Origin of the sequence: Luteococcus sanguinis (assembly GCF_039527675.1) — a bacterium.
GTDB lineage: Bacteria > Actinomycetota > Actinomycetes > Propionibacteriales > Propionibacteriaceae > Luteococcus > Luteococcus sanguinis.
The window spans coordinates 1-57,219 of the sequence record NZ_BAAAKI010000008.1; the positions used below are offsets into that span (position 1 = coordinate 1).

Here is a 57,219-nt window from a genome sequence, read left to right on the forward strand (position 1 = left end):
CACTACGACCCCGCTGCCGATCGCGTCATGACCCCTTCTTGACACAGAGGGGTGCCAGTTGAGTGCTTTCGTCTACAGGCGACCGAGGACGATTCGAAGAGCCGCTGCCGGATCCTCGACTGTCGCGGTTGGCGGCAAAGTAGTTCCTTCGCGGCTGGTCTGGGCCGCCGGGCGTCGTTCTGAACAGGTGCTTCCTGGGACGCGCTGCTCGATGCGTTCGAGGGGCCAGTGCCTCCACGCGCCATTCGACTCGACCGGACATCGTGCACAGGGCAAGGCGACGTCAAACACACAGGTGGACCTCCGATGCCCACGCTGCGCCCGGCAGCGAGATTTCATCCACCGAGGTGCGAGAGGGCTATCTCCACCGAAGCGAACCGGTCCCCGTCGGGAAACGAAACTGCCGCCCCCGGCCCGAGCTCGTCCTGCGCGGCCCGTAGCCTACGCATCAAGACGCCGTACTCTCGATGATCACCGCCAGCCGCGTCCAGTACCCGCTGAAGGACACCTGCGTCGTCAGTCTCCAACGCGGCTTGGCCTGTCGTGATCAGGAATCGCCCTCGCCGCGAGAAGCGCCTCCACGAGGGTCGGTCGTCACTGACGGTCTCACTGAGTATCCACCCCATCGCGATCCCTCCTGCATGACCTCGAGGTTCACGCCCGGGGTCGAGCGTGATCCCCGTTCTCCTGGGCACGGCTCCGGAAGTGCTGTTGCCACTGCTCATCTTCCATGCGGTCCGCCTGCGCTAGCTGGGCCTGCGCGACCGTCCCCGCCAACGGCAGGACAACCGGTACGAGCGCCAACCAGGCACGCCCCGCGTCACAGAGCCACGCGCTGACAGTGATGGCCGGCACGTTCGACACGAGAAGCACCGCGATGGACGCCACCTCCAAACGTGCGGAATACCAATGAAACCGCCAAGGACCGAACTTCACGCCTTGGTACAGCGAGGGAAGAGCAACCACGATCCAGCTGAGGTCAACCACCAGCGCCCCCTTCTGGTCCACTCGTCGCTTCCAAGTCTGCTCCCTTAAGCCAGGAGAGGCGCACCCAATGGGCTGTGTCTCGTCCCTTTGCAGGTGGGTACGGGCGACAAAAATCGAGACGGAAGCTGCGGGAACTGGGCAGCGGGGTTCGCGCCCGTTGTCTCTCCGACAGCTCGGTCAGCGGCAGATGATCGCGGTCAGCTGGGGTCTGTGGAGAGCCGCGAGTGCATGACCAGTGATTGTGCCCGCCCTTGGACGCGCCACGCGTCGCGGAGGATTCCTTCAGCGATGAAGCCGGCCTTGCGGGCGACTCCTCTGGAGCCATGGTTGTCGGGTGAGCACCTAAGCTCGACGCGGTGGAGGCCCATCTCGTCGAACGCGAGGTCACACAGGGCTCGAACGGCCCTCGTGGTGATCCCTCGGCCTGCGTTGTCGTGGTCAATCCAGTACCCCACATCAGCGATGGACAGGACGAACCGAATGTCGAAGATGTGGGCAAAGCCGATCATGGCGCCGTCAAGCTCGATCGCGAAGGGGAGGCCCCATGGTCCGCGGTCGCCTGGTTCGAGTCGCGTGATCTCGGCTGTGGCTTCGGCAGGGCCGAACGGGGACCAGACCCAGTTGGCCCAGGCTCCGATCTCGGCCTGGTTGCGGTGGGCGAGTTCCGTAAAGCGGGTGCTGTGGTGTTGGCGCAAGGGGCGGAGGAACATTCCGTCGCCAAGGTCCCGCTCGTGCCAGAACGTGAGGACCTCATCGCGGGTGTGAGGGCGTCTGCTGTCCATGGCGTCGAGTATGACCCATTCGTCACCACGTGGCAGGCACCCGCACCGGACGCGGCAAAAGTGCGCGCATCTGGTGCTGTCGTCAGCTAGCGTGTGCGGCATGTTCCGGGCATGAAGTTCCTCATCACCTGTCGCGACGACCTAGGAACCTCCATGCCCGAAATCAGGAACTACGAAACCCCCGACGAGAAGAGCTGGCTACGCTGCCGCGTCCTGGCCTTCCTCGACACCTGCTACTACGACGACGTGTGGACCAAACGCCCCACCGACTCCCAGATCCAACTCGTCGCCGCCGAGGGCGCCGATGTGGTCGGCATCTTGGACGTCTGCATCCAGGATGAACTCGCAACGATCGACACCGTCTGTGTCCATCCCAATCACCAACACCGAGGCATCGGCACGGCACTGCTGGCCGAAGGCATGCGCCGCCTGCCCGCCACTGTCACCACTCTGGACGCCTGGACCCGCGAGGATCCGGACACTCTGGCTTGGTACCGGAGCCGGGGATTCGGCGAGTCTGACCACTACCTCCACGTCTACAAGGGATGGAACGAGCCCGGTGGCGACGGCTGGTCCTCACCCGCTCCCTTGTCGGGACCCCTGTTGGCGTACTGCCAAGCCTCGTTGGAGCATGAGGCTCAGCTGCGGGCCACCTACGAGCGCGTCTACGTCTGCCGGCGATTCAGTCAGCCGATCATGAGGTAGCCGAGGCGTTTCTGCCGCTGGCGGGTCCGTGACCCACCAGCGGCAGTAGCGTGCGTTCGGCCAGCCAAATTGACAGGCGCTCTGGGCAGCGCTGGCCCTAGCCTCAGGGGCATGGGCGAGTACAACCTTCTGGTCGAGGGCGTCTCAGGGACGGGAAAGACTTCGGTGTGCCACGAGCTGCGCCGCCGCGGCTACCAGGCGATCAATGGCGATACCGAACTCGCCTACCAGGGTGACCCGAGCACCGGCTTGCCGTCCACCGAGCCCGCCTGCCACGAGCATCACCTGTGGTGTGAGGACCGGGTTTGGGCGATCGCTGGGCAGACCGATCAGCGGTTCACCTTCTTCTGCGGCGGCTCGCGCAACTTCAAGCGTTTCCTGGACGTCTTCGATGAGGTGTTCGTCCTTGATGTCGACCGCGACAGCCTTCTCACTCGCCTGTCGCAACGTCCGAGTGACGAGTTCGGATCGCTGCCGGAAGAGAAGGCCTTCGTCCTGCGGCTGCATGAACTTGGCACGGATGTTCCCGCAAGTGGGGTGAGGGTTGATGCGACCCAGCCTTTGGGGATCGTGGTCGACCAGTTGCTGACTCGGGCGGAGGCAATCGCGGACGATCTAGCAAGTCGGTAGTCCTCAGGGCTTCCAATCGCGGCAGTAGCGGAAGTCCACAATGCGACGATTGCGCAAGGAACTCGACCATCCTCCGTGGGTACAGGCCGAGCGACGCGGCAACCATTGCCGAGATCTTCCAAGCAGCCAACGGGCCACGGCGGCCTGGCGCCACGACCAGGACCAGACCGAGCGCCCACGACATGTCGCCGGCGGAGGCCATTGCCAGGACGCAGCACGCCCCGGTCCGCGTTCCCAAACGGCAAGAAATTCGCGCTCCATCTAGTCAGCAGTTGGGGCGGCGTAAGTGTCGGTGCTGGCGGTGATGTCCGCGAGCATGGTCGGCAGGTCGAGGATCGCGCGACGGATAGCGCGATAGTCATCGTCCGGCACCACGATGTCACCCACGACGGCCGAGAACTCGTCGTCGTCGTCCCCTCCTAGCAGGCTCTGCGGGGCGGCGTTCGTGCCAAGCAGGTGAACGTAGCAGCCGTAGTCGATCTGGAGGACGTCGTACCGCTCGCCGGGATTGTCCTTGCCGGACCACCCGCGCTTGATGATGTGCAGGATGCGGTCGTCCACGAGTTGTTGAATGAGGGGGTCCTGTGTCTGATCCTGCTTGATCAGGAACGCCCGCGCCTTGCGGCCGGAGATCACGTCGCTCAGGATGCGGTCGAGCAGAGCGCGCGCGACAGGGACGCCGTTGAGCTGTGCTGCCTTGGTCGTGGTGTACAGCTGGGAAGAGGCCTCGCGGACGTGGGTCACGGAAATTTTGGACCCGCCCGCGCGAAGTCCGGCACGGCCGACGATGCTGAGCGCATCCCGGGGCACGCCCTCGGCCGCGCGGATGACCTCCTGCAACGAGGTGACCTGGGTGAACAGTGAGCTGATCAGGTCGTCCTCGGACTGGGGCGGCTCCTCGCCCATGCCGACTACAGCAGTCGAGATGTGACGGAACAGCAAGGCCCGAAAGAACGACAGGGATCGCTGCACCTGCTCCTCGCGGCTGCGGGCGGGGAACACCACGAACTCATCGAGGTCCAGCAGCGGGAACAGGTCCGCACCGATCTCCGCACCGATGTAGTTGCCGCGCTCACCCGCGATGCGCCACTCCGAGCGGTGCGGAATGGCGGCGATGCGCACGGACACCTTGGGGATGCCGAAGAACAACCGCCGGAGCATCTCGGCGAGGTACGGCTGGAGGTCGATGGGAATGCCGCTCCACTCGTCAATGAGCAGCCAGAACCGCTGGGCGTCATCTGCCTCGATGGCCCGGCGTATCGACTGCGTGACGCCGCCGAAGTGGATGCGGTGCCGGATCACGCCCGTCTGCCGGGTCCGTACGCCGTCTTCGCGGGCGGTCTCGCGCGTCGAGCGCGCGCCGAGTTTCAGCGACGGCAGCCCTCGGGAAGTCAATCCAACCCCGGCATCGGCTTGCGATCCCTGCGCCGACCGATCGGTTCGAGCGTCCTCTTGCTCGGTCTCTTGGGCGACCAGCACCTCCTGGAAGTGGTCGAGCATCTGGTCGAGCACGTCGATCTGCACCTTGACGTCGCCCGCGAACGCGGCTTCGAGCAGTTGGGTGTGGACGATGCTCAGCACATCGACCACGAGACGAGTCGCCCGTTCGCTGGTACTGAGGTTGGGGTCGGCGTAGCGGCCCTCGGTGGAGCCGACGTCCTGCTCCATATCGATGTAGACGACCCGGTTACCCTTCTCCCGCTCGGTCTGCGCCACGTACTTCAACGCGTGGGTTTTGCCGGTGCCCCGGCGACCGAAGACGATGCCGTTGTCCCTCGTTCCTAGGGCTGCGGTCAGCGATTCGACGTTGACGTACGTCGCGAGCACGTCCTCCTCGCTGACCCGCTCGGCGCGCTTCTCGACCTCTTGCAGCGCGCTCAGCAGGATCTTGGTGTCCACGGTGCACTCCCCTTCCCGACGGTCCCGGGTTCGGCTGCCCCGTGCATCGAATCTTGCCACGCCTGGCCGACCGTGTCGGGGAGTGCAGCCGGCCGCATCCCAACGTTTGCGCGGGTTGGAGGTGCTGCCGGGTCTGCGCAGGCGCATGGCCGCTCGTCCTGATCTCGGCGGAAGAGGATGCTCACGCACACCGCGCAGCGCCGAGCCCGGGCGTTCCCGGCTCTCAGGTCGTTCCTATGCTGCATATCGGGGCCCGCGTGCAACCTTCGCTGCATCTCGACACTCCCACGGAGGCTTTCGGTTGGGTGAACTCTCGTCCGATTCCTGACCACTGGCCCCCGAACACCAGCAGAGTGGAGCCATGGCACAGATGACACTGACGTTCCTGGGCGCAGCCGGCACCGTCACCGGCTCCAAGCACCTCGTCACGATCGGCGAGCGCCACGTACTGGTCGACGCCGGCCTCTACCAGGGGGAGAAGGTGTGGCGGGAGATGAACTGGAAGAAGTTCCCGGTCGATCCCGGCTCGATCAGCGACCTCATCCTCACCCACGCCCACCTAGACCACGTCGGCTACCTTCCCGCGCTCGTCAAGAACGGTTTCACCGGCACGATCTGGTGTGCTCCGGACACCATCGAGCTGGCCGAGATCGTCCTGATGGACTCCGCCCACCTGCAGGAGATGGACGCGAAGGACGCCGCCGAGGGTGGTTGGTCGAAGCACAAACCGCCGCTGCCGCTGTACACCCAGGACGACGTCCGGGAGACGATGCGCCTGTTCCGCCCGATCGAGTTCGACACCGACGTCGACCTGCGCGAGGGACTGCAGATCCGGCTGACCCGTGCCGGGCACATCCTCGGCTCGGCGTGCGTGAACATGACCCACGACGGGCGCTCGATCCTGTTCTCCGGCGACCTCGGACGCCATGACCACCCGGTCCTCAAGCCGCGCGGCATCCCTCAGGGCGCCGACCACGTCCTGATGGAGTCGACCTACGGCGACCGCGAGCATCCCGAGCCCGAGGGCTTGCCGCACGAACTGTTCGCCGAGACGATCCGCAAGACCGTCGCCCGGGGTGGGTCGGTGCTCGTCCCCGCCTTTGCCGTCGACCGCACCGAGGCCGTGCTCAAGGTCGTCACCGAACTGCGCAAGGCCGGACGGATCCCCGAGGTTCCCGTCTTCGTGAACTCGCCGATGGCGCTCGCGGCGCTCAAGGTCTACCGGAACTCCGACGAGCTGCGACCCGACATCCACGTCGACGACTTCACCGACCTCAAGGGCCTTCGCGAGGTGAAGTCAGCCGAGGAGTCCAAGGCACTCAACAACCCGAAGTTCCCCTGCATCATCATCAGTTCGTCCGGCATGGCGACCGGTGGACGCGTGGTGCACCACCTCGAGCACATGCTCCCCGACCAGCGGCACTCGGTCGTGCTGACCGGCTACCAGGGCGTCGGGACGCGCGGAAGGGTGCTGCTGGACGGCGCGAAGGAACTCAAGATGCACGGACGCTATGTGCCCGTCCGCGCGGAAATCGTGCAAGACAAGGAGTTCAGCGTCCACGCCGACTGCTCCGACCTGCTCGACTGGCTGCGCGACCTGCCCCGCAAACCTAGGACCGTCTACCTCGTGCACGGCGAACCCGACTCGGCCGCCGCGCTCAAGGAGCGCATCGTCACCGAGTTCGGCATCACCTGCGTGGTGCCCAGCTACGGCGAGGTGGTCAGCGTCGAGGTCGGGCCGGCGCAGCAGGGTCCGGAGATCGAGTCCCCCGAGCTCGTCGGAGCGCCGCCGCACATCCCGATTCCCATGCCTGCCACGGGTTCCGTGCCAGCGGGGACGGGTGCCGGGCTCACCACCCTGCAGCTCGCGAACCGGCTGGCGCGAGCGCTGGAGTCGGGCGATGGGGCAGCCCTGGGCGGTCTGGTCGCGGGCCCGGTGACCTCCGGTGGGCTGCCCGTCGACGCCGGCGCCTGGGCGGCCGGTCTGCGCGGCTTCGAGCTGGTCGACCTGGTCGACGCCGGACGTCGCGCCGTCGCCCGCGGTGTGGCAGGTGGACGAGAGGTTGTCCTCTTCCTGTCCCTGGACGGTGGCCGGATCACGGGCGTGGACGAGGTGTCCGGGGGCGAGTCCGCCACCGCGTCGACACCGGCCCAGCCCGTGGAGCCATCCGCGGGCCGGACCCCCCGTCCGTCCGAGGCCAGCGACGCCTAGATTTTGGAGCTGGCCGTCCCCTCCGGTGGGGCGCCGGAAAGACGGCAGATGAGCAGCCCCGCCCTCGACAAGGCAGCGCCCAACACGACAGGCTCCGACAGGACGCTGGACAACCAGACGCCCACCGCGCTCGCGCAACAGCAGACCAGTCTGCTGCGCAAGACCCTGGGACGCTTCGACATCATCTTCCTGCTTGTCGCTGCGGTGATCGGGCTGGAGAACCTTGGGCAGGTCTCGACCTACGGCGCCGAGGCCTTCACCTGGACCCTCGTGCTGGCCGTCACCTTCCTGATCCCCTACGGCCTGATCTTCGCCGAGACCGGCTCCGCCTTCGCCGAGGAGGGCGGCGCCTACACCTGGGTGCGCGACGCCTTCGGACGTCCGTGGGCCGCGATCGCGTCCCTGCTCACCTGGGTGACACAGCCGGTCTGGGTCGGCGGGACGATGAGCTTCCTGGCCACCGAGACCTGGAACCACGCCGGGCTCGGGCAGATCTCCGCCGGAAGCGCCACTGACTACGCCTTCAAGCTGGGCTTCACCTGGCTGACGGTGCTGGCCGCGATCATCAGCCTGCACTACGGCAAGTGGCTGCCGACAGTGGGCGCGATCCTCAAGGTGCTGATCCTGGTCCTGTTCGTCGGCTCGGCGATCGCCTATGTGGTGAACAACGGCATGGCGCCCATGTCGGCCGGCGACTTCAGCCCGACCCTGATGGGCTTCCTCGGCGCGACGCCCGTGCTGCTGTTCGCCTTCCTCGGTTTCGACTCCGGCAGTTCCGCGGCGGCCGAGATGAAAAATCCCTTGCGCGATGTGCCGGTCGGCGTGCTGCGCTCCACCGCGATCGCCGCCGCCTGCTACATCCTGCCGATCGCGGCGATCCTGGCCGTCGTCCCCAAGGACCAACTGTCGGGAGTGGGCGGCTTCCTCGACGCCACCAAGATCGTCTTCGGCGTCTTCGGCGGCGCGGCCGACTCCGTGATGCGCGTCGTCTCCCTGCTGCTGGTGCTCACCTTCGTCGCCCAGGGCGCGGCCTGGATGATGGTCTCCGACCGGATGCAGGCGATGGCCGCCGCCGACGGCGCCTTCTACGGCGGCTTCTTCGGACACTTCAACCGCCGCCTCGGCACGCCCGTCCGGATGAACCTGCTCTCGGGCGTGGTCGGGACGGTCTTCCTGCTGGCCGCGATGCAGGTGGACGGTTCTGCTGCCTCGGTCTTCGAGGTGGTGCTGATCATCTCGATCACCACCTACCTGCTGGCCTACCTGCTCGTCTTCCCGGCGGCGATCCGGCTGCGCACCGTCCGTCCGGACGTCCCACGCCCCTTCCGCGTGCCCGTCGGCAATGCCGGCTGGTTGGCGATGGGCGTGGTCACCTTCGCCTGGATCGCGCTGGGCTCGTGGGTCGCCGTCTTCCCCGGCACCCTGGAACCGCTGTTCGGCGTCGACTACGACTTCGTGGACGCGTGGGGCGTCAGCCGCACCCAGTTCGAGGTCTTCACGCTCGGGACGCTGGCCGTGCTCGGCGTGATCGGACTGCTCGGCTACTGGCTCGCGAAGCCGGTGCGCGAGCAGATCGGCACGGCGCCGTAGCCGCCCACCGCTGGCCGTCGTGCCGTGGCGCCATTCAGCTGGCTCTTGGCTGGGTCGGAGAGAATGTTCGTCATGTCGAGCGCCATCCACACCACACATGACTCCACGTGGGCTTGGCTGCGTCCCTTCCTGCTGTCGGCCGCGGCCGGTTTCGGGATCGTCGCGCTGTGGTGGTTCTTCGTGGGCACCCGCTCCGGCCAGGTGATGGACGCCGCGGCCCTCGAGGGCGGGCGAATCGGTTCCCACTACGTCATTCGGCTGAACTACTGGCTGCTGAACAAGGTCTCCGTGCCGGCCATCGCGCTGGCCATGGTCGTCGTCGCGGCCACTGCATTGTTGCGGCGTCGTTGGCTGCTCGCCCTGGAGGCAGCCGTGGTCATCGCCGGGGCGAACTTCTCCACGCAGGTGCTCAAGTACTCGATCTTCACCCGGTCCGACCTGATGGGGTCGACGACCTCGATGGCGAACGTGAACTCGCTGCCCAGCGGGCACACGACCGCCGCCGCCTCGGCGTGCGTCGCGGCCGTCCTGGTCGCACCCCCGGCGCTGCGCGTGCTGGCCGCCTGTCTCGGGGCCCTCGGCATGGTGGCCTTCGGCTGGTCGACCGTCGCGTCCAGCTGGCACCGTCCCTCGGACGTCGTCGCGGCCCTGCTGGTCTGCTTCTGCTGGGCGTTGATGGCGCTCGCGATCGAGGCCTTGCGTTACCGGCTGCTCGGACGGACGTCCGCCGAACGCACCGTGAGCGCACCCCCATCGCGCTTCTGGCCGGGGCTGCTGTTCACCGGCGGGCTGGTGGCATTGGCCCTCGCCTTCTGGGGCATCTGGTGGGCGCGCGACCTGGGCGAGTTCACCCGTGACACCACCTTCACCGCCTACGCGGCCAGCTCGCTGGGCATCGTCGGCGTCGCCTGCGCGGGCATGGCCGTGCTGTTGCGCCTGGTGCAACGGCTGGACGCGCGCCGAGGCTGACCATCTTCGCAGGCTTGGGTCTCAGCCCTGGCTGAGGTGGGCGACCACCCCGGCCGCCGGGATCTCCTGCGCCTGCAGCCATCCCAGCCCCGCCCAGCCGGAGATTTCGTCCGTGCGACCGCAGCTGGTTGCCTCGGCACGCAGGGGCTTGGTGAGCTGGTCCACCTGCGGGAACACCGACGGCGCCTCGGCCGAGTACGCGTCGAGGAAGGCATTGCGCAGCCCGCGGGCAGGACGACCGCTGAAGGCCCTCGTCACGACCGTTTCGCGGCCGGTGCTCAGCAGTTCTCGGTAGGTGGCCGAAGTGCCGGCCTCCGGGCAGCGAAGGAAGGCGGTGCCGCACTGCACCGCCACCGCGCCGGCGTCGAGCATCCGCCTGACATCGCCCGGGCCGCCGACGCCGCCCGCCGCGACCATCGGCAGGCCCACCTCGCGCAGTTCGTCGAGCAGGGCCAGGGCGTCGCGGTGGTTGGGTTCCTTGCTGACCTCGTGGGTGGCCCGATGTCCGCCCGCATCGAAGCCCTGGACGACGAGGAGGTCGGCACCCGCGGCGGCGGCCGCGCGGGCCTCGTCCAGGTCGGTGACGGTGACCAGGCAGGTGGTCCCGACGGAATGCAGGGCGGCGATGTCGTCGTCCGACGGGCAGCCGAAGGTGAAGCTGACCATCGGCACCGGGTCGACCTGGGTGAGCACCGCGAGCTTGTCGTACCAGCCGTCGTCGTCGCTCCAGTTGACGCGCGAGTAGTCGGCGCCGATGCGCTCGGCGTAGGCCCGCACTGCCGCCTCATCGCGTCGCTGGGAGGGCTCGTGCGGCACGAAGAGGTTCACCCCGAAGGGACGGTCGGTGAGCTCGCGGGTGGCTACCACTTCCCGCTCCATCGCCACGGCCGTCTTGTAGCCGGCCGCGAGAAATCCCGTGCCGCCAGCAGTGCAGACCGCGGCGACGAGTTCCGCGGTGGAGGGACCTCCGGCCATCGGCGCGGCGACGATCGGGCGATTCAGTTGGGGCCACATGCCTCCATCCCAACACGCGGCGAGCCAAGATGTGCGCCGAGCTTGCCCCGATCGACCTCCTGGCGGGCCTTCTGCGCAAAAACCGGCACACCTGGGGGTATCTGGTCGAGCATCGGGGTGCGTGTGGGAGACTGACCGCGTCCCCAGCGGAGGAACCCGGTGCAAACCCGGGACGGTCCCGCCACTGTGAGCGCCGAGGTGCGTGAGTCAGGAACTCCAGGGGCGATTCCACCCGCGGGCGAGAGACCCGACGGCGCGGTCGCGTGAGCCCTGCCGTCGTCCCCCGTGGACCGCAAGCGACCTCACGCTGGAGCATCGATGAAGCGCACCAGACCCGACCGCTGCCCGGGAGTGACCCGCCCCTGGCCCGCCGAAGACGGACTGCTGGTCCGGATCCGGCTGGTCGGTGGCGCCACCACGCGGGACCAGTTGCTGGCGCTGGCCGAGGTGGCCGAGCGTTTCGGCGACGGACGGGTGCACGTCACCAACCGCGCCAACCTCCAGGTTCGGGCCTTCCCGGCCGACGGTGACAAGCTCACGGACGATGCCCTCGCGGCTCTGGCCTCCACCGGTCTGGTCGGCTCGCTGTCCCATGACCTGGTGCGCAACATCATGGTCTCCCCCGGGACGCTTCCCGAACCCCGAACGCTTCCCGCGCCTGCCGAGGGGGCTCCGCGGCCAGCCACCACCACGCACCTCGCCGTCACTCGTGCCGACCTTCGCCCGGTCGCCACCCGAATGGACGAGCTCATCACCTCCAGCCCCGCCATGGCCCAGCTGCCCGGCAAGTTCCTGTTCTGTCTCGATGACGGACGCGGTGACCTGGTCGACCACTGGACCGACCTGGGCCTGGTCGCCCTCGACGCCGACCGCGGCCAACTGCGGATCGGCTCCGGCTGGGGCGAGGTCGTCCCGCTCACCGAGGCGGCCGACCACCTGGCCCGGCTCGCGCACGAATTCGTCACCGCGCGCGGCACCTCGGCGTCCGCCGCCTGGCACGTCGACGAGCTGGACCGACCCTTCGTCCCCACGACCACACCGCACGCGGACCTGCCCGCTCCACAGGGTCCGCTCCCCTACGGCGAGACCCCTGCGGGCGTCCACCACCACGTCCCGGAACAGGGCCTGGACCACGCGGGCATCGAGGCCCTCTGCGGCGAGGCGACCAATGTCGTCGTCACCCCTTGGCAGGGCATCCTGCTGCCGACCAACCAGCCGAGCCTGGCGGGTCTTCGATGAGCGAGCCCACGCGTCCGCCCCGCGCCTATGACTACATCGACCGCGGGGCCGCAATCTACGTCGACTCCTTCGCGACCATCCGGGCCGAGGCCGACCTCAGCCGGATCCCTGCCGAAGCAGAGAAACTGGCCGTCCGAATGATCCACGGCTCCGGTCAGGTCGACCTCGCGGACGACATGGTCGTCCACCCGGACCTCGTGCGCTCGGCACGTACGGCGCTGGAAGGCGGTGCCCCGATCCTGTGCGACGCCACCATGGTCGCCACCGGGGTGACGCGCAGCCGGTTGCCGCGCGACAACGAGGTGCTCTGCCTGCTCAACGACCCGCGCGTCCCCGGGCTGGCCACCGAATGGGCCACCACCCGGACCGCCGCCGCCGTCTCCCTGTGGGCGTCCCGGCTGGCGGGCGCGGTGGTCGCGATCGGCAATGCGCCGACCGCGCTCTTCCACCTGATGGAGATGCTGATCGCCGGAGCCCCCCGTCCGGCCGCGATCGTCGGCTGCCCGGTCGGCTTCATCGGCGCCGCCGAGTCGAAGCAGGCACTGGTCGACCTCTCGCGCGACCATGGCATCGACATCCCCTTCGTGACCGTGACGGGCCGCCGCGGCGGCTCGGCGATGACGTCGTCGGCGCTCAACGCGCTGGCCCAGGAACAGGAGTGAGCGTGGCGGGACGGCTGTACGGCGTCGGGGTGGGCCCTGGCGACCCCGACCTGATGACGGTGAAGGCGGCGCGGTTGGTGTCGGGGGCTGCGGTGGTGGCCTACCACTGTGCTCCTGGACGTCCGTCCAATGCGCGATCGGTGGTGGCCTCGATGCTGCCCACCGGCGTGGTCGAGGAACGTCTCGAGTACCCCGTGACAACGGGATCGGTTGACCACCCGGACGGCTACGAGAGCGCGCTCGGGGACTTCTACCAGTCGGCTGCGGAGCGTCTGGCGGCCCACCTGGCGGCCGGCCGGGACGTCGTCCTGCTCGCCGAAGGTGACCCGCTGTTGTACTCATCCTTCATGTACCTGCATGACCGGCTGAGCGGACGCTTCGAGGTCGAGGTGGTGCCGGGCGTGCCTGCCTTCGCGGCAGCGACGGCGACCACGGCCACCGCCCTGGTGCGCCAGGAGGACGTGCTGACGGTGCTCCCCGGCACCCTGCCCGAGCCAGAGCTGGCACGACGTCTGGCCGACACCGACGGCGCGGTGATCATGAAGCTGGGCAGAACCTTCCCGGCGGTCCGCCGGGCCCTGGCCGCCGCCGGGCGTCTGGACGGCGCGCTGTACGTCGAGCGCGCGTCGATGCCCTCCGAGCGCTGGCTGCCGGTGGCGGAGGTGGACGAGTCGTCGGTGCCGTACTTCTCACTGGTGGTGGTCCCGGGGGACGCGCTCCACGGGCAGCGGTCCCGCATGGTCAGCTCCAAGAACCCCGAGCCTCTGGAAGGGTCCGAGCCTGCCGAGGCGACCCCCGCGGAACTGCTCGTCCTCGGTCTTGGGCCCGGGCCCGACCGCTGGACCACCCCGGAGGTCACCGACGCTCTGGCCACCGTTGGCCACGTGATGGGCTACGCGCCCTATGTGAACCGGGTGCCCCAGCGCGCGGGACTGGTGCGGCACGCGTCCGGGAACACCGTCGAGGTCGACCGCGCCCGAGAGGCCCTCGAGCTGGCACTGGCCGGCGAGAGGGTCGCGGTCGTGTCGGGCGGCGATGCGGGGGTCTTCGGGATGGCGTCAGCTGTCTTCGAGGCCGCGCAGGACGAGCGGTTCGCAGGCGTCCCGATCAGGGTGCTGCCGGGGGTGAGCGCGGTGCAGGCCGTCGCCGCCCGAGCAGGCGCCCCGGTGGGCGCCGACTTCGCCGTCGTCTCGCTGTCCGACCGGTTGAAGCCGTGGGAGGTGGTCGAGAACCGGCTGCGTCACGTCGCGCAGGCCGACCTGGTGCTCGCCATCTACAACCCCGCATCGCGCACGCGCACCGAGCAGATCGCTCGCGCCCGCGAGGTGCTGATGGAGCACAAGGACGCCGGGACGATCGTGATCGTCGGACGCAATGTCGGACGCGAGGGGGAACGGCTGGAGGTCATCACGCTGGGCGAGCTGGACCCGACGACCATCGACATGTCCTGCCTTGTCATCGTGGGTTGCACGGGAACCAGGGTCGACAATCACGGCGTCTGGAGCCCTCGTTTCGTCACGCCCGAGCCTGTCGAGGGGGATCGATGACCATCCATTTCGTCGGAGCCGGGCCCGGCGCGGCCGACCTGCTCACCGTCCGCGCCACCCGCCTGCTGGCCGCGGCGGACGTCGTCCTCTACCCCGGCACCTACCTCGACCCGGCGGTGCTGGAACATGTCAGCCCGGACGCCCGGTTGGTCGACACCCAGCACCTGGACCTCGACCAGATCACCGCCGAGCTGGTGTCCGCCCACGCGCGTCACGAGTCGGTCGTCCGCCTGGCCTCGGGCGACCTGAGCGTCTATTCGGCTCTGTCGGAGCAGACTCGGCGCCTCGACGCGGCGGGAGTCGACTGGGATGTGACACCCGGTGTCCCCGCCTACGCGGCCGCCGCGGCGCTGGTGGGCAAGGAGCTGACGGTGCCGCTGGTGGCGCAGTCGGTGGTGCTCACCCGCGCGCAGGCGCGTTCGACGGCGATGCCGGACGGCGAGCAGCTGGCGGCCTTCGCGGCGACCGGCGCGACCTTGGTGCTGCACCTGGGGATCACGCGGGTCGGGGAACTGATGGACGAGGTGCGCCCGCACGTGGGCGGTGACTGCCCCGTGGTGGTCGTCCACCGAGCGAGCCAGCCGGACGAGCTGGTGCTGCGTGGGAGCGTTGATTCAATTGCTGACAAGGTGAAGGAGGCCGCCCTGAAGCAGGCGGCCGTGATCCTGGTAGGCCGCTCCCTCGCCCCGACGAACCCCGGCGAGAGCCACCTCTACGACAGCTGCCGGGCTCGCCACACCTGAGGGCCTGTCAGCAGGCGTCAGCGGGCTGAACCTGCTTCACCCCCCAGCTCCACTGACCACTGGGTGACGGTGCGAGCAGGCGTCCATCCCGTGAAGCGGCCGACCGGCGCGGACTTCTCGACCGCGATCCGGGTCAGCTCACCACCGTGCTCGGCGTAGGCCGAGGCCAGCGCCTGCTCCGACTCCAGGGTCACCGCGTGGGCCACCAGACGTCCGCCCGGCGCCAACGCGGCCAGGCACTGGTCCAGCAGACCCGGCGTCGCCGTCCCGCCTCCGATGAAGATCGCGTCCGGGGCATCCAGTCCGGCCAATGCCTCAGGCACCCGACCATGCACCACCCGAACCCCCGGAACCCCCAGCCGCGCCGCATTTCGTTCGATCCGGGCGGCGCGTTCCACGTCCCCCTCGATCGCCGTGGTTCGGCAGGTCGGGTGCGCCCGGGCCCATTCGATGCCGATGGAACCAGCACCAGCCCCGACATCCCACAGGTGCTCCCCGGGGACCGGCGCCAGACGCGCCAGCGCGGAGGCTCGCAGGTCCCTCTTGGTCAGCTGGCCATCGTTCTCGAAGGCATCATCGGGCAGCCCCGGAACCCAGCCCAGCCGACGTGGCCCGACCAGGTCCAGCGCGATCACGCCCAACCTCGGACCCTCGCCCACAAACTCGTCCGCCCGCACCACGCGATGGGTCTGCGCCTGCGAACCAAGGTCCCCGAGCAGGTGCATCACCGACGCGCCGAAACCCTGTTCACACAAGAGTCCAGCCACCAAACCGGCCGTGGACTCGTCCGAACCCAGCACCAGCACCCGATGCCCCGGCGCCAGCTCGCGCGCCACCAGCGACACCGGACGCCCCACCACCGAGACCACCGCGCACGACTCCGCCGGCCAGCACAGTTCGGCCCGGGCGAGCGCGACCGATGAGACCGCGGGGACGACCCGCACCCGGTCGGCTCCCAAGGCATCCACCAGGGTCGTCCCGATGCCCGAGACCAATGGATCACCCGAAGCCAGCGCCACGACCTCCGAGCCAACCAGCCCGGCCAACATCTCGTCCAGACCGGCCTTCAAGGGCCGTGGCCACTCCAGCCGCCGCTGCCCACCCACCTCGGGCACCCCCACCTCAGGCACCAGGGCCAACTGCCGCGGCGCGCCGACGAGCACGCCGGCCCCGGTCACCAGTTGCTGGGAGCGCAGGCCGAGCCCGTCCCATCCGTCCGCGCCGATGCCGACGACGGTAACCCTGCATGCGTCCATGGCCAGAACCTACCGTGGGCCGCTTTCGCTAGGGTGGGCAGTACTTGGCACGAGGTGCCCCACGAGCCAGCGCGGTCGGAAACGGCGGTGCCGGGCGGTGGGGAGAATCTGGGAAGCCGGTGGGAATCCGGCACAGGCCCGCTGCGGTGACCCCGGCCCTGCAACGCAGGGATCGGGGCGAGTCCGAAGACCGGCCTCGCGCCTGACCGGGCGGCAACGCGCCGCTCCGGACGGACCTGAGCGGGAGCCTCACATGCCACAGCACTACCCCTTCACCGCCATCGTCGGCTGCGCGCCCGACGCGCTTGAGCCGATGGGACTGGCGTTGGTGCTGGCCACCATCAATGCCGAGATCGGCGGTGTGCTGGTCCGCGGCGAGAAGGGGACGGCGAAGTCGACGGCCGTGCGTGGGCTCGCGGCGGTACTGCCCCCGATCGAGGTGTACGAGCACGACCGCTTCTCCATCGACCCTGCTGATGCGCGGGCGACCTCACCGGATGGTCCCTTCGAGGTGGGTTCTGCCCGCCTTCGACGACCGGTTCGGTTGGTCGAACTGCCGGTCGGTGCGACGGAAGACCGGGTGCTCGGATCCATCCACCTGCAGTCGGCCCTGAGCGCTGGCGAGGTCACCTACGAACCCGGCCTGCTGGCCCGCGCGCACCGCGGGATCCTCTACGTGGACGAGGTGAACCTGCTCCACGACCACCTGGTCGACCTGCTGCTGGACGCCGCCGCGATGGGACGTTCCACGGTCGAACGGGACGGGATCTCGCTCAGCCACCAGGCGAAGTTCGCGTTGATCGGGACGATGAACCCCGAGGAGGGCGAGCTGCGTCCCCAGCTGTTGGACCGATTCGGCCTGACGGTCGAGGTGGCGGCGCCGCGCGATTCCGCGCCACGCTCTGAGGTCGTCCGCCGGCGGCTTCGCTACGACGCTGACCCAGACGCCTTCACCGCGCGATTTGCTGGCACGGAAGAAGAACTGGCCCGCCGGATCGAGGCGGCCCAGCGGAACCTGCCGCAGGTGCGGCTGGGCGACCGGGCGTTGGAGCTGGTCGCCAAGGTCTGCGCCGCCTTCGAGGTGGACGGACTGCGCGCCGACATCGTCACCGCCCGCGCCGCGATCACGCACGCAGCCTGGTCGGGCCGGGCGCAGGTCACCAAGGCCGACATCCGTCAGGCCGCGCTGTTAGCCCTACCGCACCGTCGGCGCCGCAATCCCTTCGACGCCCCGGGCTTGGACGAGGAACTGCTCGACCGCGTGCTCAACGAGGATGACTGGGACGGGGACGACTGGGACGGGGACGACTGGGACGGGGACGATCCAGACGATCCCTCCACGCCCCCCGATACTGAGCCCCCAACAGCCCCCGAGTCTGCCGAGGGGCCCGACGATTCGAGCACTCCCCCCAACGGCCCCGACACTGCGACCGAGCCTGATTCGCCGGTTGAGGGGCCGGAGGTCACCTCGACAAGCTCGGCCGACGTGAGCCCGGTGCCCGAGCCGGACCCCTCCACGATCCCCAAGCCTGACGAGGGGTCTCACCGGCCAGCTGCACCGGATTCGGACGGGCCCACCTCGCTCCACAAGGCCGCCAACCCCAACCCACGTCCCAAGCTCCTGGCCGTTCGCGGCGTCGGCCGGGGCGCGTCCGGGCGCAGGTCCCGCGCGATCACCACCGACGGACGCCGCATCGGCGCCACCATCCCCACCCCCGGCGAACCCGGGACCATCCACCTCACCGAGACCCTTCGCGCCGCCGCCGGCGCCCAGCCCACCCGGCGCCAACACGCGATCAACCGGGAAACCGCGATCAACCGGGAAACCGCGATCAACCGGGAAACCGCGATCAACCGGGAAACCAGGGTGCAACTGCACGCGGACGACCTGCGGATTGCGATCCGGGAAGGGCGTGAGGCGAACCTCGTCCTGTTCTGCGTCGACGCCTCGGGGTCGATGGCCGCCCGTCGCCGGATGGTCCAGGTGAAGACCGCGATCCTGTCGCTGCTGCTGGATGCCTACCGTCGCCGCGACACTGTTGGCCTGGTCAGCTTCCGCGCGAACGGCGCCGAGCTGGTGCTCCCGCCGACCCGATCGGTCGACATCGCGGCCGCGCGGCTCGACGAGATCCCGGCCGGCGGACGCACCCCGCTGGCCGAGGGACTTCTCGCGGCCGCCCGCGTGCTGGAGCGTGAACGCCTTCGGGACCCTCGTCGTCGCCCGCTTTTGGTCGTGGTGACCGACGGACGCGCGACCACCGGCCCGGATGCGGTCGCCCGTTCACTGGCCGCAGCGGACGTGGTGGCCCAGCTGGGCGTGTCCACGGTGGTGATCGACTCGGAAAGCGGTCCGATGCGGCTGGGTCTGGCTCGAGGTCTGGCCGCCCGGCTGGGCGCCGACCATCTGCCCGTCGACGAGGTCACGGCCCAGGCCCTCACCGGCGCGGTGACCCAGATGCGGACCCCCCAATCATCCGGCCCCGAATCATTGGGGAAACTTGGCTACCACCAGTGGAACCAAAGTTCCCCAATAACGGCTGCGGGCTGATGGTGGCCCACCTGCCCCGCCTCGTGCTGGCCGCGCCGTCGACCGGATCGGGCAAGACGACCATCTCGTCCGGCCTGATGGCGGCGCTGCGTTCGTCCGGCCTCGACGTGAGCGGCCACAAGGTCGGCCCCGACTACATCGACCCGGGTTTCCACGCGCTGGCCACCGGGCGTCCCGGACGGAACCTCGACCCCCATCTGGTCGGCGAGGAACGCATCGTGCCCCTGCTGTTGCACGGCGCGCGCGGCGCCGACATCGCCGTCGTCGAGGGTGTGATGGGCCTGTTCGACGGGCGTCTGGGCACCGACGGGTTCGCGTCCACCGCGCACGTCGCCCGCCTGACCCAGACCCCGGTCGTGCTGGTGCTGGACGTCGGCCGCGCCAGCCGGACGATCGCGGCCGTCGCCGCCGGGCTCGCGGGCTTCGACCCTGCCGTGCGGGTCGGTGGCGTGATCCTCAACCGGGCTGGCAGCACGCGCAACACCGCCGAGATCTGCCGCGCGTTGGAGGGCGCCGGGCTGCCCGTGGTGGGTATCGTCCCTCGTCGCGATGACCTGGTGGCTCCCTCGCGGCACCTCGGGCTGGTCACCGCGGCGGAGCTCCCCGACGCCGTCGCCCTGGTCGAGCGGCTGGGCGAGCACGTCGGCCAGCACGTCGACCTGACCGCCGTGGTCGAACTCGCGAACACCGCCCCCGTCCTGCGCGAGGCACCGTGGGATCCCGCCGCCGAGGTCACGCCCGTCGCGGGAATGCCGGTCGTCGCAATGGCTTCCGGCGCCGCCTTCACCTTCCGCTACCCCGAGACCGCAGAGCTGCTGACCGCCGCCGGGTGCCGGGTCGTTAAGTTCGACCCACTGGCTGACCCCCTGCCCGAAGGCACCCGCGCGCTCTACCTTGGCGGTGGCTTCCCCGAGGAGCACGCACACCGGTTGGCGGCCAATGCACCGCTGTTGGCGCAGGTGCGCGAGGCGATCGCGGACGGCCTGCCGACGGTCGCCGAGTGCGCCGGGCTTCTCTACCTGGGCAGGGAACTCGACGGGGTGCCGATGGTCGGCGCGCTGCCCACGATCGCTGCAATGGCACCCCGGTTGACGCTGCGGTATCCGTCCGCGAAGGCCGTCGGGGACGACCTGTTGAGCCGCGTGGGCGAGGTCGTCACGGGCCACGAGTTCCACCGGACCACCACCGACCCCTCGGCCGGCACCGACGGCCTCCACGCCGCCTGGACCATCGACGGAGCGGACTTCGGCTTCTGCGGGCCCAGCGTCCACGCGTCCTACCTGCACGTGCACTGGGCCGGCCATCCCCGGCTGGCGCAACGGCTGGCCGACGCCGCCGCGCGCTCGGATGGTGGGAAGACTGGCGGGTTGATCGCTTCAACCGCAGGGTTGTGACGCTCAGCCCACCACTTCGGCAACAGCGTGTGGACCGAGATCTCGATGCGCTGGTTTCCCCCGGTTGGGGGGTGGCTGAGGAGGGTTTGGTGCTTGCCTGTCCGCTTGGCACGGTAGCGGGGTTGACCAGCCCTCCCAGGAGATCTCGATGAAGCAGTGGACCAACCTCGCCGGCGCGATCGTCAGCGAGGTGTCGGCATCCTTGGCCCTGAAGGGGGCGATGGACGACCGCTGGCTCTACCTCGTGGTGGTGGTCGGCTACATCGCATCCTTCTGGTTCCTGACCCGCTGCCTACAAGCAGGGATGCCCCTCGGCATCGCCTACGGCATCTGGGGGGCACTCGGTGTGATCGCCACCGCGCTGGCCTCGGCAGCGTTGTTCGGCGAGCCGCTCACGGCGCTGATGGGCGTGGGGATCGCGCTGGTGATCGCCGGGGTGCTCACGGTCGAACTGGGCTCCCAGCGTGCGCACGAGCGCGAGATCGCCGCATGACCTGGCTGCTGTTGTCGGCCGCCATCGTCACCGAGGTCGCCGCGACGCTCTGTTTGCGGATGGTCGCCCTGGGGCGCCGCTGGTTCTACGTCCCGGTCGGTGCTGGCTACGTGCTGGCGTTCACCTTCTTGTCACTGGCGCTGCGGGAGGGCCTGCCCTTGGGCGTCGCCTACGGCATCTGGTCGGCGGTCGGGGTCGCGCTCACCGCGATCGCGACGAGGGTGCTGTTCAAGGAACCGCTCACCCGCCTGATGATCTTCGGGATCGCACTGATCATGCTCGGGGTGCTGCTGATCGAGCTGGGTTCCTGAGCACTGGGCCCCCGGACCGCCAAAATCGCCAGCCCAGAGCGATCCGGTCCCGCCACGGGACCGGATGCAGCCCTGACGTCATTATTGGCGGGCCTCGCTCAGTGACCCTGTGCGGCCACCCACGAGACGGCCTCGTCAACGGTGTCGGCGCAGGTCACGCCCACCGGTGCCGCCGGCCGCTGGACCACCACGCAGGGCACCCCCAGCTGGGCCGCCGCCTGCATCTTCGGCCAGGTGAATGACCCGCCGGAGTTCTTCGTGATCAGGACGTCCGTCGCGTGTTCGCGCATCAGGGCCAACTCGCCCTCCAGCGTGTAGGGGCCGCGGGAGGTGAGCACCAGCCACGCCTGCGGGACCTCCATCTCGGGTGGTTGGACCACGCGCGCCACCGCCTGCCGCGCCCCCAGTTCGGGCACGAAACGGGCGAGTTCCTGGCGTCCGACGGTGATGAACGGACGCTGACCCAACCCGGCCGCGACCCGTGCGGCTTCTTCGTGGCCGGCGACCAGGTGCCACGCCGGGTCCGCCGCCCAGCCCGGGCGCTCGAACCGCAGCAGCGGAATGAGTCGTCGGTCCGGGAGCGCCGTCGCGCACGCTGCGACCGCATTGGCCGACATGCCCTGCGCGAAGGGGTGGGTGGCGTCGACGACCAGGTCGAAGTCGGCCAGCGCGTTCCGCAGCCCGGCCACCCCACCGAAGCCCCCGATCCGCACCGGTCCCACGGGCAGCCGGGGTTGGGATACCCGTCCCGCAAGGGACGATGTCACTTCCACTCCCGCCTCGACCAGCCGTGCCGCGAGCTCACGCGCCTCTGCGGTACCGCCCAACAACAGCACCCTCACGATGACTGCCCCGGCGCACGCAGCAGGAAGAGGTCCATCACCCAGCCGTCGGCTGCGAGCGCCTCGGCCCGCGCCGTCCTGGCCAGCGGGACCGCCTCGGGCACCACACCGGACACATTGCGTTCCCCGGCAGCACCCAGGTTCGCCGACCACCACAGCTGCCATCCGGTCAGCTCGGGGCGCACCGCCAACTCGTCCAGCACTCGCGCCCCGGTCAACATCACCAGGACATTTCGCTGTCCCTGGGCGAGCGCCTCCGGCAGCCGACGTGCGGTGGTGATGTGCACCGGCTCCCCGACCCGGTGCAGGACGATCTTGTGCCGCGCCGCCAGCAACTGCGGGGCGGAGATGCCCGGCAGGACGTCCCAATCGCAAGACAAGCGGTCGGCCAACTGCTCCGCCAACCGGATCATGGAGTCGTACAGCGAGGGGTCGCCCCAGGCCAGCAGGGCAACGGTTCCGGCCCGGTCGTGCAAGGCGGACGCCAGCGCCTCGACCCGCGCCGCGTGCCAGTCGGCGACGGCGGCACGGTAGTCGGTGGGGTCGTTACGGTCCCGCGGTGGGTCCGGGACGACGACGACCGGCACCCCGTGGGCGTCGGCGACCGCCTGCCGGACCGCCAGCTGCTCATCCCTGGCGTCCCCGGCGTGCGCTCCGGGGGTCGCGGACTTGTCCAGAGCGACCACGCACGAGCAATCCCGCAGGGCCTCGGAGACCTCGGGGGTCACGTGCCGAGGTCCCATCCCCATGCCGAGGACGCGGATCCTGGTGACGGCCGGCTGGGGGGCCCCCTCGACCAGCTCGGGGATCGCTACCTCGACCTGTGGGTTCGTTGCCTGGCCCTCGGGCACCCTGGACCGTTGGACGCTCACTGGCCCTCCTCCAGGTCGCCCTCGAGCTCGAGGTAGACCGCCTGCATCTGGGCCATCAACTCAGCGTCCGGCTCGGCCCACAGGCCCCGGTCGGCTGCCTCGTGCAACCGCTCCACGATCCCGCGCAGCGCCCACGGATTCACCTCGCGCATGAACTGCTGGTTGGTGTCGTCCAGCACATATTCGCGCGCCACCTTGTCATACATCCAGTCGTGCACGACGCCCGCGGTCGCGTCGAAGCCGAACATGTAGTCGACGGTCGCAGCCAACTCGAAGGCGCCCTTGTATCCGTGCCGCTGCATCGCGGAAATCCACCGGGGGTTGACGACGCGCGCCCGGAACACCCGCGCCGTCTCCTCTGCCAAGGAGCGGGTCCGCACCCGGTCGGGGCTGGTCGAGTCGCCCACATAGGCCTTGGGTTCGACCCCGGTCAGCGCCCGCACCGTGGCGACCATGCCGCCGTGGAACTGGTAGTAGTCGTCCGAGTCGAGCACGTCGCTCTCGAGGTTGTCGACATTCTTCGCGGCCACCTGGATGCGCCGGTAGTTCTGCCGCATGTCGTCAGACGCCGGGACGCCGTCCAGCTCGCGCCCGTAGGCGTAGCCGCCCCAGGTCGTGTACACCTCGGCCAGGTCGTCGTCGCTGCGCCAGTTGCCCGACTCGACCACCTGCAGGATCCCGGCGCCATAGCTGCCGGGCTTCGAGCCGAAGATGCGCGTCGTCGCGCGCCGCAGGTCGCCGTGCTCGGCCAGGTCGGCGTCAGTGTGCGCGCGGACATAGTTCTGCTCGGACGGCTCGGCGAGCGCTGCCACCAGCTGCACGGCGTCGTCGAGCATCCGGACGACGTGCGGGAAGGCGTCGCGGAAGAAGCCCGAGATCCGAACGGTGACGTCGATCCGCGGACGTCCCAGTTCCTCCAGCGGGACGACGACCAGCTCGCTCACCCGACGCGATGCCTCGTCCCATTCTGGACGGACGCCCAGCAAGGCGAGCACTTCGGCGATGTCGTCGCCGCTGGTGCGCATCGCGGACGTGCCCCAGACCGAGAGCCCGACCTGCTTGGGGTACTCCCCGGTCTCCTCCAGATGCCGCGCGACCAGGGATTCGGCCATCGCCTGCCCCGTCTGCCAAGCCAGCCGGCTGGGGACCGCGCGTGGGTCGACGGTGTAGAAGTTGCGCCCGGTGGGCAGGACGTTGACCAGCCCGCGCAGGGGCGATCCGGAGGGTCCGGCAGGGACGAATCCGCCCGCCAGCGCGTGCACCACGGCGTCCAGTTCGTCGGTGGTCCTGTCCAGCCGGGGGACGACCTGTTGCGCTGCAAACCGCAGGACCTTGGCGACGTCCTCTCGGACATTGCCCGAGCCCTCACCGACGCTCCCCGACCCCTCACCGACGCTCCCCGACCCCTCACCGACGCTCCCGGACCCCGCGATCACGGACTCGATGGCGCTGACATCCCAGCCTGCGTCCTCCATCCCTTGGACCAAGGCCCTTGCCTGCTGTTCCACCTCGTCCACCCTGGTCAGGGGATCATCGACACCCAGCCCCAGCGCCACCCGCAGCCCCGGGACCGACCCTCGCGACCCCGACCACACCTGCGTCGCCCGCAGGATCGCCAGCACCAGGTTCACCCGCGCCTCCCCGACCGGCGCGGCGCCCAGCACGTGCAGCCCGTCGCGGATCTGCGCATCCTTGACCTCGCACAGCCAGCCATCGACGTGCAGCAGGAAGTCGTCGAACTCCTCGTCCTGGGGGCGCTCGTCCAGTCCGAGGTCGCGATGCATCTCGGCGGCGCGCATCAGCGCCCAGATCTCGCCGCGGACGGCGGGCAGCTTGCCCGGGTCCATGGCGGCGATGTTGGCGTGCTCATCCATCAACTGCTCGAGCCGGGCGATGTCGCCATAGCTCTCGGCACGGGCCATCGGCGGAACCAGGTGGTCGACGATCACGGCGTGCGCCCGGCGCTTGGCCTGCGCTCCCTCCCCGGGATCGTTGACAAGGAAGGGATAGATGAACGGCAGCGAACCGATCGCCGCGTCCGGGCCACAGGCCTTCGACAGCGCCGCGGTCTTGCCGGGCAGCCACTCCATGGAGCCGTGCTTGCCGAGGTGGACGACCGCGTCCGCCCCGAATCCGTGCTCGATCCAGCGATAGGCGCCGATGTAGTGGTGGCTCGGCGCGAGGTCCGGGTCGTGGTAGATCGCGACCGGGTTCTCCCCGAAACCGCGCGGCGGCTGCACCAGGATCACGATGTTGCCGACCGGCAGCGTCGCCAGCACCAGTTCGCCCGCATCGTTGACGTACAGCGTCCCCGGACCCTCGCCCCAGGCCTCGGCCATCGCGTCGCGCAGTTCGGCGGGCAGGTCACGCGTCCACTCGCGGTACTGCTCGGACGTGATGCGGACGTGCGCGTCGGTGAGCTGCGCATTGGTCAGCCATTCCTCGTCCTGCCCGCCCGCGGCGATGAGCTGGTGGATCAGCGCGGTGCCCGCGGCGACGTCGTCGTCCGTGTCCAGCAGCCGGGTGACGTCGTTGTCGCCGCCCAGGTCATAGCCCTCGTCCCGCAGCCGGCGCAGCAGCCGGATCGCGGAGACGGGCGTGTCGAGCCCGACGGCGTTGCCGATCCGCGCGTGCTTGGTCGGGTAGGCGGAGAAGACCAGCGCCAGTTTCTTGTCGGCGTTGGGAATCCGACGCAACCGCGCATGCCGGACGACGAGTTGCGCGAGCCGGGCGCAGCGCTCGGGGTCGGCGACATAGCGGGGCAGCCCGTCGGCGTCGAACTCCTTGAAGGAGAAGGGCGGCCCGATGATGCGTCCGTCGAACTCGGGGATGGCGATCTGGTTGGCGGCATCGAGTGGGGTGACGCCGTCGTCGCTGGCCTCCCACTCGGCGCGCGAGCTGGTCAGGCACAGCCCCTGGATCACCGGGATGTCGAGCGCGGTCATCCGGGCGACGTCCCAGCTCTCGTCGTCCTCACCGGCGGACGCGGTGGCCGGGGTCGATCCACCGGCGGCCAGGACGGTGACGACGAGCGCGTCCAGCGTCCCGAGGGCTTCGTAGAGTTCGTCGGGAGCGGCGCGCAGGGAGCCCGCATGGATCGGCAGCCCGATGGCCTGGCCGGTGGCGTCGATGGCATCGGCGAGGTCATGGGCGAAGGCGTTGTTCCCGGCGACGTGCTGCGCGCGGTAGTAGAGAACGCCGACGCGTGGCACGCCCTCACGATCCCGCAGCTTGTCGAGGGGCCTGGGCGCCCAACCCCAGCTCGGGACCGACACCGGTGGCTCGAAACCCTCGCCGGTCAACAGCACCGTGTCGGACAGGAAGCCGTGCAGCTGTTTCAGGTTCTCCGGGCCACCCTCGGCCAGGTAGGCGTGGGCCTGCGCGGCAACGCCCATCGGCACCGTCGACAGCTCCATCAGTTCCGCGCTGGGGGCCTGCTCACCGCCCAGCACCACCATCGGGACGCCAGCCGCGAGCACCTTGGTGAACCCGGAACACAGGTCCTGCGGGCCACCCAGGATCCGCGCCACCACCAGGTCGCAGCCGCGCAGCTCGTCCAGCAGGCCCTGGTGTGCGGGACGGGAGGGGTTCGCGAGCACATAGTCGGCGCCACTCGCGCGGGCCGAGAGCAGGTCGGTGTCGGACGTGGACAGCAGCGCGAGACGCATCGTGGCTCCTCCGTCGGGGTTCTCGCCCCGGATGGTCAGGTGGGATCACCCGTGGCCAGTGTCTGGCTGCCCCTCGGCCGGGAAGACCCAGAGGACACAGTGGCGGAACCGCCCCGGACTCGCACCGGGTTCCTTGCCACGAGCTGCGCCAACCCTAGCCGGGCTGGCCAGCCGCTGTGCGAGGATGTCAGCCAGCACAACTCCACACCCCATGTCGGGAGCGAGGAAGCCGGACGAGCCGGCACGGTCGCGCCACTGTGTTCGTCCCCTGCACGACGAGGGACGGGAGCCAGGAACTCGCCCGCCATGGAATCCGACTACCCGGGACGCGTCATCCCGAAGGGACCACCATGCACATAGCCGAGGGCTTTCTCTCCCCCATCCAGTGCGCCATCTGGTACGGCGCGAGCGCGCCGTTCGTCGTCCACGGTGCCCGCGCCGTGATCGCGGAGACCCGCAAGAACCCCGAGAACCGAATGCTGCTGGGGGCTGCCGGCGCGTTCACCTTCGTCCTTTCGGCGATCAAGCTGCCCTCGGTGACCGGATCGTCCTCGCACCCGACCGGGACGGGTCTGGGCTCGGTGCTCTTCCGTCCCCCGGTGATGGCCTTCCTGGGGACGGTCGTGCTCCTCTTCCAAGCCTTGTTGCTCGCCCACGGCGGCATCACGACGCTGGGCGCCAATGCCTTCTCGATGGCCATCGTCGGGCCGTGGGCTGGGTATGCGGCATGGCGGACGCTGCGTCGATTCGGCACATCGGTGGCGGTCTTCGCCGCGATGGCGCTGGCTGACCTGGCCACCTACGTCACCACCTCGGTGCAGCTCGCGATCGCATACCCGGACGCATCGTCCGGCATCGCCGGCGCACTGGCCAAGTTCCTCGGGATCTTTGCTGTGACACAGATCCCGCTCTGCGTGATGGAGGGTCTGCTGGGTGTGCTGGTGCTGCGCTTCCTGTCCCGGGTTGCGGCTGACGACCTCAACCGGATGGGGGTGTTGGCCGATGCGTGATCGTCGCTGGAACACCCACCTGCTGAGCACTGCTGCGCTGGTTGTCGCGATCGTCGCCATCTTCGCCGCGTCGCTGTGGTTCGGACGTCCACACGACGGCCAGGAAGGTTTCGCCGGGACGGACGCCGTGGTCACCGAGACCCTCTCCGAGTCGGGCGTCGAACCATGGTTCAAGCCGCTCTTCTCACCTGGCAGCTCCGAGATCGAGTCCGGCCTGTTCGCGCTGCAGGCGGCGATCGGGGCCGGGCTGTTCGGGTACTTCGTCGGCAACCTTCGGGGGCGTCAGGTCGAGCGCGCCGGGCATTCCTCCAGCACCGACGATCCCGAGCACCCCGACTCCTCAAGCAGCCAGGTCGACGAGGGCTGATGCACGCGCACTGGATCGACGACGCGGCCTGGGCCTCGCCCTGGCGCGCTCGGCAGGTCGGCGAGAAGGTCGTGCTCAGCCTCGGCCTCGTGCTCACCGCGCTGGTGCTGCCCCCATGGCCGACGACAATGCTCGTGAGCCTGGTCGCGGCCGTGGTCATCGTCGGTTTCGCGCGGATCCCGGCCCGGGTGCTGCTGCTGGTGATGGCCGCACCACTGGCCTTCATCGCCATCTCCGCGGTCTCGGTGGTGCTCGGGGTCGGGGTCGCGGCGGCGGACGTCTGGTGGCGCTGGGGTCCGTTCTCGATCGGTCCCGACGGGCTGGCGCGCGCCGCCGGATTGGTCGGGCACTCGATCGCCGGCACGCTCGCGCTGATGGTGCTGGCCACCACCACCCCGATGGTCGACCTGCTCACCTGGGCCCGGCGGCTGCACCTGCCCGGCCCGCTGGTGGAGATCGCCTCGCTGACCTACCGGATGCTGTGGGTGCTGCTCGCCACCACGCTGTCGATCCGCGAGGCGCAGGTGGCGCGATTGGGGGACACCCCACGCGGGCGGGGAGCGCTGCGCCGCCGGATGCAGGCCGCCGGGAATGCGGCCGGTTCGGTGCTCGTCCGGTCATGGACGCGGGCACGCCGACTCGAGGACGGGCTGGCCGGCCGCGGGTACGAATCCAGCCTCACGACCCTTGCCCCGAAACGCGTTGCCAGCTGGACCTTGCGAGCAGGAACCGCGGTGGTGCTGGCGCTGGTGTGGATGATCAGCTGGCAGGCGCGATGACACTCGCTCTCGAGGCATCGGGGCTGGTGGCCGGGCACGGACGCACCTCCGTCCTGACCGGCGCCGACCTCCGATTGCCCTCAGGTTGCCGGTTGGCCCTGCTGGGCGCCAATGGGTCGGGCAAGACGACGCTGTTGCGCTGCTTGTCAGGGGCGCATCGTCCGTCCGCTGGCCGAGTGCTGGTCGACGGACGTCCGCTGGCCCATGACCGCACCGGATTGCGGGAACACCGACGCAACGTCCAACTGGTGCTGCAGGACCCGGACGACCAACTGTTCAGCGCGGACGTCGCACAGGACGTCTCCTTTGGTCCGATGAACCTTGGCCTGGACGAAGACGAGGTGCGCAACCGGGTGGAGGAGGCGCTGGGCCTGCTCGGTGTCACCCATCTGACCGCTCGTCCGACGCACCAGCTCAGTTACGGCGAACGCAAGCGGGTCGCGACGGCGGGTGCGGTCGCGATGCGGCCGCGGGTGCTGCTGCTGGACGAGCCGACGGCGGGACTCGACCCGGTCGGGGTCCACGAGATGCTCGCTGCGCTGGAGCGGCTGGTTGGGTCCGGCACAACCGTGGTGCTCGCCACCCACGACGTCGACCTGGCGCTGGCCTGGGCAGACGAGGCGGCGGTCGTCGCCGACGGACGGGTGCTCCAAGGCCCCACCCCCGAGGTGTTGGACGACGCCGACCTGCTGGTCCGGGCCCGGCTCCACCGCCCCTGGCCCCTGGAGCTCGCATCCCGGCTGGGGCTTCCCGGTCGCCCCCGCCACCTGGACGAGGTCCACGCCCTGCTCTCCACGTTCCCCGGGCCCACGCGTACAAACCCCGAACCGGTCGAGGGATCCTCCCCGCCAGCCGAATCCACCCCTGACCTCGCCCCCAAACCATGGAAGGATTCCGCGTGATCAACTCCCTCGCCCCCCTGCAACCCGGAACCGTCACGCTCGTCGGCGGCGGGCCCGGTGACCCGGGCTTGGTCACCGTCGCGGGACTCCGGGCTGTGCAACAGGCCGACGTGCTGTTGGTCGACCACCTCGCCCCCCAGGAACTCCTGCAGGAGGCGCCCGAGGGCTGCGAGGTCGTCGACGTCGCCAAGTTGCCGCGCGCCGAGTTCGTCCCGCAGGAGCGCATCAACCAGCTGCTGGTCGAGCACGCCCGGGCCAGTCGCCGGGTGGTCCGGTTGAAGGGCGGCGACCCCTTCGTCTTCGGCCGCGGCAGCGAGGAGTGGGAGGCTTGCGCCGCAGCCGGTGTAGCGGTGCAGGTGATCCCGGGTATCTCGTCGTCCATCGCCGCGGGTGAGCTCGCGGGCATCCCGGTGACCCATCGTGGCTTGTCCCAGGGGTTCACCGTGGTCAGCGGACATGTCCCGCCGGGTGACCCGCGCAGCCAGGTCGACTGGGCCGCGATCGCCCAACCCGGGCTGACGATCGTGGTGCTGATGGGGGTCGCCAATCTCCCGGCGATCGTGGACGCACTGGTCGACGGGGGCCTGTCCCCGGCAACCCCGGCAGCCGTCGTCGCCGACGCAGCCTCCGCGAGCATGCAGGTCTTCCGTGGCACGCTCGCCTCGATCGTGGCCGATGCCGCCGGTGTCCACCCGCCAGCCGTCACCATCATCGGTGCGGTCGCCGGCTGGGACGCCAACGCGACAGCACGCTGACCCCACCCTCAGCCCAGGTCGATCCGCGCACCCATCACGATCGTCCGGTCGGTCGGCAGGTGCAACACCGCTGCCCCGTCCGCGGCATTGTGGTGCATGGTCAGGAAGAGCGGCTCTCGTAGGGCATTCCAGCCCTGTCGATGGCCGACGAGCTCGGTGCGGGAGAGGAAGTACCGGGGGCGCAGCTGCCGGGCATCGCACCGTCGCCGGGCAACTCACGGCGACGCATGCCGCCCGGGCATGAAGAAGCCCGCGGGGTGTACGTCCGGTGGACGAATCCGGACCCCCGCGGGCTCGATGACTGGTGGGATTCACCAGGAAGTCCCGATGGGCTGCCTAGCGGCCAGCCACCTCACTCGTCCTGTGGAAATACATCCTCGGACCACCTCCTTTCCGTGTGCCTCCACGCTAGGTCGGCTCCCGCGGGAAGGCAATGGGTTTTCCAACAACCGGGACGACCCGGTAGTCTGGAGCGGTTGGCCCGACCAGTTCTGCAGCGGGCCCTCGGTGATCGGAACCGGTGGCACAGCCCCGGATCCGCTGGCCGCGCCGCACCGCCACAGGGTGGAACAAGCTGAGCGCGCCGTGCAGGACACCGACCAAGATTGGTTCACCAACCCTTGTCAGAGTTCGTTTCACTGGGCGTTGCCCAGACGCTGTCCGATGCCCTCTCCACCCGCGGCATCACCTCTCCCACCCCGATCCAGGCGGCCACGCTGCCCGACTCCTTGGCCGGACGCGACGTCCTTGGCCGCGGTCGCACCGGATCGGGCAAGACCTTCGCCTTCGGGCTCCCGCTGGTCCAGCACCTGCTCGAGCAGCCCAGGCGCCGCACCGCCAAGCAGCCCCGTGCGCTCGTGCTGGCCCCCACCCGTGAGCTGGCCTCCCAGATCGAGGAGTCGCTGCAGACCCTGCTCGCCACCACCGAGCTCAACGCGCTGACCATCTTCGGCGGCGTCGGCCAGAACCCGCAGGTACGCGCCCTGTCCCGCGGCGTCGACGTGCTGATCGCCTGCCCCGGCCGCCTGCTCGACCTGATGGGCCAGGGCGCGGTCTCCCTCGCGTCCGTCGAGGTCGTCGTGCTCGACGAGGCCGACCACATGGCCGACATGGGCTTCCTGCCGATGGTGCGCAAGATCCTCGACAAGGTGCCCGCCGACTCGCAGAAGATGCTCTTCTCGGCCACCCTCGACAACGGCATCGACGTGCTGGTGAAGCGTTACCTGCACCAGCCCGTCATCCACGAGGCCGACTCGGCCGTCTCCCCGGTCTCGACCATGGACCACCACGTCCTCGAGGTCACCTCGTCGGGCAACAAGACCGACGTGCTGGCCGATCTGGCCGCCTCCCCGGGCAAGACGATCCTGTTCACCCGCACCAAGCACGGCGCAAAGAAGCTCGCCAAGCAGCTGCTGGCCAAGGGCGTCCCCGCGGTCGACCTGCACGGCAACCTCGCGCAGAACGCCCGCACCCGCAACATGGAGGCCTTCCACTCCGGCCGCGTCGAGACCCTGGTGGCCACCGACATCGCCGCTCGCGGCATCCACGTCGACGACGTCGACCTGGTCGTCCACGCCGACCCGCCGGCCGAGCACAAGGCCTACCTGCACCGCTCCGGACGCACCGCCCGCGCGGGCAAGGCCGGGACGGTCGTCACCATCGCCACGCCCGAGCAGCGCGGCGAGGTCCGCGGACTGATGCGCGCCGCCAAGATCAAGCCGCGGGTCAGCAACGCCGACCGCGCGGTACTGGACGAGCTGGCCCCCGGCGCGCGCACCTACCTCAGCCCGTCCGATGCCGAGTCAACCGCCTACCCGGATCGTCCCGACGCCGAGCAGACCCGCTCCCGGCAGGGTGGCGGTCAGGGTGGACGCGGACGCGGGGGTTCCGGTCAGGGTCGCTCCGGCGGCCAGGGTCGCCCCGGCGGCCAGGGTGGGGGTTCCGGACGTGGTCGCGGCACCCGCGGTGGCCGGGGACGCGGTGACGCAGCCCCCGCCAGCCAGGGTGGCAGCCAGCAGGGCTCATCCACCGACCATGCCAATGGTTCGGGCCGCGCGCGTCGTCCCGGTGGCGCGCCGAGGGGCACTTCGGCGGCTGCTTCGAGCAAGGGCGCGGCTGGTTTCTCCAGTGCATTGGGTCGTCGTCGCTGACCTGTACCTGCACGCCCACGACTGGGGAAGTCCCGCTTGAGTTCGAGGCGGGGCCTCCCCAGTCGTTCGTCATGGGTTCACAGGGAGCGGACAGGGCGACTACAGCCGAGCACGGGCTTGGCTTCCCACACTGGTACCAAGCCCATAGGAAGGACCCCCAGATGACCACGGACAGCACCGGCAACACCGGCGACGCGGTGGCCCGCTACCAGTACCTGCTGCGCACCGCTTCCCCAGACCAGATCGAGCAGGCGCACCAGCAGGCCTTCGCCGCGATGACCCCGGCCGAGCGCCAGGAGGTGCTCCAAGCCCTGTCGAAGACCTCAGAGGCCCCGGCCGACGCCTCCGCGTCCTCGTTGGCCCGTTCCGCCACCCGGCTCGAGGTGGCCCAGCCCGGCAGCCTGCAGAACGTCCTCGGCAGCGCGCAGTCGGCGATCGGCTCGTCCACCGGCAAGACGCTGCTGACCTCGGTCGCCGGCGGCTTCATCGGCTCGGGCATCTTCAGTGTGCTGACCGGCGGCGACGGGCTCGGCGGGCGTCCGGGCTTCCTGTCCCGGATCCTGGGCGGCGGCCTGTTCGGCAACCGCAACCACAACCAGTTCGGCAACCAGGGTGGCGGCTTGTTCGGAAGCAGTGGTGGCAACTTCTTCGGTGGGAACAACCGCGGCGGTGGCAGTGATTTCTTCGGCGGCGGCGGCGGTCCAGGCGGCGGTGGCGGCTTCTTCGGCGGCGGCCCCGGCGGTCGACCTGGTGGTGGCGGTCCCGGTGGCGGTGGCCCCGGTGGCGGTGGTCCTCGTGGAGGTGGTCCCGGTGGCGGCCCTCGCTGACCCGCTGCTGAGCGGCTCGTGCCGAGCCCGTTACGCCAAAATCGCCACGTCAGGGCAATCCGGTCCCGCCACGGGACCACATCGCTCCCAGCTGGCGAAATTGGCGGACGCAGCACCTGTTACACAACGACAAGGGAGCGGCGCACCAGCGCCGCTCCCTTCGTCGTCCCTCGAAAGGCTCGGGGACCGTGATCAACCGACGAACCGATCCGCCGGCCACGAGTCGTCAGACCAGCAGGTCGTCCGAAAGCCCGTAGGCGTAGTGCATGACCTCGACCGGGTGCACCGTCTTCACGCCGGACCCCTTGCGGATCTGCCAACGGCAGGTCTCGGTGTCGCAGGCGCCAACACCCTCGGAGTGCTCGCGCATGTGCTCGAAGACCGGAGCCCCGACCTTCTGCGCGATCTCGTACTTCTCCTTCTTGAGCCCGTAGGTGCCCGCGATGCCGCAGCAGGGCTGGTCGGAGTCGAGCACGGTGACGCCGGGCACGAGCTCCATCAGGTGGATCGCCGGCGCCCCCATGCCCTGGCTCTTGACCTGGCAGGGCTGGTGGTACGGGATCGTGATGTTCATCTGGCGGAAGTCCATCGGCAGCTCACCCTTGTCGGCCAGCTCCAGCAAGAACTCGCTGATGTCACGAGACCGCACGCCGACGTCGGTCAACTCCGCCGCGTCGACGCCCATGATCTCGTGCGCCTCGTGCTTCAGCATCCCGACGCACGACCCGGACGCGGACACGATCGTCAGGTCGTCGCCCGCCGCCTGCAACTGCTTGCACAGCTTCAGGACCGACTTTGTGGCCTGGTCGAACAGGCCATTGCTCTGCTCGGCGAGCCCACAGCACCCCTGCTTCGGGACCAGCACCTCATAGCCCAGGTGTTCCAGCAGCTCGATCGACTTCTTGCTGGTCTCGACCTCGAAGTAGCCACCGGCGCAACCGTGGAAGAAGATGATCGGCCCGCGGGTCGACTCCTTCTTGGGCGCGGGACGCTTCTTCAGCCAGGCTCGCAGCGTCTCGCGGTGTGCCTCGGGCATCGGGGCATCGCGGTGCACGCCGATGACCTTCTCGATGATCGTGCGCACCGGCTTGATGCCCAGTGCCGTGTTGGCGATCGGCGCCAGTGGCGACATGATCGCGCCCTCGAGCGTCGTCTGGGTGATCAGGCGATCGCGGACGGGCATGTGGTCCTTCTTCATGACCGCGCGGGCCTGCGAGTTCAGCTCCGCGATCTGGACGCCCTGGGGGCACTCCAGGGTGCAGATGCCGCACGAGCTGCAGTAATCGAGCGAATGGTCGACGCTCTCGCCCTCGCGGAAGCGCTCCGCCTGCGGACCGACGTACTTGGGCCCGCTGAACAACGGCGTGACGCGGGAGACCGGGCACACCGTCTCGCAGATCGTGCACTTCACACAGTGGTCGAGGGTCGCGCGGCTCAGTTCGTGGCCGGCGAAGTCCAGTGCGTCGCTCATCGGTTGCCTCCATCAGTTTCGGTGTCTGCTCCACGCCGTGGGGCTGCGGTGCCGGCGGCTGCGCGCGCGGCGATGATCGAGTCGGCCGCGCGGATCGCGCTGGCCACGGCGATGCCTTCGCCCGACTTCTCAGTCCAGCGTTGTGCACCGGCGAGCACGCCGCCGGCAGCCCGCACGTTGGGGTGGGCCACCTGCCCGTCGGTACCGAGGACGCGCATCTGGTCGTCCACACGCAGCCCGGCCTTGAACAGCGGCTGGTCGTGGCCCCAGTAGTCGCCATGCACCATGTCGGCGACCGAACCGCCGTGCACGGGCAGGCCCAGCACCGTCTCGGACAGCGTGTTGTGCGAGTCGAGCAGCAGCCCGCCGGACTCGAAACCGCCCGTGGCAAGGATGAACTCGTCGGCGGTGTACTCCTGGTGGTGCCCGGTGCCTTCGATCGTCACCCCCGCCAGGCGGTCGCCCTCGTAACGGGCGGTGAAGGCCCTGGTGCCGTTGACGAAGCGGACGCGTGCGTCCTTGACGGCGTGCACCAGTGCGGTGTTCTGCCGGATGCCCGGCACGGACGGTGGGGGCAGCGGGACCTCGAAGACCGGCGCGCCGATCCGCTCCGCCAGGTCCTTCCACAGCTCGGGCGTGGTGCCCAGCACCGCGGGAAGTCCTACGGTCTCGGCCTCGGACACCACCGCCCGGACGGCCTTGGCGAAGCGTTCCCGCTGCGCCGGGTCGTCCAGGGCTCGGGCGATGGTCAGCGCGTTCGAGTCAGCCTCGGCGCGTGCCTCGAAGTCGATCATCGCGTGGCGGGCGGTCACCCGGCCGCCGTCGGGCAGCTCGGTGCGGTTCAGGTTGTCGGCGACCAGCTGCGGGTAGAAGTCCTTGAGCTGGCGGATGCCGACGAAGCAGTACTTCTTGCCCGCCTCGGCGGCGCCGGCGGCCATCGACGGCGGCACCAACGCGGTCGGACGCAGCGCACCGACGGCGGTGGGCAACAGCACATTGCGATCCACCGATCCGGTCAGCTGCTCGGCACCCAGCACGTCCGCGAGCCAGTGGACGCCAGTCCGGACGCCCTCGACGCCGAGCACCGCGTAGGGGTGCTCGGGGTTGTCGGCGACGAAGGAGTCGAGCGCCTGCAGCGGTTCGTTGACCCGGGTGGGGGTGTAGCCGAGGACGTCGACCGTCCCCTGGCCCAGTTGGATGCCCCCGAGGCCCTTGGTGAGCAGGGTCACCGTGAGTCCGGCCTGGCGCAGGCGCAGCGCCGCGGAGAGTCCCGCGAGCCCGGCCCCGATGACGACCACGTCGCTCATCGCGTGGCTCCTTCCTGGAGGGTCTTGGCCTCGATCGTCTGCGCATCACCGGTCTGGTCGGCGGGTGGTGTTGCGTCTGGTTGCGTGTCCGGAACGGCAAACTGCTCCTTGTCCTCACCCGGAATCACGGCCGCGCCCTCCGGCAGGTGCTCGATGTCGAGCGTTCCCTTGAAGATCCAGTTGTCGAGCGCGGTCTGGCGCACCTGGTCGCCGTAGAGGATCGGCCACAGGCCCATCCAGCGGTTCTTGAGGAAGAGCCGCAGCTGCTCGGTGGCCTCGGCGGTGTCGGCGAAGCCGTGCTCGACGGCGATGCCGGCCGCACGGGTGGAGCAGAAACCTCCCTGACAAGGGCCCATGCCCAGACGCAGCTGGCGCCGCAGGTCGTCGAAGGTGGCCTCCGGGTGGTCGTCCATCAAACCGGTGAGCATCTTCTTGCTGAGCAGCTCGCACTCGCAGATGATCTGGTCCTCGAGCCGGTCGTGCTCGCGCTCCTCCAACCGGTGGGTGACCACGTAGTTCTTGCCGCTCTCCGACTTCGGCACCGCCTCGGTGTCGGTGGTGCACGGACGGTCATCGCCGAGCTGCTCGCACATGATGTCAGTGATGTTCTTGGCCATCAGGCGGTAGGTGGTGAGCTTGCCGCCCGAGATGGTCAGCAGTCCCTTCACGCCGTCGCGCTCCTCGTGGTCGAGGATGCTCATGCCGCGGCTCATGTGGCGAGTGTCGGTGAGCGCGACGCGGGAGTCCTTCACCAGCGGACGGGCACCCGACCAGGCGTGCACCGCGCGCGCCTGGCGGAAGCCCGGGATCAGTGCCTCGCCGGCGTCCAGCATCTGCTGCACCTCGTCGCGCGGGATGGCGAGCTTGTCGGGGTCATCCACCTTCACGTCCGTGGTGCCGATGATGCAGACGGTGTGCACGGGGACGAGGATGTCGCCGTCGGCCGGGTAGATGCACCGGTTGACGACGGTGTTCACCAGCCGGTGGTTCATCGCGATCATGATGCCGCGGCCGGGCACGACCTCGACGCCGGGGCAGTCGGCCATGGCGGCGATCTGGCCGGCCCATGGACCGCCAGCGTTGATGACGAAGCGGCAGTCGATGGTCACCTGTTGGTCCTTCTTCAGGTCGCGGCAGATGACGCCGGTGACCTGATCACCGTCGCGGGTGATCTTCTCGACCGCGTGATAGGGCAGCACGGTGGCGCCGTGGTCAATCGCGGAGTGTGCCGCGCCCCAGACCATCTGCCAGCCGTCGACGGTGCCGTCCTGGACGGCGAAGGCTCGCTTGATGCCGCGGTTCAGGCGGGGCTCGCGGCGCAACGCGTCCGCGATCGAGATCTCCTCGCAAGGAACCTTGGTCGCGTCGGCGGCGGCCTGGAACTTGTCGGCGTGCTCCTCGGTGTCCTCGGGGGTGACGACGAACAGGCCCCCGGTGGCCTCGACGGCGTCGGCGTGGATGCGCGTGATGATCGCGTTCTCCTGCGCGCACTCGGTGGCCGAGTGGGGGTCGGAAACCACATAGCGTCCGCCGGAGTGCAACAGGCCGTGATAGCGGCCCGTCGTCCCCTGGCCCAGGTCGGCGCGGTCCACCAGGATCGCCTTGTAGCCGCGCATCGCGACGTCGCGCACGACGCCAGCGCCGGTCGCGCCGCCGCCGACCACGACCACGTCGGCCTGCAACCTGCTCATGCTGGTCTCCCCTCTGTGATGGGCCCCAGTGCCCACCGAAGTCACTGTGAGCCTAGGCACCAGCCCACGCCACTGCACCACCCAGTAGGGGATTCAGGCGCTCGTGCACCCCTGCGCAGTGGTGTTGCACGTACGTTCAGCGTCCGATGGCCGCGCTTGCGATCGTCACCCGGAGGGTGCCCTTGCGATGGCGGGAGAGAATCGTCACTCTGGAGGGACCGCTCACGCCAAAGGAGTCCTGTTGTCCGACGACACCACCACTCGACCCGTTGCCCTGGTCGCCGGAGCTTCCCGCGGTCTGGGGCTGCTGCTGGCGACCGAGTTCGCCCGGCGCGGCTATGACCTGGCCCTGTGCTCCCGCAACCAGGCCAGCCTTGACGAGGCCGCGGCGCAACTGGCGGCCGAGGTCCCCGGGACGCGCGTGCTGGCCCAGCCCTGCGACGTCGCCGACCAGGACGCGGTGAGCGCCTTCGTCGAACGGATGTGGAAAGAGTTCGGCGCGATCGACGCCGCCGTCCACGTCGCTGGGATCATCCAGGTGGGGCCCTGGCAGGCGACCACCCACCAACACTTCGAGCAGGCCATCGACGTGATGTTGTGGGGTCCGATCAATCTGGCCCTGGCCGTGCTGCCGAAGATGGTCGAGCGGGGCTCGGGCCGATTCGGCGTCGTCACCTCCATCGGCGGCAAGGTCTCCCCGCCGCGACTGCTGCCCTACAACGTCGCCAAGTTCGGTGCCGTTGGCCTGGTCGAGGGCCTGTCGGCCGAACTCGCGGGGACGGGCGTCACCGCCACCACGCTGGTGCCCGGCCTGATGCGAACCGGTTCCCACACCCAGGCCACCTTCTACGGCGATCCCGCCAAGCAGTACGCCTGGTTCGGGCCCTCGGCCTCGCTGCCACTGCTCTCGATGGACGCCGAGCGCGCCACCAGGAAGATGGTGGATGGGGTGGTGCGCGGACGTCCGGTGGTGCACATCTCTCCGCTGGCCCAGATCGGCTCGCGGGTGCACGGTCTCGCCCCGTCGTTGACCGTGCGGGCGATGGGGTTGGCCAGTCGCCTGTTGCCCACCGGCGACGATCCCGAGGTGGTCCCGGGGACGGTCGCCAAGGAGCGCCTGTCGTCCCCGCTGGTCGACCGGCTGACGGCTCTGGGCGACCGTGCCGCCCGCAAGAACAACGAGGTCTGAGGGTGCGGCTGTGGAGCCTGCACCCGCAACTGCTCGACCGGGCCGCGCTGGTGGCCGGCTGGCGTGAGGGCCTGTTGGCGCAGGCGGTGTTGCTGGAGCGGACCAAGGGCTACCGAAACCATCCCCAGCTGGACCGTTTCCGTGCGCACCCCCAGCCACCGCAGGCGGTGGCTGCCTGGTTGCTGGCACTGGCCGACGAGGCGGACGCCCGGGGCTATCGCTTCGACCGCTCCCGGGTGTTCTCGGAGCCGATCCTCGCCCCGGCCTTGGAGGTGACCACCGGGCAGCTGGAATTCGAGCTGGAGCACCTCCGCGCCAAGGTCATCGTCCGCCAGCCTGACTGGCGCGCGAAGCTGCCCGAACGCGACGCACGTCCACATCCCTTGTTCACCAGCGTTCCCGGCGGGGTCGAGGCCTGGGAAAGGGCCCATTGACCGCCGCCGCGTCGCAGTCCTAGCCTCGTGTCACACACCAGAAAATGTCGAGAGAGGCCGAATTCAATGAAGATTTCCGTGCCCACCGAGGTCAAGAACCGTGAATATCGCGTCGCCATCACGCCTGTCGGGGTGCACGAACTCGTCCAGCACGGTCACGAGGTCTTCGTCCAGGCCGGAGCCGGGGCCGGTTCGTCCATCACGGACGAGGAGTACGCCGCCCAGGGCGCGACGATCCTTCCCGACGCCGAGCAGACCTGGCAGGCCGGCGAGATGGTGATGAAGGTCAAGGAACCGGTGGAGGCCGAGTACGGGTTTCTGCGCGACGACCTGGTGTTGTTCACCTACCTGCACCTGGCCGCCGACCGGCCGCAGACCGACGCCCTGCTGGCAGCCGGCACCACGGCGATCGCCTACGAGACGGTGCAGTCGGCCAATGGTGCGCTGCCGCTGCTGTACCCGATGAGCGAGGTGGCTGGCTGTCTCGCGCCGCAGGTCGGGGCGGCGCAGCTGATGAAGGCGGCCGGCGGACGCGGAGTCCTGCTGGGCGGCGTAGGCGGCGTGCAACAGGCCAAGGTCGTCATCCTCGGTGCTGGCGTCGCGGGCCAGAATGCGGCCCAGATCTCGATGGGCATGGGCGCGGACGTGACGATGCTGGACGTCGACCTGGAGAAGCTCCGCCACGCCTACTGGCGTTACGGCAACAAGGTGCATGCGCTGACCAGCTCGTCGCTGGCGGTGCGCCAGCACGTCTGCGAAGCCGACCTGGTGATCGGCACGGTGCTGGTGCCGGGAGCGCGGGCCCCCAAACTGGTCACCAACGAGATGGTGGCCCAGATGAAGCCCGGTTCGGTGCTGGTGGACGTGGCGATCGACCAGGGCGGCTGCTTCGAGGACTCCCGTCCGACCACCCACGACGACCCGACCTTCGGCGTCCACCACTCGATCTTCTACTGCGTCGCGAACATGCCGGGCGCGGTGCCCAACACGTCCACCTGGGCGCTGACCAACTCGACGCTGCCCTACGCCGTCCAGCTCGCTGACAAGGGCTGGCAGCGGGCCTGCCGCGAGAATGTGGCGCTCGCCAAGGGCGTGAACACCGCCGACGGGAAGCTCGCGACCCCCGGTGTCGCCGAGGCCTTCGACCTGCCGTTGAGCCAGCTGGAGGACGTCCTGGGCTGAACCAGCGGCTGAAAACCGGACGGATCGGGCCATTTGCACGGTCCAATCGCCGAACAGGCCTGCTGGCGTCCGATTCCCAGCAGCACGGCCCGCCACCCGACCTGGAATGTCCATCCATCGACCGAAAGCGACCCCGCCCGTCCAGGCGCCAGGCGCCCGGGTTTGAATGGACCCATGGCTTCCACGCAGCAAGACCTCACCGCCGCCATCAACCTGCGCCTGGCCCTGATCGGCCAGCCGCTCGCCGCAGACGCGTCCGTTGAACAGGGTCAGCGATTGCTCGAGCCGATCATTTCGCGCCAGCGCGAGCTCTCCCGCCGCCTCGGTGAGCGCTTGTGCGCCGCCGACCAGCGCATCCAGGACTTCGTGGACGACTACCTCTCCGGCCTGGACGTGCAGCCGCAACTGCCTCGCCAGACGCTCGTCCTCGACACCCCCGGGATGGCCCGCGCGCTTTCTCTGCCACACGACGGGGACGAGTTCCACTCCGAGCTGCTGAGCTCCTACCGCGTCGCAAACGGCGTGCTGCACAACCCCGCGAACGACCGTCGCACCACCGCCGGCGTCTTCCACGTGGTCGAGGGAGGGCTGCCGATCCCGGACGACAAACTGGCGGTCCCGCGCGGGGTCTTCGCCCGGCTGATGGAAGGCGCGATGAACCCGCCGCGTGAGGCGATGGTCGTCCCCTTCACCGCCAACCAGACCGAGCAGGCTGCCTGCTTCGTCTCGTTGCTGCTGCGCCCACTGGTCGTCCCCGCCGTGCCCGGGTTCACCGACGAGCGGACCATGGAGGTCCGGTTCATCGTCCCCGGCGGTCTGGTCTCGAACCTCGACTTCGTCGAGGGCATCTTCGGCAACGGCGGCGACCCGCACCTGCCCGAGAACGACGCTTCGCTCGACCCGGAGGGCTGGACCGGAACCACCGGCGCCGTGATCTTGGCACCGCACCTGACCGCGATGACCAAGAAGGAACTCGGCCTCCCGCACTTCGACCAGGCCACGGACCGGCAGAAGCGCGACGGCATGTGCTGGAGCTCCGAGGACGAGCGCTACAACGGCGGGCAGGCCTTCAAGGTCTGTGCACGCGACGAGCGCGGCGTCATCGTCACCCTCATCGCCGACAACTACTACGGCTACTGCAAGAAGGAGGTGAAGACCCAGATCTCCTACTCCGCGAACCTCTTCGGCCTGGCCGAGGAGGAGCATTCCGGCGGCGCGCTGGCCTTCCCCGCCTACAACCTCGGCGCCGAGTGGACCGACACCTACACCCCCGACGACTACACCGTCGCCGACGTCGTCGCCCGCGATCCGCAGCGCTTCAACCCCCAGCCCGAGGGCCACGCGCTCGACCTGGAGCAGCCGCACCTGGTCATCGTCCCGGGCAAGTCGTCCTACTCGATGCGCACGCAGACGGTCAGCTGGGAGGCCCCGGACGGCACCCACCAGATCCCGCTGCGTGCCGGTCTCACCTACCTGGCGCCCAATGGCTACCGCGTCCACACCAAGCCCCGCGACGCCGACCCGACCCAGTGGCACCTGATCGGCACGTCGCCCAGCTCGACGCAGTGCCACAAGCCCGCGACAGTCTCCGGCGGCGGCAAGTCGGAGATCTCCAAGAGCCTGTTGGACGCCTTCGTCTTCGGCAATGCCTATGTGGCCGACTTCGACCATGACATGGACCAGGTCTCCGAACTGCTGGCCCGCGACTACTCCGACCGCTTCCGCGACCCGGCGCGCACCGATCACCGTCCGATCCTGTCCGCGGATCGTTCGCTGGGTTCGGTGATCAAGCTGCTGACAAGGCGGGACGACTACACCGACGCCTACAACGAGTGGCTCGGCGCCATCCCAGCGCACGTCAGCGAGCTGCTGTTCACCGTGAAGCGTTACTACCGGCCCGAGTGGGGCACCGACTGGCGATCCCACTTCTCCGTGGGCATCATGAACGGCCGCCAGGGCAATGCGCTGCGCCTGGACGGCGAGAAGATCGTGGTCAACATGCTGCGCGTCGGCTTCGACGATGACGGGTCGTGGCGCCTGTTCAGCCTGCGTCCGGACTTCTCGCCCGCCGCGAAGGTGCAGACCGAGGACGACATCACCGCCTCGGTCGTGGCCCCGCCCGCCGAGTACACGTCCGACCCGGTCTCGAAGAAGTACGTCGAGAACTGCGAGGCGCTGCTCTTCCAGCGTCCGGACGATGCGATCCACCGCGGCTACGACAAGCAGACCGAGAAGGATTTGGCGGGTTCGGACTCGTTCATCTCCAACTTCGAGCCGATCACCCGGGAGACGGCGCGCGAGCTGGTGGCCGATGCCCCGGCCATGAGCCGGTTCACGGAGCCGATGGCCACGTTGCTCCGGGACTTTGCTGCCACGACCCCCACCACCATCCCCGAGCCTGTCGAGGAACCTCTCGAGGGGTCCTACCTCGTCGTCTCGTCCGAACCCCGGATCGTCGCGGACGGCAAGCGGTCCAAGAACCCGCGCTACCTGCAGAAGCGTCCCGACCTGATGAACCCCGAAGCCACCGCGGCGGCAGACCTCGCCTCGCACCTGCTCCGGAAGGTTCCCGTCGACGAGCCGCTGCGGATGCCCGTCGACGTGGTCGCTGCCGGGCGTCGCAACAACGCCGCCGAGGCCGGGGTGCCGCCGCTGTGCGCCTACAACCCCTTGCACTACATGGAACTGCCGGAGCTGTTCATGGAGTTCATCAGCTCCATGACCGGCAAGTCCCCGTCGACGACCGGTGCCGGCTCCGAGGGCGCCATGACCAAGGGTCCGTTCAACGCGCTGCCCGCGATCATCGACCTGAACGCGGCGCTGCTCAGCTATGCCCTCACCGAGACCGACGGCTGGCTCAGCTCGGCCGGCGTGATCGGGCCGAAGGTGCGGGTCGACCACGACATCTCGCTGCTGGTGCCCGAGCTCTTCAGCCGGATGTGGCCGGACGAGCGTCGCGCCGCCACGCTGGTCGAGGGCGGCTACCTGGAACGCCTGGCCGACTTCGAGCACCGAGGACGCACGGTGCGCGCCAGCCGGCTGGGCTACCGGATGAATGCGGCCTTCGCGACGACGTACTTCGGACGCATCTTCCTGCACCCCGACGTGGTGTTCACCGACGAGATGCTGCGCCCAGAGCTGCAGGGCCTGGACACCTTCGCGGAGAGCATCGACGTCATCGTCACCACCCACCAGCGCGTGGCGCAGGCCTACTTCGATGACCAGACGGTCGAGCTGGCCATTCCGCCGCTGCGGGCGCTGCTGGAGATCATGGCCAAGGGCGCCTCGGCCGAGGGCTGGACGCTGGAGACCCCGGAGTTCCGCGCGCTGTTCGACCGGCGCACGATCCTGGGCTCGGGCTGGTACGCGCAGCGGTTGACCGCGAAGCAGGGCGCCGAGGTGGCCCACCTGCGCAAGGGCGTCGCCGACCTCGCGCCTTTCGTCAGCAAGGGCGGGAACCTCGCCCCGGTCGGACGCCTGGCCCTGGACGCGCGTCTGGACGCGCTGCAGCACCGCCTCGCGGTGGTCCAGTCGCCGGCCTGGCTGCGCTCCCTCGAGGGGACGCTGGGCCGTCAGGTCAACTTCGGCTGAGCCCGTTGGGGGCGGTAGTGGCGGCCCCCAACGGTGTTGTGGTTGCGGGTCTCGTAGCCACAGCCGCGCCATGCCCCCGTCCGAAATTGTTTGAAGATGTTGCCCGTTGCAGGACCTTGACCGCCGGGCCTAGTTTGTTCGCATGACACCAGCGCCTCGGGGGAGCAAGCGCCTCCGCACCCGCGTGGTCACGGCCGCACTCGTGGTGTTCGCGTCGCTGATCGCCGTCCCCGCGTTGACGGCTTCGTCGACGCCGATGGCCCCGATCATCCAGCAGCAGCCCTGACCCAACGTTGGGGCTGCGGGTCCATCGAAGGGCCTCGGCAACTCGCTCCACGAAGTCCCACGGGTGTCGCAGGTCCGCACGGGTGGCCCGGACGACGAGGTGACCCAGGCGCAGCAGGTGCTCCCACCGCTCGACGTCGCCAGCTCAGCGTCCCGTGTGCCACTTGCGGATCAACTGGATCCGTTGGTCGACCTGGTCGGTCGACGCCTTGGCCAGCGGCGGCCCCCCAGCCTGGCGCCGCAGCTCCGCATGGACGTGAGAGTGTGGGATTCCCTTGTGCCGGGCGTACTGGCTGACGAGCGAGTTGAGCTCCTTGCGCTTGGCCTCCAGCGCCCGGTGCAGGCTCACCTCCGGCGGCACCTTCTCCTTCTTCTCGGTCCGCTGGCGCCGCTGCAGGTGGCGACGCTGACGTTCCCGCAAGAGGTCACCGACCTGGTCGGGTTCCAGCAGGCCGGGCAAGCCAAGGTAGTCCTGCTCCTCCTGGGAGGCGGGCTCTGCGGTCAGCCCGAACTGGTGCGAGTCGAACATGACGTGGTCGAACTGCGCCTGCGACTCCAGCGCCTCCCACTGGCCCAGCAGGTCGTCCGATGCCTTCTCACCCTGGTTCGCGCGCTCGAGCAGGCCCTCCTCCTCGGCCCACAGCCCGTCCTCCTCGGTCTTCTTGCGTCCGAGGATGTGGTCGCGCTGGCGCTCCAGCAGCGAGGCATGGCTGAGGATCACCGGCACCGTTGGCAGGAAGACCGTTGCCAGTTCCCCTCGACGGCGGGTGCGGACGAAGCGTCCGACGGCCTGGGCGAAGAACAACGGCGTGGACGTCGCGGTCGCGTACACCCCGACGGCCAGCCGCGGGACGTCGACGCCTTCGGACACCATCCGCACCGCAACCATCCACCGCGCATCGGACCCACTGAAGTCGTCGATCTTCGCACTCGACCCGGGGTCGTCCGAGAGCACCGTCGTCGGCTTCGTCCCGGTCAGGCCCTCGAGGATGCGGGCATAGGCCCTCGCCATCGTCTGGTTGGTCGCGATGACCAGCCCCCCGGCGTCGGGGACGTGACGTCGCACCTCCGACAGGCGCGTGTCGGCTGCCCGTAGCACCGCCTGGATCCACTCGCCCTTCGGGTCGAGGGCGGTGCGCCAGGCGTGCGCGGTGAGGTCCTTGGTGAGCGCCTCACCGAGGTTGGCGCCCAGCTCGTCCCCGGCCTTGGTGCGCCAGCGCATCGGCCCGCCGTAGGCCATGAACAGCACCGGCCGGACGACGTGGTCACGCAGGGCGTCGGCGTAGCCGTAGGTGTAGTCGGCGCGCGACTGCTTGACCCCCGGCATCACCTCGTCGTAGGTGACGAAGGGGATCGGGTTCTCGTCGCTGCGGAAGGGGGTTCCGGTCAGGGCGAGCCGACGGGTGGCCGGCTCGAAGGCCTCCTTGATCGCATCACCCCAGCTCAGCGCGTCGCCGGCGTGGTGCACCTCGTCCAGGATGACGAGCGTCTTGCTGCCCTCGGTCCGGGCCCGGTAGTGGTGGACGCGGGCTGCGACACCCGCGTAGGTGACCGCCACGCCGTCGAACTCCCGGCTGCGTCCCTTGCGGCTCGACCCGCCAAGCCCCGGGTCCAGGTTGATCCCGACCTTGTGCGCGGCCTCGGCCCACTGCACCTTGAGGTGCTCGGTGGGCGCAACCACGATGACCCGCTGGATGATGCGCCGGTGCAGGAGTTCGGTGGCGACGCGCAGCGCGAAGGTGGTCTTGCCGGCGCCAGGGGTGGCGACCGCCAGGTAGTCGCGCGGCTCATCGGCGAGGTAGGCCGCCAGCGCTTCCGCCTGCCACGCGCGCAACCGGGACGCGGTGCCCCACGGCGCACGTCCCGGGAAGGCTGGGGAGAGGTTCTCGAAGGCAGAGCTGGTCATGGCTGGGCCACGTTACAACGTCGAGCTGACAGCTCGATGAATGCCGACCAACGGGCCCCCGCGCCCTCACCCGCGGGCACTCGGCCACTAAGATCTCCTTCGATCACAAGTACCTCACACCACTTTCCCAGCGAGGTTTCGAGCCACGACACCTTGGGGTTCGTCAACGTGGGGACGCCGGGCCAAGGGACGGCGTGCAGCCCGCGAGGGATTCGCCGCCCGTACCACTACTGGCGAAAGCCCACACCCCAATGGTCATAGGACATTCGTCCCAGACACGTGTACCGTAGGGTTTGTCGGTCAGCCGGGTTGCTGCCATCAAGGCCCTCCATGGGGATGGAGGGTACCTTCCAGTCGGGGGACGGAAGGACTGAGAAGTCCACATGTCCTGATTGGAGAACTCCATGATTCTCGTCGCCGCTGCTGTTGTCATCCTCTGGATCGTCGCCGCGGTCGTGTGGGTCGCCGACGCCTCGACCGCGCGCCAGGCCATCGACTCGATCCTCTTGAACGACGGCTTCGACGCCGACGGCTGCGACCGCCCGGAAGGCTTGAGCCGACGCGTTGAGGACGCCGTGAGCTCCCCCGAGACCATCCCCGCCTGACCTGTCGGCTGATGCGCCCTGGGCCAGGCCCCGGAGCGCCTCAATGCCCGCCGCGGTCTTCGCGCCTTCGGGCCAGCACCACGACGGCTTCAGGCCAACACCAGAACGGTGAGCAGCAGCGGCAGCAGGCCGCTCGCCACCGCGAATCGCAACGGCCACTGGTAGGCGACGGCGCCGAACTCACGCAGTTGCGCCGCGGCCCGGGACACGCCCACCGTTGGCGCGTCGACGAAGCCGAGGTCAAGACCTTGGGCCCGGGCCATCCACGAAGCCCGCAGGGTGTGGAAGTCGTTGCTGACCACGACACCCCGGGCGCCATCGCCCAGTTCTGCGCCGCCTGATCCCTGGCCGCCCAGCCGCTCGGACACCAACCTGGAGCTGAACTCCAGGTTCTGCCAGGTGGTCGTTGAGCGGTCCTCCAGCACCACGTCGGTCGCGGGCACCCCGCACGCCATCGCATACCGCGCCATGGCCGCCGCCTCGCTGACCTGCTCATCCGACCCCTTGCCACCGCTCATCACCAGCAGCGGACGTCTCCCCCCGTCGGCCGTCGACTGCGACCGGTGGATCTCGACTGCGGTGTCGATCCGCGAGGCCAGCACCGGCGGCACCCGGTCGCCCAACAGGCCGGCACCCAACACGATGACGTAGTCGACAGGGCCCACGCCCCCCGTCCCGTGCCGCAGCGACCACGCCTGCCAGCCGAGGAACAGGGCGGACGTCCACCCCACCAGCAGGCAGCAGAACAGGGACCCGACCGCCAGCCACGAGCTCGGGCGCAGCCAGACGACGGCGACCCCGGCCATCAGCAAGGCCGGCAGGCCGAGACCAGCGCCGAGCAGCTGCCGCCCGGGGTATCGGGGCCGCGACAACCAGTCGAGCCCCGCTCGCAGCAGCCAGCCGGCCGGCACCAGGCCGATCAGGGCGGCGGCCGTGACCAGGCCACGGGCCAGTTCGGGGTTCGTCACGCGTCCAGTCTCTCCTGTCACGGCAGCGGAACTCGCGGAAGCTAGGCTGCGGCCATGGGGGAGGAACTGCCGACGGTGGTGCACGAGATGTGCGCGTCCTTCACCCACGCGCTCAACCACACCGCCGAGGGCCTGCTGACCGGCTTCTACCTGCGCGGCTCCCTGGGCTGGGGGGAGTTCTTCCCTGGTTCGGACGTCGACTTCACCGCCGTTCTCGCCCAGCGACCCGGGCCCAGTGACCTGCGGGCCCTCGAGGCTGCACACACGCAGATCTGGTTCGAGTTCCCCCAGCACAACTTCGACGGCCACCACGTCGTGCTGGACGACCTGCAAGCCCCTCCGTCCCAGTGCCCGCCCGTCCCCTGCTCCCACAACGGACGCTTCGTGGCCGCCGCCGACCTGGACGTGAACCCGATCGCCTGGCATGAGCTGGCCACCCGCGGCATCCGCATCACCGGACGGGAACCCGGCGTGCTGTCGATCCAGGACGATGCGGACGAGCTGTGGCAGTACACCCACGAGAACCTGGCGAGCTACTGGGGACGGACCGCCAAGGAGCTCAAGGTGGGCTGGATGGTCGCCGGACGGCGTGATGACGTGGTGGCCTGGTGCACGCTCGGCGTCGCACGGCTGCACCACCTGCTCACCACGGGTCACGCGACGTCCAAGTCGGGTGCCGGTCGTTACATCCTGGAGCAGCTGGACGATCGCTGGCACCCATTGGCCGCCGACGCTCTGCGCGCCCGGGAGCGCCCGGACGAGCCGACTGGATACCGGCACCTGAACCAGCGCGGCAAGGACCTGCGTGACTTCGTGACCTGGGTGGTCGAGGACGGCGCCTCGCTGCCACCTGTGCGGGGCTGAGCACGATGGAGGTGAGCACGGTGGAGGTGAGCACGTGGAGGTGAATACGGGGGAGGTCACGCCCGAAGACTTCGAGGCCCTCGTCGACCGGGCCCTGTCATCGATCCCGGACGAGCTGTTCGACCTGGTGGAAAACTGCATCGTCGTGGTGGAGGACCGCAATGAGGAGGAGCCCGACCTGCTGGGCCTGTACGAGGGCATCCCGATCACCGAGCGGGATTCGATGTACAGCGGCGTGCTTCCCGACCGGATCTTCGTCTACCGCCTGCCGACGCTGGAGATGTGCTCGACGCTGGACGAGGTGGTCGACGAGGTGCACGTCACGGTCGTCCACGAAATCGCCCACTACTTCGGCATCGACGATGACCGCCTGCACGAACTGGGCTACGAGTAGGAACTCGGGCCCCAAGACGCAGGTGAGGGGCCCGGGAAGACCCGGGCCCCTCATCTGCGCTGGCAAGAACTGACGATCAGAACCGCTCGTCGGCAGCGTCCTTGGCCTCGTCGGCGAACTCGCTGGCCTTGTCGGCCACGTCGTCGGCGGCATTGGAGACCTTGGCGCCGGTGCTGCGCTGGCCTTCGATCGCGTCGAGGCCCTTCTGCACGATCTCCTTGACCTTCTCCACCTTGCCGTGGTGCTGGGCCGGGATCTTCTGGTCGATGGTCTTGGTGAGCTTGTCCACGGCCTCGTCGATCTTCTCGCGGTTCTTGTGGACGGCCTCGCCCGCCTTGGAGGCAGCCTCCGTGGCCTTCGCCTTCGCCTGGTCGGCGGCCTGCTTGGCCTTGTCGGTGGCCTCGCTGGCCTTCGCCTTTGCCTGGTCGGCGGCCTGCTTGGCCTGCTCGGCCTTCACCTTGGCCTGGTCGGCGGTGCCCGCGGCGCGGGCCTTGGCCTGGTCGGCAGCGGCCTGCGCCTTCGCGCGGGCCTCATCCGCCTTCGCCTTCGCCTGGTCGGCAGCGGACTGGGCAGCAGCCTTGGCCTGATCGTTCGCGTCGAAGGACTCGGTCATGTTCATTCTCCTGCTTCTCGCGCTTGGCGTGCTGTCGGTCGACAGTGGCCTACACAACCAACGGTAGTGATCCTTGTTCGCTTCCACCATCGACGGCGCGGACGCCGACAGCGAAATGGCGCGGCGTACGATCGGTGGGCGTGAGCCAACCCACCCCTGCCACCACTGCTCCGGCAACCGAGAAGTCGTCCGACGGGAGCATGCTGACGGTCCTGGTCGCCTTGGGCGCGAACCTGCTGATCGCCCTCGCCAAGACCGTCGCCGCCCTGCTCACCGGGTCGGCGTCGATGGTCGCCGAAGCGGCCCACTCCTGGGCGGACGCGGGCAACGAGGGCTTCTTGATGGTGGCCGAGCGTCGCTCGAACAAGCCCGCCGACGATCTGCACCCCTTCGGCCACGGACGAGAGGGCTACATCTGGTCGATGTTCGCGGCGCTGGGGCTGTTCACGGCCGGTTCGGTGGTGTCGATCTACCACGGCATCACCCAGCTCGGGAACCACGAACCCGAGGCCGACTACACCATCGCCTACATCGTGCTGGCGATCGCCTTCGTCCTGGAGGGTGCGAGCTTCCTCCAGGCCCGCAGACAGGCGTCCAGGGCCGCAACGAAGCTCGGCGCCAGCACCCTGCGCTATGTCGCCGACACCTCCAACCCGACGCTGCGCGCGGTCTTCTTCGAGGACGCCGCTGCCCTGGTCGGCCTGGTGGTGGCCTTCGCCGGTATCCTCACCCACCAGCTCACCGGCGATGCGATCTACGACGCGATCGGGTCGATCGTCGTCGGTATCCTGCTGGGCGTCATCGCGCTCTTCCTGATCGGACGCAACTCCGACTTCCTGGCCGGCCAGTCCGTCTCGCCCGCCTTCCGGGCCCGCGCCCTGGCCAAGCTGCTGGAGCACCCGGAGATCTCCCGGGTCACCTACCTCTTCTGCGAGTACGTGGGCGCCGACAAGGTCTTCCTCGTCGCGGCCGTCGACCTGGCCGGGGACGCCCCGGAGTCGCACGTGGCGGAAGTGCTGCGGCGGCTGGAGGCCGAGATCACCGACAACGACCTGGTCGAGCGTGCCGTCCTGACGCTGAGCGCCCCCAGCGACGCAGCGCTCACGCCGGACGCCTCGAGCCTGAATTCTCGTTGACCGTTGCCGGTCGCGGCACGAAGTTGTCGGAGCCGAGAGTTAGCCTGACCGCGTGAAGCATCTCGCCTGGTTCCTTGCCCTGCTTGTGATGGGAGCCGCCACCGCATCCTGCGCGAAGGTCTCCCCGGACGCGATGAACGTCCCGGCGACCGTCGCTGCGTCTGCCACCGCTGGCCAGGGCACCGATGACGGTTCCGGGCCGGCGTCCAAGACCGCAGCCCCGGAACCGACGCCCACCCGGCAACTCGCGGTGGCGTTGTCGTCCCAGCACCCGATCACCGCCTTGCTGCCGACCGACTCGATTGACGTGACGGTCACCAACGGCCGCCTGGACGGCGTCACCGTCACCGGCCCGAATGGTGAGGTCGCCGGCATCCTCGACGGCAGCACGTGGCAGCCGAGCCGCAACCTGCTGCCCCAGACCGACTACACCGCGACCATCCAGGCCACCAACGACCAGGGCGTTGCGCAGGAGCTGACCAAGAAGTTCTCCACGCTGAAGACCAACATCGCTGGCTATGACGTGCTCTACCAGGGCTTCACCACCGGCGTCGGGATGCCGGCGACCATCCAGTTCGTCAGCGCCGTGGAGACCAAGGCGATGCGCGCCGAGGTGGAGAAGCACGCCAAGGTCACCGTCGTCCCCGCGCAGGAGGGCTCCTGGGGCTGGCTCGACAACCGCCAACTGATGTGGCGACCCAAGACCTACTGGAAGCCGGGGACGAAGATCACGGTCACCACGGAGTTCGCGGGGCTGCAGACCGGCGCGAACAAGTGGCTTGGACGCGACGACACGGCGCAGCTGGCGATCGGCGACCAACGGATTCTCTACACCGACATCGCCGCGCACACCCTCAAGGTGACGCAGAACGGCAAGACCATCCGCACCTTTCCCGTGACCAACGGCAAGTCGGGCTTCACCACTCGCTCCGGCACCAAGGTGATCATCGAGCGGCTGAGCCAGGTCAAGATGAACTCCGAGACGGTGGCCATCCCAAAGGACTCCGCCGAGGCCTACAACCTGGACGTGAAGTGGGCGATGCGGGTGACCTGGACCGGTGAGTTCATCCACGCCGCCCCGTGGTCGGTGGGCAGCCAGGGCGTCGCGAACGTCTCCCACGGCTGCACCGGGATGAGCACCGCCAACGCCAAGTGGCTGTTCGACTTCGTCCGCGCCGGCGACCTGGACATCGTCACCGGTTCCTCGCGCATCATGCAGCCCACCGATGGCGTCGGGGTCTGGCAGTACAGCTACGCCGGCTGGAAGCAGCAGTCCGCGCTCAACTGAGTCATCGGACTTCGAAGGATCCGTAGCCCTTCGCGGACACGTGGGTGGCGATGACCTGGTCCACCCCGGCCCAGCGGGGGCCTTGCTGGCACCAGTCGACCATTTGGTCGACCGGGTCCTCGTCCCCCTCGAACCAGGCTGCGACCGAACCGTCCGGCTGGTTGCGCACCCACCCGGTGACGCCCACCTGCTGCGCCTGTTGGGCCGTGCTCCACCGGAAGCCGACGCCCTGCACCCGTCCCGTGATGTGCACCTCGACCGCTGTCGTCATGACTGCATTCTGTCCGATGCCCTCGCCGGGCTGGCGCTGGTTCGCCGCGCGAACGCTGCGGCAGCAGCAATTGCGGCGGTCGGATGGGAGCGTCGGCTTGCACAGGTGGCGCCTCTCGACGCAAGGTGTCGGGGACGATTGACCGCTGGTCGACCACGATCGAAGGACCCTGCATGACGCGCCGTTCCCGGCTGGCCGCGCTGTTCGCGCTGGCACTGACCGCTCCGCTGTTGACCACCCCGGTGGGCGCAGTGCCCGCCGAGGCGGCCCCCGCCGACAAGACCGCGAAGAGCACCTGGATCGTGCGCTACAAGAATGGGTACAGCGCGCAGGGTGCCTCGGCGAAGGCGGAGCGGGCCGGGCTGAGCGTCCGGACGCGCCTGGAGAAGGTCTTCCCGGGTGCGGTGATGGAACTGACCGAGACCCAGCTGTCGCAGGTGCGCGCCGACTCCAGCGTGGCGGCCGTCTACGAGAACAAGCGCTATGTCTCCTTCGGCGCCCAGGCCAACCCCGGCTGGGCACTCGACCGGATCGACCAGAAGTGGGGCAAGGCGGGCTGGTTCACCAGCTACTACCAGGGCACCAATGTCCCGGTCTACGTGGTCGACTCCGGGGTCGACTCCTCACTCAAGGAGTTCGGTGGCCGCGTCAGCGCCGGTTACAGCGCGGTCGGCGGCAGCGCCACCACCGACGGGCTGTACCACGGGACACATGTCGCAGGTCTGGTCGGCTCCACCACCTTCGGCTCGGCCAAGCGTGCCCGCATCATCCCGGTGAAGGTGCTGGACGACTACGGCTACGGCACCTCGGCCGGCGTTCTGGCGGGTCTGGAGTGGGTGCTCAAGAACCACGTCGACGGCACCGCCGCTGTCACCAACATGAGCCTGGGGACGAATGTCGCCGACGGCATCGACCCCGCCGTGGACGACGCCGTCAGCCGGATGATCGCCGAGGGCATCACCGTCGTCGCCGCCGCGGGCAACGAGAACGCGGACGCCTGCAAGATCTCCCCGGCGCACCTACCCGCCGTGATCACGGTCGGCGCGATCGGGGACTCGACCACGTCGGTCAACAAGCGCTGGGTCGACACCGCGTCCGAGGGCAGCAACTGGGGCACCTGCCTCGACCTCTTCGCACCCGGCAGGAACGTTCCCTCGACCGTGCCCGCCTCCACCGGCCACCGCTATGCCCTGATGACCGGCACGTCCATGGCGTCGCCCGTCACGGCTGGCGTGGTCGCCCAGATCCTGCAGGCCCGACCCTCCTGGACCCCGGCGCAGGTCAGCGCCCAATTGATGGCCCAGACGTGGAAGAGCACCGCCACCGACGCGCGTGTCTCCAACCGCGGCACGGGTTCACCAAATGTCGTCCTCAGCTCGATGTCGACCGTGACACCCGGCGTGCTGGAGCGTGCAGGCACCCCTGGCGTGACCGGCACCCCGCGCGTCGGACGCGTTCTCACCGGTTCGACCGGCACCTGGGGCGTCGGCCCGGTCGTCGTCACGCGCCAGTGGGAGCGGGTCAACATCTGGGGCACGGCGACCCCGATCAAGGGCGCAACGGGTTCGACCTACACCCTCACCCGTACCGACAAGTACTTCCGCATCCGGTTGCGGGTCACCGCGTCCAAGCCCCTGTACCGCACGACCAGCGTCGTCTCGGCCCAGACCGCCCAGGTGCGCTGACCACAGCTGGCCGGGGCTCCGATGCCGGCGTGCACCTACGCTCGGCCGGTGACGTCCATCACATCCACACTCAATTTGAGCGGGGCTGTTTGGGCGGTAGTGTGAGCGCAACCGCGACGCGACGACGCATGCGACGCCGCTCGTGCGAGCCCTGCAAACCCTGATTGGTCGGAGATTGGACTCCGGTTCAAGGAGGAACTATGAGTGAGAACGCGACTTTCACGGTTGGCGACAAGGAGGTCGACCTCCCCTTTGTGCCGGCCTCCATCGGCAACAACGGACACGACATCACCAAGCTGCTGGCCAGCACCGGTGACACCACCTACGACCAGGGCTTCTCGAGCACGGCGTCGTGCAAGTCGGCCATCACCTTCATCGATGGCGACAAGGGAATCCTGCGCTACCGCGGCTACCCGATCGAGCAGCTGGCGGAGCGGTCCACCTTCCTCGAGTGCGCCTACCTGGTGATCTACGGTGAGCTGCCCACCGCAGAGCAGCTCGAGACCTTCACCAGCCGCATCACCAAGTCCACGCTGCTGGACGAGCGGATGCGCGACCTCTTCCGCTGCTTCCCCCGTCGTTCGCACCCGATGCCCGTGCTGGCCGCCGGCATCATGGCACTGTCGACCTTCAACACCGACTCCATCGGGCTCGACGACGAGTCCGTCGAGCGCGCCACCGAGCGCCTGCTGGCCAAGGTGCCCACACTGGCTGCCTACTCGTACAAGAACTCGGTCGGGCAGCCGACGCTTTACCCAGACAACTCACTGAGCTACATCGAGAACTTCGAGCGGATGAGCTTTGGCTTCCCGACCGAGTCCTACCAGTTCAACGAGGCGATCACCCGCGCCCTCGAGGTGCTGTTGATCCTGCACGTCGACCACGAGCAGAACTGCTCGACCTCGACGGTGCGTTTGGTCGGCTCCTCGCAGGCGAACATCTATGCCTCGGTCGCCTCCGGCGTGAACGCCCTGTCCGGCCCACTGCACGGTGGCGCCAACCAGGAGGTCCTGGAGATGCTCCAGGCCATCAAGGACTCGGGCATGACCGTCGCCGAGTACGTCCAGCAGGTCAAGGACAAGAAGGCCGGCATCCGCCTGATGGGCTTCGGCCACCGCATCTACAAGAACTACGACCCCCGCGCGGCCATCATCAAGAAGCACGCCGACGAGGTCCTGAAGCTGAAGGAGGGCCGCACCGACCTGCTCGACATCGCGCAGGAGCTGGAGCAGACCGCCCTCAGCGACCCCTACTTCCAGGAGCGCAAGCTCTACCCGAACGTCGACTTCTACTCGGGCCTGATCTACGAGGCGATGGGCTTCCCGGTGAACATGTTCACCGTCCTGTTCGCCATCGGCCGTCTGCCCGGCTGGATCGCGCAGTGGCGCGAACAGAACTCCGAGGTCGGCACCAAGATCGGCCGTCCGCGCCAGATCTACATCGGCGAGGTCGAGCGCGACTACGTCGCGATGGAGAACCGCTGAACTCCACCCGATCCGTCGGTCGGGTTGGCACACGCAGCAAAGGGCCGGGGCCCCACCGTTCGTCGGTGGAGCCCCAGCCTCGTCCTGTGGCGCGTCACAGCGCCGGACGGCTTACAGGTTATGCCTGAGGCGGACAACCCTGACAGCGGTCATGGGAACGTGGGAACAATTGCTCCATGACTGATTTCACCGATGCTGAGCAGGACCAGATCCGCGGCGGCGTGATGGGCGCCATTGCCCTCGTCTCCCAGGCCGACCCCGGCTTCTTCGACATCTTCAAGGAATCGAAGGCCGCCTCGCAGGCCCTCGCCAGCGCGCCGGAAGGCGTCAAGGACCTGATGAAGGGTGGGCTCGTGATGCCGCCGCAGGCGTCCAGCAAGGACGACCTGAAGCAGAAGATGCTCGCCAGCCTCGCCACGGCCGTCCAGGTTGCCGGCAAGAACCCTGACGCCCAGGCGGCGATCAAGAGCTACGTGAGGGCCGCATGCCAGCAGGTCGCCGAGGCCTCGAAGGGCGTCTCCGCCGAGGAACAGGCCGTGGTCGCCGAGATCGAGGGCGTGCTCCAGGGCGCTGACACCGCGCAGGTGCCGGCCGGTCAGACGGCCGCGCAGCCGCAGGCTCAGCAGGTTCAGGCCGACCAGGCGCAGGCCCCCGACCAGGGGCTGCAGTTCCCCAGGTGATCCACCGCTGATCCTGATTCCGAGCCCAGACAGCACGAAGGCCCGTCTCCCCCACTTGGAGACGGGCCTTCGTCATGCCCCCCGGCCCACTTCCGGGGGACACCGGGCGCGACTCCTGAAGGAGGCCGCACCCTCAGGTGCTTGCTTCGGCAAGTGTCCGCATGGCTACATGGCGAACGACTCCCGGTGCACCTGGGATGGGTGGACCCCATAGGCCTCGGCCTCGGTCACGAGGGCCTTCGACCAGGCATCGGGTCCACAGACATAGACGTCCGCGTCGGCGATCCAGGGCGCCAATTGGACGAGCTTGAGATTGGGGTGGTCGCTGGTCGTCCAGGCACCGTCCCCGGAGCGGTTGCCGACCAGGGTGACGAGTTGGATGCCGCGCTGCCTACAGATCGTCCGGAACTCGTCCAGGTGGTACAGCTCCTCGGCGTGGCTGGCACGGAGCAGCACCAGCGAGCGTCCCGGGATGGTCTGGGTGGCCTCGACGACCGCGCGGATCGGCGTGATGCCCACTCCCGAACCAGCCAGCACGATCGCCTCCTGGGTGCGGGCGGCATCGGTGAAGACGCCATAGGGACCCTCGAAGCTGACCCGGGTGCCGGGCTTCACCTGCATGATCCTGGCGGTGCCGGCACCGGCATTGCGGACGGTGATCCGCAGCGAGGTGCCATTGGGGGCGGCGCTGATCGAGAAGGGATGCTGCTCGAGCGCGAGACCGGGGGTCCAGAAGCGCCAGTTGAAGAACTGCCCGGCGGCGACGTCAAGGGTGCCGAGGTACTGCCCGGCCATGGTGATCGTCGCCACGTCGTGCGACTCCTGGCGGACCTCGCTGACGACCAGCGAGTGCCGCAGCGAACGCGTGATCGGGACGATGACCCGGTAGACCAGCAGGGCGGAACCGGTGACGGCGTAGAGACCGATCCAGTAGGCCTTGGCCCAAGGGGCATCGAAGAGCTTGTCCATCGTGAACTGGTGCGGGATCGACAGGCCGATCGCCACATAGGTGCTCAGATGGA

General features: G+C 69.1%; 49 protein-coding genes, 1 pseudogene and 3 riboswitches (1 of these 53 only partly in view). Of the genes and pseudogenes, 33 read left to right on the forward strand and 17 right to left on the reverse strand.

The window, feature by feature from the left end:
• Positions 1-654 precede the first annotated feature (654 nt).
• Both ABD089_RS06800 and ABD089_RS06805 read right to left on the reverse strand, forming a co-directional pair.
• Entirely contained in the window at positions 655-1,008 is a 354-nt protein-coding gene (locus tag ABD089_RS06800; protein WP_343885524.1) for a hypothetical protein, read from the reverse strand.
• 176 nt (positions 1,009-1,184) lie between these two features.
• Positions 1,185-1,769 (reverse strand): GNAT family N-acetyltransferase, encoded by a 585-nt coding sequence (locus tag ABD089_RS06805; protein WP_343885525.1) that lies wholly within the window; start codon positions 1,767-1,769, stop codon positions 1,185-1,187.
• Positions 1,770-1,922: 153 nt separating this feature from the next.
• On the opposite strand from ABD089_RS06805, the gene ABD089_RS06810 reads away from it, so the two are divergent.
• Both ABD089_RS06810 and ABD089_RS06815 read left to right on the forward strand, forming a co-directional pair.
• Positions 1,923-2,474: a GNAT family N-acetyltransferase gene (locus ABD089_RS06810; protein ID WP_343885526.1), complete on the forward strand. Its 552-nt coding sequence runs from the start codon at positions 1,923-1,925 to the stop codon at positions 2,472-2,474.
• A 111-nt stretch (positions 2,475-2,585) separates the two neighbouring features.
• Positions 2,586-3,104 carry a nucleoside/nucleotide kinase family protein gene (locus tag ABD089_RS06815; RefSeq protein ID WP_343885527.1) on the forward strand — a complete coding sequence of 173 codons (519 nt, stop codon included), beginning with the start codon at positions 2,586-2,588 and terminating at the stop codon, positions 3,102-3,104.
• 261 nt (positions 3,105-3,365) lie between these two features.
• Here the strand turns inward: ABD089_RS06815 and ABD089_RS06820 are convergent, their stop codons facing one another.
• A complete protein-coding gene (locus tag ABD089_RS06820; protein WP_343885528.1) occupies positions 3,366-5,003 on the reverse strand; it encodes an ORC-CDC6 family AAA ATPase in 1,638 nt (545 codons plus the stop codon).
• Positions 5,004-5,364: 361 nt separating this feature from the next.
• Between ABD089_RS06820 and ABD089_RS06825 the strand changes: the two genes are divergently transcribed.
• From ABD089_RS06825 to ABD089_RS06835, 3 genes are all read left to right on the forward strand, one after another.
• Positions 5,365-7,215: an MBL fold metallo-hydrolase RNA specificity domain-containing protein gene (locus tag ABD089_RS06825; protein WP_343885529.1), complete on the forward strand. Its 1,851-nt coding sequence runs from the start codon at positions 5,365-5,367 to the stop codon at positions 7,213-7,215.
• Positions 7,216-7,263: 48 nt separating this feature from the next.
• Complete coding sequence (locus ABD089_RS06830; RefSeq protein WP_343885531.1) at positions 7,264-8,805, forward strand: APC family permease; 1,542 nt, start codon at positions 7,264-7,266, stop codon at positions 8,803-8,805.
• 72 nt (positions 8,806-8,877) lie between these two features.
• Positions 8,878-9,774 (forward strand): phosphatase PAP2 family protein, encoded by an 897-nt coding sequence (locus tag ABD089_RS06835; RefSeq protein ID WP_343885533.1) that lies wholly within the window; start codon positions 8,878-8,880, stop codon positions 9,772-9,774.
• 21 nt (positions 9,775-9,795) lie between these two features.
• Here the strand turns inward: ABD089_RS06835 and ABD089_RS06840 are convergent, their stop codons facing one another.
• Positions 9,796-10,788, reverse strand: coding sequence for a nitronate monooxygenase (locus ABD089_RS06840; protein WP_343885535.1), 993 nt, complete (start codon positions 10,786-10,788; stop codon positions 9,796-9,798).
• A gap of 149 nt (positions 10,789-10,937) precedes the next feature.
• Positions 10,938-11,005, forward strand: a riboswitch (cobalamin riboswitch).
• A 101-nt stretch (positions 11,006-11,106) separates the two neighbouring features.
• On the opposite strand from ABD089_RS06840, the gene ABD089_RS06845 reads away from it, so the two are divergent.
• Genes ABD089_RS06845 through ABD089_RS06860 form a run of 4 tightly spaced genes read left to right on the forward strand, consistent with a single transcriptional unit; the run spans position 11,107 to position 14,979 of the window.
• On the forward strand, positions 11,107-12,027 hold the full coding sequence (locus ABD089_RS06845) for a nitrite reductase (protein WP_343885536.1): 921 nt from the start codon (positions 11,107-11,109) through the stop codon (positions 12,025-12,027).
• Positions 12,024-12,689 (forward strand): precorrin-8X methylmutase, encoded by a 666-nt coding sequence (locus ABD089_RS06850; protein WP_343885537.1) that lies wholly within the window; start codon positions 12,024-12,026, stop codon positions 12,687-12,689. Before ABD089_RS06845 ends, ABD089_RS06850 begins: the two co-directional genes overlap by 4 nt.
• On the forward strand, positions 12,686-14,236 hold the full coding sequence (locus tag ABD089_RS06855; RefSeq protein ID WP_343885538.1) for a precorrin-2 C(20)-methyltransferase: 1,551 nt from the start codon (positions 12,686-12,688) through the stop codon (positions 14,234-14,236). Before ABD089_RS06850 ends, ABD089_RS06855 begins: the two co-directional genes overlap by 4 nt.
• The gene (locus ABD089_RS06860; protein ID WP_343885539.1) at positions 14,233-14,979 is read left to right on the forward strand and encodes a cobalt-precorrin-4/precorrin-4 C(11)-methyltransferase; all 747 of its coding nucleotides are present in this window, start codon (positions 14,233-14,235) and stop codon (positions 14,977-14,979) included. Before ABD089_RS06855 ends, ABD089_RS06860 begins: the two co-directional genes overlap by 4 nt.
• A 17-nt stretch (positions 14,980-14,996) precedes the next feature.
• On the opposite strand, the gene cbiT is transcribed toward ABD089_RS06860, so the two are convergent.
• Positions 14,997-16,235, reverse strand: coding sequence for a precorrin-6Y C5,15-methyltransferase (decarboxylating) subunit CbiT (cbiT, locus tag ABD089_RS06865; RefSeq protein WP_343885541.1), 1,239 nt, complete (start codon positions 16,233-16,235; stop codon positions 14,997-14,999).
• An 86-nt stretch (positions 16,236-16,321) separates the two neighbouring features.
• Positions 16,322-16,431, forward strand: a riboswitch (cobalamin riboswitch).
• A gap of 57 nt (positions 16,432-16,488) precedes the next feature.
• On the opposite strand from cbiT, the gene ABD089_RS06870 reads away from it, so the two are divergent.
• The 4 genes from ABD089_RS06870 (at position 16,489) to ABD089_RS06885 (ending at position 20,981) form a co-directional block, all read left to right on the forward strand.
• Entirely contained in the window at positions 16,489-18,783 is a 2,295-nt protein-coding gene (locus tag ABD089_RS06870) for a VWA domain-containing protein (RefSeq protein ID WP_343885542.1), read from the forward strand.
• Positions 18,747-20,177, forward strand: coding sequence for a cobyrinic acid a,c-diamide synthase CobB (locus ABD089_RS06875; RefSeq protein ID WP_343885543.1), 1,431 nt, complete (start codon positions 18,747-18,749; stop codon positions 20,175-20,177). Before ABD089_RS06870 ends, ABD089_RS06875 begins: the two co-directional genes overlap by 37 nt.
• Positions 20,178-20,325: 148 nt before the next feature.
• Complete coding sequence (locus ABD089_RS06880) at positions 20,326-20,670, forward strand: DMT family transporter (RefSeq protein WP_343885544.1); 345 nt, start codon at positions 20,326-20,328, stop codon at positions 20,668-20,670.
• Entirely contained in the window at positions 20,667-20,981 is a 315-nt protein-coding gene (locus tag ABD089_RS06885) for a DMT family transporter (protein ID WP_343885545.1), read from the forward strand. Before ABD089_RS06880 ends, ABD089_RS06885 begins: the two co-directional genes overlap by 4 nt.
• Before the next feature lie 98 nt (positions 20,982-21,079).
• Here ABD089_RS06885 and ABD089_RS06890 read toward each other — a convergent pair whose 3' ends face one another.
• From ABD089_RS06890 to cobN, 3 genes are read right to left on the reverse strand one after another with little or no spacing between them, the layout of a single operon-like run.
• On the reverse strand, positions 21,080-21,823 hold the full coding sequence (locus ABD089_RS06890) for a cobalt-precorrin-6A reductase (protein ID WP_343885546.1): 744 nt from the start codon (positions 21,821-21,823) through the stop codon (positions 21,080-21,082).
• Positions 21,820-22,695, reverse strand: a complete 876-nt coding sequence (locus ABD089_RS06895; protein ID WP_343885548.1) for an SAM-dependent methyltransferase — start codon at positions 22,693-22,695, stop codon at positions 21,820-21,822. The genes ABD089_RS06890 and ABD089_RS06895 overlap by 4 nt, the downstream gene beginning before the upstream one ends.
• Entirely contained in the window at positions 22,692-26,363 is a 3,672-nt protein-coding gene (cobN, locus tag ABD089_RS06900) for a cobaltochelatase subunit CobN (RefSeq protein WP_343885549.1), read from the reverse strand. Before cobN ends, ABD089_RS06895 begins: the two co-directional genes overlap by 4 nt.
• A 36-nt stretch (positions 26,364-26,399) precedes the next feature.
• Positions 26,400-26,535, reverse strand: a riboswitch (cobalamin riboswitch).
• Positions 26,536-26,713: 178 nt separating this feature from the next.
• On the opposite strand from cobN, the gene ABD089_RS06905 reads away from it, so the two are divergent.
• From ABD089_RS06905 to cobA, 5 genes are read left to right on the forward strand one after another with little or no spacing between them, the layout of a single operon-like run.
• A complete protein-coding gene (locus tag ABD089_RS06905; protein WP_343885550.1) occupies positions 26,714-27,373 on the forward strand; it encodes an energy-coupling factor ABC transporter permease in 660 nt (219 codons plus the stop codon).
• Positions 27,366-27,740, forward strand: coding sequence for an energy-coupling factor ABC transporter substrate-binding protein (locus ABD089_RS06910; RefSeq protein ID WP_343885551.1), 375 nt, complete (start codon positions 27,366-27,368; stop codon positions 27,738-27,740). Before ABD089_RS06905 ends, ABD089_RS06910 begins: the two co-directional genes overlap by 8 nt.
• A complete protein-coding gene (gene cbiQ, locus ABD089_RS06915) occupies positions 27,740-28,519 on the forward strand; it encodes a cobalt ECF transporter T component CbiQ (protein ID WP_343885552.1) in 780 nt (259 codons plus the stop codon). Before ABD089_RS06910 ends, cbiQ begins: the two co-directional genes overlap by 1 nt.
• Positions 28,516-29,421 carry an energy-coupling factor ABC transporter ATP-binding protein gene (locus tag ABD089_RS06920; protein WP_343885553.1) on the forward strand — a complete coding sequence of 302 codons (906 nt, stop codon included), beginning with the start codon at positions 28,516-28,518 and terminating at the stop codon, positions 29,419-29,421. Before cbiQ ends, ABD089_RS06920 begins: the two co-directional genes overlap by 4 nt.
• Complete coding sequence (gene cobA, locus ABD089_RS06925; protein WP_386769186.1) at positions 29,421-30,176, forward strand: uroporphyrinogen-III C-methyltransferase; 756 nt, start codon at positions 29,421-29,423, stop codon at positions 30,174-30,176. The genes ABD089_RS06920 and cobA overlap by 1 nt, the downstream gene beginning before the upstream one ends.
• 8 nt (positions 30,177-30,184) lie before the next feature.
• Here the strand turns inward: cobA and ABD089_RS13815 are convergent, their stop codons facing one another.
• Positions 30,185-30,361, reverse strand: a complete 177-nt coding sequence (locus ABD089_RS13815; protein ID WP_386769184.1) for a KUP/HAK/KT family potassium transporter — start codon at positions 30,359-30,361, stop codon at positions 30,185-30,187.
• A 435-nt stretch (positions 30,362-30,796) separates the two neighbouring features.
• Between ABD089_RS13815 and ABD089_RS06930 the strand changes: the two genes are divergently transcribed.
• Complete coding sequence (locus ABD089_RS06930) at positions 30,797-32,326, forward strand: DEAD/DEAH box helicase (RefSeq protein WP_343885556.1); 1,530 nt, start codon at positions 30,797-30,799, stop codon at positions 32,324-32,326.
• Positions 32,327-32,487: 161 nt separating this feature from the next.
• Positions 32,488-33,153 carry a hypothetical protein gene (locus ABD089_RS06935; protein ID WP_343885557.1) on the forward strand — a complete coding sequence of 222 codons (666 nt, stop codon included), beginning with the start codon at positions 32,488-32,490 and terminating at the stop codon, positions 33,151-33,153.
• A gap of 226 nt (positions 33,154-33,379) precedes the next feature.
• On the opposite strand, the gene ABD089_RS06940 is transcribed toward ABD089_RS06935, so the two are convergent.
• The 3 genes and pseudogenes from ABD089_RS06940 to glpA all read right to left on the reverse strand — a co-directional run.
• Positions 33,380-34,624 (reverse strand): anaerobic glycerol-3-phosphate dehydrogenase subunit C, encoded by a 1,245-nt coding sequence (locus ABD089_RS06940; RefSeq protein ID WP_343885558.1) that lies wholly within the window; start codon positions 34,622-34,624, stop codon positions 33,380-33,382.
• Entirely contained in the window at positions 34,621-35,931 is a 1,311-nt protein-coding gene (gene glpB / locus ABD089_RS06945) for a glycerol-3-phosphate dehydrogenase subunit GlpB (protein ID WP_343885559.1), read from the reverse strand. The genes ABD089_RS06940 and glpB overlap by 4 nt, the downstream gene beginning before the upstream one ends.
• Positions 35,932-36,071: 140 nt before the next feature.
• Positions 36,072-37,622, reverse strand: a pseudogene (glpA, locus tag ABD089_RS06950) (anaerobic glycerol-3-phosphate dehydrogenase subunit GlpA); the annotation flags it as partial.
• A 241-nt stretch (positions 37,623-37,863) separates the two neighbouring features.
• On the opposite strand from glpA, the gene ABD089_RS06955 reads away from it, so the two are divergent.
• The 5 genes from ABD089_RS06955 (at position 37,864) to ABD089_RS06975 (ending at position 44,304) form a co-directional block, all read left to right on the forward strand.
• Positions 37,864-38,811 carry an SDR family NAD(P)-dependent oxidoreductase gene (locus tag ABD089_RS06955; protein ID WP_343885560.1) on the forward strand — a complete coding sequence of 316 codons (948 nt, stop codon included), beginning with the start codon at positions 37,864-37,866 and terminating at the stop codon, positions 38,809-38,811.
• 2 nt (positions 38,812-38,813) lie between these two features.
• Positions 38,814-39,245 (forward strand): pyrimidine dimer DNA glycosylase/endonuclease V, encoded by a 432-nt coding sequence (locus ABD089_RS06960; RefSeq protein ID WP_343885562.1) that lies wholly within the window; start codon positions 38,814-38,816, stop codon positions 39,243-39,245.
• A 66-nt stretch (positions 39,246-39,311) separates the two neighbouring features.
• A complete protein-coding gene (gene ald / locus ABD089_RS06965; protein WP_343885564.1) occupies positions 39,312-40,427 on the forward strand; it encodes an alanine dehydrogenase in 1,116 nt (371 codons plus the stop codon).
• Positions 40,428-40,601: 174 nt separating this feature from the next.
• Positions 40,602-44,018: a PPi-type phosphoenolpyruvate carboxykinase family protein gene (locus ABD089_RS06970; protein WP_343885565.1), complete on the forward strand. Its 3,417-nt coding sequence runs from the start codon at positions 40,602-40,604 to the stop codon at positions 44,016-44,018.
• Positions 44,019-44,160: 142 nt separating this feature from the next.
• Positions 44,161-44,304: a hypothetical protein gene (locus tag ABD089_RS06975; protein WP_343885566.1), complete on the forward strand. Its 144-nt coding sequence runs from the start codon at positions 44,161-44,163 to the stop codon at positions 44,302-44,304.
• A gap of 144 nt (positions 44,305-44,448) precedes the next feature.
• Here the strand turns inward: ABD089_RS06975 and ABD089_RS06980 are convergent, their stop codons facing one another.
• Positions 44,449-46,209, reverse strand: a complete 1,761-nt coding sequence (locus ABD089_RS06980) for a DEAD/DEAH box helicase (protein ID WP_343885567.1) — start codon at positions 46,207-46,209, stop codon at positions 44,449-44,451.
• Between the two features lie 404 nt (positions 46,210-46,613).
• Between ABD089_RS06980 and ABD089_RS06985 the strand changes: the two genes are divergently transcribed.
• The gene (locus ABD089_RS06985; RefSeq protein WP_343885568.1) at positions 46,614-46,814 is read left to right on the forward strand and encodes a hypothetical protein; all 201 of its coding nucleotides are present in this window, start codon (positions 46,614-46,616) and stop codon (positions 46,812-46,814) included.
• 89 nt (positions 46,815-46,903) lie between these two features.
• Here the strand turns inward: ABD089_RS06985 and ABD089_RS06990 are convergent, their stop codons facing one another.
• The gene (locus ABD089_RS06990) at positions 46,904-47,782 is read right to left on the reverse strand and encodes a YdcF family protein (RefSeq protein WP_343885569.1); all 879 of its coding nucleotides are present in this window, start codon (positions 47,780-47,782) and stop codon (positions 46,904-46,906) included.
• 54 nt (positions 47,783-47,836) lie between these two features.
• On the opposite strand from ABD089_RS06990, the gene ABD089_RS06995 reads away from it, so the two are divergent.
• Together ABD089_RS06995 and ABD089_RS07000 are read left to right on the forward strand one after the other, a co-directional pair.
• Positions 47,837-48,646, forward strand: coding sequence for a hypothetical protein (locus ABD089_RS06995; protein WP_343885570.1), 810 nt, complete (start codon positions 47,837-47,839; stop codon positions 48,644-48,646).
• Between the two features lie 34 nt (positions 48,647-48,680).
• Entirely contained in the window at positions 48,681-49,040 is a 360-nt protein-coding gene (locus ABD089_RS07000) for a metallopeptidase family protein (protein WP_343885571.1), read from the forward strand.
• A 76-nt stretch (positions 49,041-49,116) separates the two neighbouring features.
• Here ABD089_RS07000 and ABD089_RS07005 read toward each other — a convergent pair whose 3' ends face one another.
• Entirely contained in the window at positions 49,117-49,653 is a 537-nt protein-coding gene (locus tag ABD089_RS07005; protein WP_343885572.1) for a hypothetical protein, read from the reverse strand.
• A 140-nt stretch (positions 49,654-49,793) separates the two neighbouring features.
• Between ABD089_RS07005 and ABD089_RS07010 the strand changes: the two genes are divergently transcribed.
• Positions 49,794-50,789 carry a cation diffusion facilitator family transporter gene (locus ABD089_RS07010; protein ID WP_343885574.1) on the forward strand — a complete coding sequence of 332 codons (996 nt, stop codon included), beginning with the start codon at positions 49,794-49,796 and terminating at the stop codon, positions 50,787-50,789.
• A gap of 52 nt (positions 50,790-50,841) precedes the next feature.
• Positions 50,842-52,077 carry a L,D-transpeptidase gene (locus ABD089_RS07015; protein ID WP_343885575.1) on the forward strand — a complete coding sequence of 412 codons (1,236 nt, stop codon included), beginning with the start codon at positions 50,842-50,844 and terminating at the stop codon, positions 52,075-52,077.
• Between the two features lies 1 nt (position 52,078).
• Here ABD089_RS07015 and ABD089_RS07020 read toward each other — a convergent pair whose 3' ends face one another.
• The gene (locus ABD089_RS07020) at positions 52,079-52,348 is read right to left on the reverse strand and encodes an acylphosphatase (RefSeq protein ID WP_343885576.1); all 270 of its coding nucleotides are present in this window, start codon (positions 52,346-52,348) and stop codon (positions 52,079-52,081) included.
• 173 nt (positions 52,349-52,521) lie between these two features.
• Between ABD089_RS07020 and ABD089_RS07025 the strand changes: the two genes are divergently transcribed.
• The 3 genes from ABD089_RS07025 (at position 52,522) to ABD089_RS07035 (ending at position 56,197) form a co-directional block, all read left to right on the forward strand.
• Positions 52,522-54,033: a S8 family serine peptidase gene (locus ABD089_RS07025; protein WP_343885577.1), complete on the forward strand. Its 1,512-nt coding sequence runs from the start codon at positions 52,522-52,524 to the stop codon at positions 54,031-54,033.
• A gap of 200 nt (positions 54,034-54,233) precedes the next feature.
• Complete coding sequence (locus tag ABD089_RS07030; protein ID WP_343885578.1) at positions 54,234-55,517, forward strand: citrate synthase; 1,284 nt, start codon at positions 54,234-54,236, stop codon at positions 55,515-55,517.
• A gap of 176 nt (positions 55,518-55,693) precedes the next feature.
• Positions 55,694-56,197, forward strand: a complete 504-nt coding sequence (locus ABD089_RS07035; protein WP_343885579.1) for a hypothetical protein — start codon at positions 55,694-55,696, stop codon at positions 56,195-56,197.
• A gap of 165 nt (positions 56,198-56,362) precedes the next feature.
• Here the strand turns inward: ABD089_RS07035 and ABD089_RS07040 are convergent, their stop codons facing one another.
• A protein-coding gene (locus ABD089_RS07040; RefSeq protein ID WP_343885580.1) for a ferredoxin reductase family protein crosses the window boundary here: on the reverse strand, positions 56,363-57,219 show its 3' portion. The gene runs 592 nt beyond the window's last position; 857 of the gene's 1,449 nt are visible here — the last part of the coding sequence; its start codon lies off the right edge, out of view; its stop codon occupies positions 56,363-56,365.

Excerpts from the sequence above, each read along its gene's own strand:
- ABD089_RS06805 (WP_343885525.1), bottom strand. The coding sequence starts at position 1,769 with ATGGACAGCAGACGCCCTCACACCCGCGATGAGGTCCTCACGTTCTGG.
- ABD089_RS06810 (WP_343885526.1), top strand. The coding sequence starts at position 1,923 with ATGCCCGAAATCAGGAACTACGAAACCCCCGACGAGAAGAGCTGGCTA.
- ABD089_RS06815 (WP_343885527.1), top strand. The coding sequence starts at position 2,586 with ATGGGCGAGTACAACCTTCTGGTCGAGGGCGTCTCAGGGACGGGAAAG.
- ABD089_RS06825 (WP_343885529.1), top strand. The coding sequence starts at position 5,365 with ATGGCACAGATGACACTGACGTTCCTGGGCGCAGCCGGCACCGTCACC.
- ABD089_RS06830 (WP_343885531.1), top strand. The coding sequence starts at position 7,264 with ATGAGCAGCCCCGCCCTCGACAAGGCAGCGCCCAACACGACAGGCTCC.
- ABD089_RS06835 (WP_343885533.1), top strand. The coding sequence starts at position 8,878 with ATGTCGAGCGCCATCCACACCACACATGACTCCACGTGGGCTTGGCTG.
- ABD089_RS06840 (WP_343885535.1), bottom strand. The coding sequence starts at position 10,788 with ATGTGGCCCCAACTGAATCGCCCGATCGTCGCCGCGCCGATGGCCGGA.
- ABD089_RS06845 (WP_343885536.1), top strand. The coding sequence starts at position 11,107 with ATGAAGCGCACCAGACCCGACCGCTGCCCGGGAGTGACCCGCCCCTGG.
- ABD089_RS06850 (WP_343885537.1), top strand. The coding sequence starts at position 12,024 with ATGAGCGAGCCCACGCGTCCGCCCCGCGCCTATGACTACATCGACCGC.
- ABD089_RS06860 (WP_343885539.1), top strand. The coding sequence starts at position 14,233 with ATGACCATCCATTTCGTCGGAGCCGGGCCCGGCGCGGCCGACCTGCTC.
- cbiT (WP_343885541.1), bottom strand. The coding sequence starts at position 16,235 with ATGGACGCATGCAGGGTTACCGTCGTCGGCATCGGCGCGGACGGATGG.
- ABD089_RS06870 (WP_343885542.1), top strand. The coding sequence starts at position 16,489 with ATGCCACAGCACTACCCCTTCACCGCCATCGTCGGCTGCGCGCCCGAC.
- ABD089_RS06880 (WP_343885544.1), top strand. The coding sequence starts at position 20,326 with ATGAAGCAGTGGACCAACCTCGCCGGCGCGATCGTCAGCGAGGTGTCG.
- ABD089_RS06885 (WP_343885545.1), top strand. The coding sequence starts at position 20,667 with ATGACCTGGCTGCTGTTGTCGGCCGCCATCGTCACCGAGGTCGCCGCG.
- cobN (WP_343885549.1), bottom strand. The coding sequence starts at position 26,363 with ATGCGTCTCGCGCTGCTGTCCACGTCCGACACCGACCTGCTCTCGGCC.
- ABD089_RS06905 (WP_343885550.1), top strand. The coding sequence starts at position 26,714 with ATGCACATAGCCGAGGGCTTTCTCTCCCCCATCCAGTGCGCCATCTGG.
- ABD089_RS06910 (WP_343885551.1), top strand. The coding sequence starts at position 27,366 with ATGCGTGATCGTCGCTGGAACACCCACCTGCTGAGCACTGCTGCGCTG.
- cbiQ (WP_343885552.1), top strand. The coding sequence starts at position 27,740 with ATGCACGCGCACTGGATCGACGACGCGGCCTGGGCCTCGCCCTGGCGC.
- ABD089_RS06920 (WP_343885553.1), top strand. The coding sequence starts at position 28,516 with ATGACACTCGCTCTCGAGGCATCGGGGCTGGTGGCCGGGCACGGACGC.
- ABD089_RS06935 (WP_343885557.1), top strand. The coding sequence starts at position 32,488 with ATGACCACGGACAGCACCGGCAACACCGGCGACGCGGTGGCCCGCTAC.
- ABD089_RS06940 (WP_343885558.1), bottom strand. The coding sequence starts at position 34,624 with ATGAGCGACGCACTGGACTTCGCCGGCCACGAACTGAGCCGCGCGACC.
- glpB (WP_343885559.1), bottom strand. The coding sequence starts at position 35,931 with ATGAGCGACGTGGTCGTCATCGGGGCCGGGCTCGCGGGACTCTCCGCG.
- ald (WP_343885564.1), top strand. The coding sequence starts at position 39,312 with ATGAAGATTTCCGTGCCCACCGAGGTCAAGAACCGTGAATATCGCGTC.
- ABD089_RS06970 (WP_343885565.1), top strand. The coding sequence starts at position 40,602 with ATGGCTTCCACGCAGCAAGACCTCACCGCCGCCATCAACCTGCGCCTG.
- ABD089_RS06975 (WP_343885566.1), top strand. The coding sequence starts at position 44,161 with ATGACACCAGCGCCTCGGGGGAGCAAGCGCCTCCGCACCCGCGTGGTC.
- ABD089_RS06980 (WP_343885567.1), bottom strand. The coding sequence starts at position 46,209 with ATGACCAGCTCTGCCTTCGAGAACCTCTCCCCAGCCTTCCCGGGACGT.
- ABD089_RS06985 (WP_343885568.1), top strand. The coding sequence starts at position 46,614 with ATGATTCTCGTCGCCGCTGCTGTTGTCATCCTCTGGATCGTCGCCGCG.
- ABD089_RS06995 (WP_343885570.1), top strand. The coding sequence starts at position 47,837 with ATGGGGGAGGAACTGCCGACGGTGGTGCACGAGATGTGCGCGTCCTTC.
- ABD089_RS07005 (WP_343885572.1), bottom strand. The coding sequence starts at position 49,653 with ATGACCGAGTCCTTCGACGCGAACGATCAGGCCAAGGCTGCTGCCCAG.
- ABD089_RS07020 (WP_343885576.1), bottom strand. The coding sequence starts at position 52,348 with ATGACGACAGCGGTCGAGGTGCACATCACGGGACGGGTGCAGGGCGTC.
- ABD089_RS07025 (WP_343885577.1), top strand. The coding sequence starts at position 52,522 with ATGACGCGCCGTTCCCGGCTGGCCGCGCTGTTCGCGCTGGCACTGACC.
- ABD089_RS07030 (WP_343885578.1), top strand. The coding sequence starts at position 54,234 with ATGAGTGAGAACGCGACTTTCACGGTTGGCGACAAGGAGGTCGACCTC.
- ABD089_RS07035 (WP_343885579.1), top strand. The coding sequence starts at position 55,694 with ATGACTGATTTCACCGATGCTGAGCAGGACCAGATCCGCGGCGGCGTG.